The following is a 57,671-nucleotide window of genomic DNA, read 5'->3' on the forward strand; positions in this document are numbered from 1 at the left end:
CTCGCCGACCGCGTCCTGCCCGCCCTGACCGCCGCCGTACAGCTGCTGAAGAAGCAGGCACCCGAAGAAGCCGACAACTTCCGCAGCACCGTCCTGGTCGCCGTCGACGCCTCCACCCAGGCCCACAAGAACCAGCCCTCCCCCGCCCAGACCGCCATGACCCACAAGATCACCCAAGCCCTCGACGCCGCCTGACCACCCCAGCCCAAACGGCCCCGGGTCACCGAACGGGCCGAGTGCCCCGCCTGATGCCCTGTCGCCCCGACCCCGCCGGAGAGTTCTTCCGGCGGGGTCGAAGGGCTGTCCCGCCGCCTGGGGGTCTGTCCCGCCGGCGGGACAGGGCAAGGGCGGCCTCCGTGGGCCCCTCCGGCATCGAGGTGTCTTGAACTGCCGGTCCACGTGCGTGAACGTGGAGGTGATCTGACGACGCGGCAGGCGCGGCAACCGAGGGGGACGACGTGGGACACGCCGGCATGGACACGGATGTGGTGATCGCGGGCGCCGGGCCCACGGGCCTGATGCTCGCCTGCGAACTGCGGCTGGCGGGCGTCGACGTGGTGGTGGTCGAGCGGCTCGCGCAGCGCTCGGGCGAGTCGCGGGCCGGCGGGATCCACTCCCGCACCCTGGAGGTGCTGGACCAGCGCGGAATCCTGGACCGCTTCCTGGCGGAAGGCACCCTGCAGCCGGTGGGCCACTTCTCCGGCCTGTATCTCGACTTCGACGAGTCCGAGTCCCGGCACCCCTACCCGCTGATGATCCTCCAGTCCGCCATCGAGCGGCTCCTGGAGGAGTGGGCCACCGGGCTCGGCGTGCGGGTGCGCAGGTCGTGCGAGGTGAGCGGGATCCACCAGGACGAGGCCGGCGTGTCGGTCGAGCTGACCACACCGCAGGAGGCACCCGCGACGCTGCGCGGCCGCTACCTCGTGGGCTGCGACGGCGGGCGCAGCACGGTGCGCAAGCTGGCGGGCATCGACTTCCCCGGCACCGAGGCGACGATGACCGCGCTGATCGGCGACGTCGAACTGCCCGACCTGCCCGAGGACTACGTCTGGGTACGGCGTACCGCGGGCGGCGACTACTCGGCGATCGCCTTCGAACCGGGCTGGTACCGGGTGATCACCTCCGAGTTCGACCGCGTCGCGGGCCGCGACGAGCCGGTGACGTTCGAGCAGCTGCGGGAGTCGCTGGTCAGGGTCGCGGGCACCGACTTCGGGATGCGCAGCCCCCGGTGGGTCTCCCGGTTCAGCGACGCGGCGCGACAGGCCGCCCAGTACCGGCAGGGGCGGGTGCTGCTCGCGGGCGACGCGGCGCACATCCATTTCCCGGCCGGCGGGCAGGGGCTGAACATGGGGGTGCAGGACGCGGTCAACCTCGGCTGGAAGCTCGCCTCGGTGGTGCGCGGCCAGGCGCCGGAGGACCTGCTGGACACCTACCACGAGGAGCGCCACCCCGTCGGTGAGCGCGTGCTGCACAACACCCGGGCGCAGTCGGCGCTGGTGCGCCCCGGCCCCCAGACGGACGCGCTGCGTGAGGTGTTCAGCTCGCTGATGGTCTTCGACGACGTCAACCAGTACCTGCGCCACCTGCTGACGGCGCTGGACATCCGCTACCCGGCCGACGGCGACCACCCGCTGGTGGGCCGCCGGGTCCCGGACGCCGGCCTGGAGGCGGCCGGCGGCGCCGGCCGGGTGTACGAGCTGCTGCACGCCGCCCGTCCCGTCCTGCTGGACCTGCGGGGCAGCGCCGAGGTGGCGGCGGCCGTCAAGGGGTGGGCCGACCGCGTCGACCTGGTCGAGGCGCGCAGCGAGGACGGGCACTGGCCCGTCCCGGCCGTCGGCGAGCTGCCCGCTCCCGACGCGCTGCTCATCCGGCCCGACGGCCATGTCGCCTGGGCGGCCGCCGGCGGCGGCGCGCCCGACACCTCCGCGCTGCGGACCGCTCTCGCCACCTGGTTCGGGCCGGCCCTGCGGGGGTGAGACACCGCACGAGACGAACGGGCCCACCGGTCCAGGCTGCGGCAGCCGGTGCTCCGACCCAGACGAAGGGACACATCGACAGTGAACAGCACGTGGTTCCGACGCTTCACCACGGCCGCGGGAGACGGGCCGCGGCTCGTGTGCTTCCCGCACGCCGGGGGCTCCGCGACGGCATTCAAGGATCTGGCGCACGCGCTGCCCGCGCACTTCGACGTGGTGTCCGTGCAGTATCCGGGACGCCAGGACCGCTACCAAGAGGAGCCGTTCAGGGCCCTGGCGCCGCTCGTGGAGGCGGTGGCGCGGGAGCTGGCGCGCGAGCTGGCCGCGGACCGCGGACGGCCCTACGCCCTGTTCGGCCACAGCATGGGCTCGCTCGTCGCGTTCGAGACGGCCCGTCTCCTCGCCCAGCAGCAACTGCCGTCTCCGCAAATGCTGTTCGTCTCGGGCCGGGGTGCGCCGGACGCCCACGGCCACATCCCCTACCACCTCTACGACGACGCCGATGTGCTGGCCGACGTGCGCAGGCTGGGCGGCACCGACCAGTCCATGCTGGAGGACCCCGACGTCCTGGAGCTGGTGCTGCCGGCGCTGCGGGCCGACTACGGGGCCCTTGGCACGTACAGCTGGCGGCCGGGTGAGCCGCTCGCCGCTCCGGTGACCGCGCTGATCGGGGACAGCGACCCGATGGTGACGGCTCAGGAGGCCAGGACCTGGGAGAGGCACACCACCGGCGACTTCACCCTGAAGGTGTTTCCCGGGGGCCACTTCTACCTCTTCGACCAGCTCGGGCAGGTCGCGGCGGCCCTCACCGAGGGGCTGCTCACCGAGGCCGCCGCCGCCTGACCGGCACCCGCCTGCGGCGGCAGGCGGGTGCCGGGCGGTGAGCGGGACGAAGACCTCCGGTGCGGGAAGGGCCGACGCCTTCACCGCACCGGAGGTCTTCGTGTCCCCGGATCCCCGCCCCGGACTCAGCAGCTACCCCGGCCCCGGGGCCGGGGTAGCTGCTGAGTCCGGGGCGGCGGCGGCCGGTTGTGCTCCGCGGCGCCGCCCGGGGCTCAGGTGTAGGGGTAGAAGCCGCGGCCGGACTTCTTGCCCAGCAGGCCGCTCTCGACCATGCGCAGCAGCAGCGGCGGCGGGGCGTACAGCGGTTCCTTGTACTCCTCGTACATGGCCTGGGCGATGGCCACGGTGGTGTCCAGGCCGATGAGGTCGGCCAGGCGCAGCGGGCCCATCGGATGCGCGCAGCCTGCGGTCATGCCCTGGTCGAGGGTCTCGGCGCTCGCCAGGCCCGACTCGACCATGCGGATGGCGGACAGCAGGTAGGGGAACAGCAGCGCGTTGACGAGGAAGCCGGCCCGGTCGGGTGAGGCGATGGGATTCTTGCCCAGGACGTCGCGGGTGAAGGCCAGCGCCCGTGTGGCGACCGTCTCGTCCGTCAGCACCGAGGCGACGATCTCGACAAGTGGCAGCACCGGGACGGGGTTGAAGAAGTGCATGCCGAGGACGTGGCCCGGGCGGCGGGTCGCGGCGGCGAGGCGGGCGACCGGGATCGAGGAGGTGTTGGTCGCCAGGATCGCGTCCGGGTCCTCGACGATCTTGTCGAGGGTGGCGAACAGGTCCAGCTTGAGCTGCTCGTCCTCCTTGACCGCCTCGATCACCAGGTGGCGGTCCGCGAGGTCGGCGAGGTCGCGGGTGAACGTCACCCGCTCCCGTGCCGCGTCGCGCTCGTGCGCGGTGAGTTTGCCCTTGGTCACGGCCCGGTCGAGGGAGGCGGTCAGCCGCTGCGGTGCCTTCTGCAGTGATGCCTCGGAGAACACCGCGACCTTCACGTTCAGTCCGGCTCTGGCGCACAGTTCGGCGATGCCGGTGCCCATGATGCCGCTGCCGGCGACACCCACCCGGCCGATGCCGGTACCGGCGCTGTGTGTGGACGTGGTCATGTGTGGGCCCCCCAGGTCAGAAGTGATGCTCCGATGGACATGCCGCCGCCGAACCCGGCGAGCAGCACCAGCTCCCCCGGTGCCAGCGCGCCGGTGCGGTGGGCCTCGTCGAGTGCGACCGGCACCGAGGCGCTGCCGACGTTCCCGTACCTGATCAGGGTGCGGTGGGTGTGTGCGCCCTGCAGTCCCGCGCGTTCGACGACCTCGCCGAGCATCACGCCGTTGGCCTGGTGCGGGACGAAGTGGTCGACCGCGCCGATGTCCACGCCGGCCCGGCGGGCCAGTGCGAGGAGCGCGGGCGGCACGTGTTCGGCGACGAAGTCGCGTACCCCGCGGCCGTCCATCCTGAAGTAGTGGCCGCCTTCGGCGACGGTCGCCGCCGAGGCGGGCCTGCGGCTGCCGCCGGCCTCGACGCGGATCAGGTGGTGGGCGTCGCCGCGGCTGGACAGGTCACTGGCGATGATCCCGTAGGGCTGCGGCACCGCGCCGACGACGGCTGCCCCGGCTCCGTCGGCGAACAGGATCGCCGTCCTGTGGTCGGTGAAGTCCAGGATCCGCGAGTACACGTCCGCGCCGATCACCAGGACCCGGGCGTTCGGGCTCACGGTCACCAGGCTGTGGGCCAGTGACAGGGCGTAGACGAATCCGCTGCACACGACGTTGACGTCGAAGCAGGCCGCGCCGTAGGCGCCCAGGCCGTGCTGCACCAGGTAGGAGGTGGGGGGCTGGGGGAAGTCGCCGGTGGAGGTCGAGACGATGATGTAGTCGATCTGCTGCGCGGTCAGTCCGGACTGCTCCAGCGCCCGTTCGGCGGCCTTGACCGCCAGGTCGGACGTCGCCTCGTGCGGGGCGGCGTAGCGGCGTGAGCGGATCTGGGTCTTGCGTTCGATCCATTCCGCGGTGACGCCGACGCGTTCGGCGACCTCCTCGTTGCCCACCTCGTGCTTGGGCAGGTAGGAGCCGGTGGACAGTATGCCGATCCCCATGTCAGGACACCTCTGCGACGGCGGGCGCGGCGGGTGCGCGCAGCGGGTTCAGGCGCGCCGGCCCGATCTTCTCCCGCAGTGCGGGGTCGGTGACGCCGAGTCCTTCCTCGGGGGCGAGGCAGAGCACGCCGACCTTTCCGGTGTGCCGGTTCAGCTGGACCAGCCGTGCGGCCTCGCCGACGTCCTTGAGCGCGAACACCTCGGAGAGGACGGGGGAAAGGTGCCCGAGGCGGACGAGGCGGTTGCACTCCGCCTGCTCCTGGAGGTTGGCCGCGTGGCTGCCGATGATGCGCTTGAGGTTCATCCAGAGGTAGCGGTTGTCGAAGTGGTGGTCGTAGCCGGTGCTCGATCCGCAGGTGACGACCGTTCCGCCCTTGCGCACGACGAACACCGAGATCCCGAACGTGGCCCGCCCGACGTAGTCGAACACGACGTGCGGGTCCTCGCCGACGTGGCGCCGGATCTCCCGGCCGAGCCGTTTGCCGAGCTCGATGGTCCGCTCCGGGGTGGGCGCGCTGTCCCCGCCCATGCCGATGTCGTTGCGGTTGATCACCACGTCGCAGCCCAGGCGGCGCAGCGCCTCGGCCTTGCGTTCGGAGCTGACCACGCCGACGGCGATCCCGCCGGCGTTCTTCACCATCTGCACCGCGAACGCGCCCAGGCCGCCGGTGGCACCCCAGATGAGGACGATGTCGCCCTGTTTGATCCGTGCGCCGTTGGCGCCGACCAGCATCCGGTACGACGTCGTGGCGGTCAGCAGGACCCCCGCCGACTCCTCCCACGTGAGGTGGGCGGGTTTGGGCAGCAGCTGGCTCGCGCGCACCACCGCGTAGTGGGCGAGGCCGCCGAAGTTGGTCTCGTAGCCCCAGATCCGCTGGCCCGTGCCGAGCATCGCGTCGGCGTGGGTCGCCGGTTCCTGCTCGTCGACCTGGACGCAGCTGGCGACCACGTGGTCGCCCGTCCTCCAGTGCCGCACTCCCGCCCCGGTGCGTACGACGATGCCGGCCGCGTCCGAGCCCAGCACGTGATGCGGCTGGTCGTGGCGGGCTGCGTAGCCGCCCTGGCGGGCGTGGCGCCTGAGGAACTCGAAGGTGGGCACCGGCGCGAACGTCGCCGACCACACGGTGTTGTAGTTGATGGAACTCGCCATGACGGCGACGACCACCTCGTCCGGCGCGATCTGCGGCATCGGGACCTGACCGACGTGCAGCGACTTGCGGACGTCCTTGTCCTGCACGCCGTCGAACATGCCGACGTCGCGGGCCAGCAGGTGGGCGGCCTCGTAGGAGGGGGGAAGTTCGTGTCGCCCGATCTCCTGCGGGCCGGCCCCGGACAGCAGGGCTTCTGTCAAAGAGTCCATGATTCCCTTCCTCCGTCGCGGGAGAGCGGCCGGGCGGTGCTCACAGGACGGCGCCTTCCTTCGTGCGCCGGCGCAGGCTCGGCCTGCTGGACTGGCCGAGGTCCTTCCACATGTCCGACAGGCCGATGACGGTGCGTGCGGCGAACAGCCTGCGGATGGACACCTCCTGCTTGAGCTCCGCCCGGATCAGGCCGACCAGCCGGATCGCCCGCAGCGAGTTGCCGCCGAGGTCGAAGAAGTCCTCGTCGATGCCCACCCGGTCCAGTTCGAGCACGTCGGCGAACGCCGCGGCCAGCACCCGCTCGGTGTCGTTGCGCGGTGCCCGGTAGGTGCCCTCGTCGGACGCGGGCTCGGGAAGTGCCGCCCGGTCCACCCTTCCGTCGGCCGTCACCGGCAGGCGGTCCAGCACTGTGAACACCGACGGCACCAGCGACTCCGGCAGCCAGCCCGCGGCGAAGCGGCGCAGCTCGTCGGCCGAGACGCCGCTCCCGCCCGCCGGGACGACGTAGGCGGCCAGGCGCTGCTGCCCGGTGCCGTCCGTGCGGACGGCGACGACTGCGTGCGCGAGGGCGGTGTGCTCGCACAGCACCTCTTCGACCTCGGGCAGCTCGACGCGGACGCCGCGGACGTCGGCCTGTTCACCGGCCCGGGCCACGTACTCCAGGCGGCCGCCGGTGCCCCAGCGCACCCGGTCCCCGGTCCGGTGCATGAGCCCTCCGGGCGGGCCGAACGGGCAGGGCACGAAGCGCTCCGCGGTCGCTGCGGGCCGCCCGGGGTATCCGCGGGCCACGCCGGGGCCGGCCACGTACAGCTCTCCGGTCACGCCGACGGGGACCGGTGCAAGGCCCGGTCCAAGGACGTACAGGGCGGTGTGGTCCATGGGTTGGCCGGCCGTGCCGGCGTGGCGTACCGGTTCGCCGGCGGCCAGGCGGTGGCAGGCGGCGAACACGGTCGATTCCGTCAGGCCGTGGCCGTGGACGATCGTCAGTTCGGGGCAGGCCTTTTGGACGCGGCGCAGCGCGGCCGCGGAGACGCGGTCGCCGCCGGTCCACACCTCGCGCAGGCCGGCCAGCAGTTCGGGGCGCTGGGCCGCGATCGCGGAGAACTGGGCCGCGGGCAGCCACAGCGTGGAGATGTCGTGGGCGGCGCGTGCCTCGATCAGGGTGTCGATGTCGAGGGTGCCGGGGGGAGCCAGGACCACCCGGCCGCCGTTGAGCAGGGGCACCCACAGTTCGAGGGCGAGTGCGTCGCAGGTGTGCGGGGTGTGCCACAGCACGGTGGCCTGGCCGGCCGCGTGCCAGTGGTGGTCCAGGACGAACCGTTCCATGTTGCGGTGCGTCATCGCGACGGTGTCGTCCGCGGTGCCGGTCCGGGAGCCGTGCAGGACCGCGAGCAGGCTGTCCTGGTGTGCCGGGCGCACGGCGGGCGGCGCGCTGGTGTCGTCGCCGGTGCTGCCCCAGGCGAGGTCGTCGGCCGTGAGCACCGGGACGCCCAGGCCGGAGAGGTGTGCGGCGTTCGCGGTGTCGGTGAGCAGGGCGCGCGCCGAGGTCCGGCCGATCCGTGCCCTGAGGTGCTCCGCGGGGGCCGCCGGGTCGAGCGGCAGGTAGGCGCCGCCCGCCTTGACCACGCCCAGCAGGGCGACGGCCAGGTCCGCCGAGCGGGGCATCGCCACCGCCACGACCGTCTCGGGTCCCACGTGCCCGTGCAGCGCCCGGGCCAGGCGGCTGGAGCGTTCGTCCAGTTCCCGGTAGGTGAGCGTGGTGTCGCCCGACACCAGCGCGGGGGCGTCGGGGTGCTGTGCGGCCTGCCGGGCGAACAGCTCGGGCACCGTCGCTGTCGGGGCGGGGGTGTCCGTGCCGTGGGGTGCGCTGAGCACCTGCTCGCGTTCGGTGCCGCTCACCACGTCCAGCGCGCCGACCGGCTGCTCGCCGGCGGCCACCGCGGCACGGATGAAGGCGATCAGTTCCTCGCCGATGTGGCGCAGTTCCGCGCGGTGGTACAGGCGTGCCGGGGCGTCCAGGCGGATGAAGAGGTCACTGTCGGGGCTGCCGTCGGTGTAGACGCCGATCGACAGTTCCTCGAAGGTCCCGGTCGTCGCGCCGCGGTAGCGGGCCGGGCTGTCGCCGAAGCGCAGCTGCTCGACGAACTCGACGACGTTCACGACGGCGCCGTAGCTGCCGCGGCCGCTCAGGACGGTTTTGCTCGCGCGCTGGATGTCGGAGTAGTGGCAGGCGGTGTGGCCGGAGATCTCGTACGTCTCCTCGACGAGGGCGTCGGCGATCTCGGCGAAGGTCGCGTGCAGGTCGACGGCCACCCGTACGGGCACCACGTTGACGGCCAGGCCGGGCGTGCGGCTCGCCACGCCGACCCGGTTGCCCACGGCCAGTGAGATGAGGAACTCCGGGCGGTCGCAGCGGTGGCGCAGGAACACGCCGGCGGCCGCGGTCAGCATCTGCGACGTCCACAGGCCCATGGACTGGGCGGCCTTGGCCCAGGCGTCGGCCTCGGCGCGGGGTACGGACAGGGTCCGGCTGACCATGCCGATGGTCTCGGCGACCTCCGACCAGCGGTCGGCGCTGCTCAGCGGTTCGGACAGGGCCGAGCGCTGCGCGTCGGACAGGGCGACGCGTGGAACCTGTGCGGGCGGGGGCGCGTTCGTCAGGTACTCGCGCCAGAACTGCGTGTCCTCGGTGAACTTCGGGGAGTCGAGGTACTCCGTCGCCTCGGTCGCGAACGAGGCGGTGTCCCACGGGTGCGGCAGTTGCGGTACCGCCTCGCCGCGCGCCAGCGCCGTGTACACCTCGGCGAGGCGCTTGGAGAGCAGGCCGCCCGCGCCGAACCCGTCGGAGATGAGGTGGTGGTAGGCGATCACCAGGAGTGAGCGGGTTTTTGCGAGTTTGACCACGCCGAGCCGGAACAGCAGATCCCGTTCCAGGTCGAAGGGCTGGCGCACCAGGTCGGCCATGGCCTCGCGCGCCGCCTGTTCGGGGTCGGCCTCGGCGCTCAGGTCCAGGGAGAAGGGACGCCAGTCCCCCAGGTCCCGGGGGAGAAGGCGCAGTCCGCCGCCGTCGTCGGTGAAGTTGACGCGCAGCACCTCCGCCTCGTCCATCACGTGCAGGAACGCGGCCTCGATGACCGCCGCGTCCAGTTCACCGTCCACATCCCACATGGTCAGCGCATGGTTCGGCGTGTCGGGAGCCATTTCCTGCGCTCGCCACATGCCTTTATGCGCAGACGACGCACCGAACGAACGCACACAGATCAACCCCTCGACAAAAAGGTCCGGGACTCCGGAGGAATTCACAGCTCGCCCCCATCGTCAGGGGGGTGACTCAGCCGTTCAAGACAACTCGGTTCCCGGCGGGACACGCCGCCGTCGCGCTTGCGGTGTCCCGCCGGCGGGACACTTCGTGCGGGGCCGACCGCGTGCCGGGCACGGTGGGTTCACACCGTTCAGCGGGTGTCGCCCGTGGCCATCAGGGACACGATGTGCCCGGCGATCAGGCGTGGTGAGGGGTGCCGCAGCACCACGTTCGGCTTCAGTTTGCGTCCGGTGGACGCGGTGAGGCGTTTGCTCAGCTCCGACGACAGCATCGAGTCGAATCCAAGTTTCATGAACTCGTCGTCCGGGCCTACGGTCTCGCTCGAGGAATGCCCGAGGACGACAGCGACCCTCTCCAGGACGTGGTCCAGGACCAGTGCCTGCGCGTCGTCCGGGGGAAGGGCGCAGATCTGCTCCGACAGCGGGACGCGGCTCTCCTCGCCGGGGCCCGGCTGCGCCGGGGACACCTGTGCCGTGGCGGCCGCGGTGGGCGAGGAGCTGAGCCAGTACCGCTGCCGGGCGAACGCGTAGGTCGGCAGATCCACCCGCCGGCGTGTTTCGAACAGGGTGTCCCAGTCCACGGACCCGCCGCGGGTGTGGAGTGCGGCCAGCGAACCGAGCACGGCCTCCACCTCGCCCCGGCCGCGCCGCGAGGACGACAGGACCAGCGCGTCGTCCACGTCCTCGACGATCTCCTGCACCGGGACGGTCAGCACGGGGTGCGGGCTCATCTCGACGAACACCCCGAAGCCGTCCTCGGCCAGCCGGCGCACGGACGACTCGAAGCGGACCTTCTCGCGCAGGTTGTTGTACCAGTAGTCGGCGTTCAGTTCCGCGGTGTCGATGATCTCGCCGTACAGGGTCGAGTAGAAGGGCAGCTTCGACGAGGTGGGGCTCACGCCGGACAGTGAGGCGAGCACGTCGTCGCGGACCCGGGTCACGTGGTGGGAGTGGGAGGCGTAGTCGACGGATATCCGCCGGGCCTGGGCGCCGTCGGCCTTCATCTTCTCGACGAACTCGTCCAGGGCGTCCGGTTCCCCGGACACCACGACCGAGCGGGGTCCGTTGACGACGGCGACGCTCACCCGGCCGTTCCACGGAGCCAGCCGCTCCTGCACCACCTGCTCGGACTCCGCGACCGACGCCATCCCGCCGTGCCCGATCAGGCCCACCAGAGCCTTGCTGCGCAGTGCCACCACCCGGGTGGCGTCCCGCAGGGACAGCGCACCGCACACGTGGGCGGCGGCTATCTCGCCCTGGCTGTGGCCCACCACAGCGGCCGGCTCCACACCGAAGGACCGCCACAGGGCGGCCATGGACACCATCACCGAGAACAGTGCCGGCTGCACCACGTCCACCCGGTCCAGGGTGGGTGCGCCCGGCACGCCGCGCACCACGTCGAGCAGCGACCAGTCGACCCACTCGGCCAGGGCGGCCGAGCACGCCTCAAGGCTCCGCGCGAAGACGGGGAAGGCGTCGTACAGTTCGCGGCCCATGCCGACCCACTGGGAGCCCTGGCCGGGGAACACGAAGGCGACGCCTTTGAGGTCCCGGGCAGTGCCGCGGACCACCGCGGCCGACTCCCTGCCCTCGCTCAACGACGCCAGTGCGGCTGCCAGTTCGTCCCGGTCGCGGCCCAGGACCACCGCGCGGTGCTCGAACCTGCTGCGGCTGGAGACCAGCGACCAGCCGGCGTCGGCGAGGTCCAGGTCCGCGCCGGCGGTCACGAGATCCCGCAGCTTGCCCGCCTGCTGTTCCAGGGCTCTGGCGCTCTTGGCCGACACCACCCACGGCACCAGCCCGCCGACGACACCCGCACCCGCACCCGCACCCGTACCCGTACCCGTACCCGTACCCGCACCCGCACCCGCACCCGCACCCGCACCCGCACCCGCACCCGCAGTGTCCTGCCGCTGTTCCTGCGGCGGGGCCTCTTCCAGGATCACGTGCGCGTTGGTGCCGCTGACGCCGAAGGAGGACACGCCGGCCCGCCGCGGGCCGTTGCCCCGCTTCCACTCACGTCCCTGCGACAGGACCTCGACCGCGCCCGAGGACCAGTCCACGTGATGCGAGGGCTTGCCCACGTGCAGGGTCTTGGGCAGGTGTCCGTGGCGCATGGCCAGCACGGTCTTGATGACGCCGCCGACTCCGGCGGCGGCCTGGGCGTGGCCCATGTTCGACTTCAGCGATCCCAGCCACAGCGGGCTGCCGCTGTCCCGGTCCTGCCCGTAGGTGGCCAGCAGGGCGGCCGCCTCGATGGGGTCGCCCAGTACCGTTCCGGTGCCGTGGGCCTCGACCAGGTCCACCTCGCGGGCCGTGACGCCCGCGTTCGCCAGCGCCTTGCGGATCACCTTCTCCTGGGCGCGGCCGTTGGGGGCGGTCAGCCCGTTGGAGGCCCCGTCCTGGTTGACCGCGGACCCGCGGACGACGGCCAGTACCGGGTGGCCGTTGCGCCGGGCGTCGGACAGCCGCTCCAGGAGCAGCACCCCCGCCCCCTCGGCCCAGCCGGTCCCGTCGGCTCCGTCCGCGAAGGCCTTGCACCGGCCGTCGGCCGACAGCGCGCCCTGCCGGGAGAACTCCACGAACATCGCGGGCGTCGCCATCACCAGCGCCCCGCCCGCCAGGGCGAGCGAGCACTCCCCCGAGCGCAGCGACTGCACCGCCATGTGCAGGGCCACCAGCGACGACGAGCAGGCGGTGTCCACCGACACCGCCGGTCCGGTCAGGCCCAGTTCGTACGCCACCCGCCCGGAGGCGACGCTCAGCGCGCTGCCGTACAGCAGGTAGCCCTCCAGGTCCTTCTGGCCGCCTTCGAGGAAACGCCATCCGTACTCGGAGGAACTCACCCCGGAGAAGACGCCGACCTCTTCGCCGCGCACGTCGGCGGGGACGATACCGGCCCGCTCGAAGACCTCCCACGACGTCTCCAGCAGCAGGCGGTGGTGCGGGTCGACCGCCAGCGCCTCACGCGGGCTGATGCCGAAGAACTCCGCGTCGAAGCCGGCCACGTCGGCCAGGAACCCTCCCTGGCGCGTGTAGGCGCTGCCGGCGGCGTCGGGATCGGGGTCGTACACGTCCCGCCATCCGCGGTCCTGCGGGAAGTCCCCTACGACGTCGCGGCCCTCGCGGACCACGTCCCACAGTTCCTCGGGGGTCGAGACGCCTCCCGGGTAGCGGCAGGCCATGGCCACCACGGCGACCGGCTCGCCGCGGCCGGCTTTCAGCGCGTCGTTCTCCTGGCGGAGGCGGTCGCGTTCCTCCAGCAGGGTGCGCAGCGCCCGCTGGACCCGGTCCGCGCCGTCCGCCGCATGTTCCGCGGAGTTGGTCATGTCAGTTACCTCTTCTCATCCAGAGCCAGGTCGACCAGTGCTTCCAGATCCAGGTCCGACAGTTCGTCCGCGTCGGCCCGGGCCGGTGCGTCGCCGCCCGGCGCGGGTGCCTGGGCGCACGCCAGGACCAGCTCCAGGACGCCCGCGTCGCGCAGGCGCTCGATCGAGACGCTCCGCAGCACTTCGCGGATCGCGATGTCCTCGGCGCTCTGGGCGGTGGCCGGGTTGTCGTCGGCGGCCGGGCGCAGCAGGCCGCAGATGTGTTCGCTCAGCTCGCGCGGGGTGGGGTAGCTGAAGACGAGGGTGGAGGGCAGGCGCAGTCCGGTCGCGGCGGCCAGCCGGTTGCACAGTTCGACCGCGGTCAGCGAGTCGATGCCCAGCGGGGTGAACGCCTGGTCGGCGTCGACCCCCGCGCCGGAGGAGTGTCCAAGGACGACGGCGACCTGTTCGCGGACCCAGTCCAGGGCGGCTGCCCGGGCCTCGTCGGCTGGCAGCGTGGCCAGCTTCGCGGACAGTGCGGGCGAGGTGCCCTCGCCGGCCGTGCCGGCCGCGCCCACCCGGGTGCGGCGGGGCCGGCCGGCGTCGACGAGGTCGCGCAGGAGCGGGGGCACCTCCTCGCTGCTCCGCTCGCGCAGCGCGGCGAGGTCGAGGCGGGCCGGGACGAGGACCGGTTTGCCGCTCGCGCACGCCGCGTCGAACAGGGCCAGTGCCTCGCCGGTCGCCATCGCGGCGATGCCGGTGCGCCGCAGGCGGGCCAGGTCGGCCTCGTCCAGGTCGCCGGTCATGCCGCTGCTCTGCTCCCACCAGCCCCAGCACAGCGAGGTGCCGGGCAGGCCGGCGGCGCTGCGCTGGGCCGCCAGGCCGTCCAGGAAGGCGTTCGCCGCGGCGTAGTTGGCCTGTCCCGCGTTGCCGAGGGTGCCCGCCAGGGCGGAGAACTGGATGAACGCCGACAGGGTGTGCTGCTGGGTCAGTTCGTGCAGGTGGAGCGCGCCGCCGGCCTTGGCGCGCAGCACGTGGTCGATGCTGTCGGCGGTCAGCGATTCGACGGTGCCGTCCGCGAGGACACCCGCGGCGTGCACGACGGCGGTCAGCGGGTACCGGCCTGGCAGGTCGGTGGCGAGCAGGCCGGCCACGGCGGTGCGGTCCGCGATGTCGCAGGCCACGACCCGTACCGCGGCTCCCGCGTTTTCGAGGTCCGCGACCAGCTCGGGCACCCCGTCGGCGGCCGTTGCGCTGCGGCTGGCCAGCAGCAGGCTGCGTACGCCGTGCCGGGTGACGAGGTGGCGGGCCACGAGTGAGCCCACTCCCCCGGTCCCGCCGGTGACCAGCACGGTGCCGCCGCCGAAGCCGGCGCCCACGTCCAGGACCAGCTTTCCGGTGTGGCGGCCCTGGCTCATCTCGCGGAAGGTGTGGCGCGCGTCGCGGATGTCGCGCAGGGAGATCGGGTTCAGCCGCACCCGGCCGTCGGCGAACAGGTCCATGACGGCCTGGAACATGTCGTGGATCGCGTCCGGTCCCGCCTCGTAGAGGTCGAAGGCCCGGTAGTGGACTTGGGGGTGGTCGGCTGCCACCTGGCGGGGGTCGCGGATGTCCGTCTTGCCCATCTCCAGGAAGTGGCCGCCCTCGGGAAGCAGCCTCAGCGAGGCGTCGACGAAGGTGTGGGCGAGCGAGTTCAGGACGACATCCACCCCGCGGCCGCCGGAGGTGCGGCGGAACTTGTCGACGAAGTCCAGGTCGCGTGAGGAGGCCAGGTGGTCGTCGTCAAGTCCCAGGGCGCGCAGGGCGGGCCACTTGGCGGGGCTGGCGGTGGCGTAGATCTCGGCGCCGAGGTGCTGGGCCAGCTGGACGGCGGCCATCCCGACGCCGCCTGCCGCGGCGTGGATGAGGATGCGCTGGCCCCGGCGGAGCCTCGTGGCGTGGAAGAGCGCGTAGTAGGCGGTGAGGAAGGTGCACGGCACGGACGCCGCCTGGGCGTAGCTCCAGCCGTCGGGGACGGGCACGAGGGTGCGGTGGTCCGCCACGGCGGTGGGGCCGAAGGCGCCGGTGAAGATGCCGGTGACCCGGTCGCCCGGTGCCAGGCGGGTCACGTCGTCCGCCACGTCGAGGACGACTCCGGCGCCCTCGCTGCCGACTCCCGCGTCGATGGCCGTGCGGTCCACCAGCCCCAGCGCGATGGTGACGTCGCGGAAGTTGAGGCCCGCGGCCTGGACGGCGATGCGGACCTGACCGGCTGTCAGGGGCGCGTCCGCCTCGGGGCACGGGACCCAGGTCAGGTTCTCCAGCGTTCCCTTGGTGGGGATGCCCAGGCGGTGTCCGGCCGGCGGCGCGTCGAGGCGGCGGTCCGCGGGCGCGGCCGCGGCGAGGCGGGGGACGAGCAGGGCGCCGGCGCGCAGCGCCAGCTGGTCCTCCGCCAGGGCGAACGTGTCCGCGAGCCGGGCCCAGGACGTCTTCTCGTCGTCGATGTCCACCAGCTTGAACCTGCCGGGGTGCTCGGTCTGCGCGGAGCGGACCAGGCCCCACACGGACGCGCCGGGCAGGTTCTGGACGCTGTCGTGCGTGCCGGTGCCAAGGGCCCGGCGGGTGAGCACCACCAGCGTGGTCCGGGCCAGGGGTTCCTCGGTGAGCAGGCGCTGGAGCGTCTGCAGGACGCGCTTGTCGGTGTCGGCGACCGTACCGAGCGCATCGGGGCCGGCGGCGGTGGTGTCGTCCAGGTACAGGACGAGGTGTGCGGGCGCCTGCCCGGGCGGGATGTCGTCCAGGCGGGTGTAGAGCGCGGTGTCGGCGCCGGCCGCGTCGAGGAGCCGGGAGGCCGGGCCGCCGGGCGTGCCCAGGACGGCCCAGGGGCCGCGGCGGTTCCTGGGCGTGCCGGGGGCGGGCGGGCGCCACTGCAGTTCGTACAGCGACTGCTGGGCGCCGTGTGCGGCGCGGACCTGTTCGGCGTTGGCCGGGCGGAACGTCAGCGCCTGGATGCGGGCGAGTTCGTGGCCGTGCTCGTCGGCGACCGTCACGGACACGACGCCTTCGCCGGCCGGGGTGAGGCGCACCCGTACGCTCGCGCCGCACGGCCGGTCCAGTTCCACGCCGGACCAGGAGAAGGGCATCCAGCCCTGCTCGCCCGTCACCTCGATGACGCCGCCGGCGACCACCGCGTGCAGGACGGTGTCCAGCAGTGCGGGATGCAGGGCGAAGGCGCCGCCTGCCGGGCTCCCGGCGGTGTCGGGCAGGGTGGCGAGGGCGAAGAGGTCCTCGCCCTGCCGCCAGACCTCGCGCAGCCCGCGGAAGGCCGGGCCGTAGTCGAAGCCCGCGTCGGCGAAGGTGTCGTAGAGTCCGTCGGCGTCCAGCCGGCGGGCTCCGGCCGGCGGCCACACGGCGAGCGGGTGCGCCTGGTGGGCGGGGCCGTCCGGGCGCGGTGTGGCCGGTGCCAGGTTCCCCCGCGCGTGGCGTGTCCAGCCGCCCGCGGGGCCCTCGTCGCCGGGCCTGGCGTACACGTCCAGGGCGCGGCGTCCGGTGTCGTCCGCCGCGCCGGCGACGATGCGTATCTGCATGTCGCCGGCAGGGGGAAGGATCAGGGGGACTTCCAGGGTGAGTTCCTCCACGGCGCCGCACCCGAGGTGGTCGCCGACCGACAGCGCCAGGTCCAGGTGGGCCGTCGCCGGTACGACGACCGCGCCGAACACGGTGTGATCGGCCAGCCAGCCGTGGGTTTGCAGGGACCACAGGTCGGTGAAGACCACCTCGTCGGTGCCGGGGTGGTCCATGACGGCGCCGAGCAGCGGGTGCTGCGGCGCGGACAGGCCGGCGGAGGTGACGTCGGCCGGCTTGCTGCCGGCGCGGAAGTCCAGCCAGTAGCGCTGCCGCTGGAACGCGTACGTGGGCAGGTCGGTCCTGCGGCGTGTGCCGAACAGCGCGTCCCAGTTCACGCTCGCGCCGGTGACGTGCAGGCCGGCCAGTGCGGCGAGCAGGGCCCGCGGTCCCTGGCGGTCGCGCCGTGACGCCGACAGGACCAGCGCGTCGTCGACGCCCGCGCCGGCGAAGGCCTCCTGGGTGATGCCGGTGAGTGTCGCTCCCGGCCCCACCTCGAGGAAGACGCTCGCGCCTGCGGTGCGGGCGCACTGCACGGCGTCGTGGAAGCGGACGGGTTCCCGGACGTGGCCGACCCAGTACTCGACGGACGTCAGCTCCTGGAGCGTTGCGTTGCGTCCGAGCCGGGTGGAGACGAGGGGAACGCTCATCTCGCCGGCGGGCAGCGCGCCGAGCGCCGCCGCGAACTCCGCCAGGATCGGGTCCATGAGCGGGGAGTGGAACGCGTGGTCGACGGGGAGGAGTTTCGCGGACCTGCCGTCGGCCAGGAGCCGGTCCCGCAGGGCGTGGACCTGGTCGCGCAGGCCCGAGACCACCACCGAGTCCGGGCCGTTGACGGCGGCGATGCCGACCCGTTCGTAGGCCGGGAGCAGGGCGCTCACCTCGGCGTCGGAGGCGCGTACGGCCAGCATGGCGCCGTGCTCGGTGACCGTGCGCATGATGCGTCCGCGGGCGGCCACCAGCCGGGTCGCGGTGTCCAGGGCGAGGGCTCCGCAGACGTGGGCGGCGGCGATCTCGCCGACGGAGTGGCCGATCAGGTGGTCCGGTCGCGGGCAGTACTGCTCCAGGAGCCGGTAGAGGCTGACCTGGAGGGTGAACAGGGCCGGCTGGGCGATGTCCGTGCGCTCGCGTTCCGCGGGGTCGTCGGCGAGGAGCACCGGCTTGAGGGCGAAGGGCAGGTGCGTGTCGAAGCGTGCGCAGATCTCGTCCAGGCTCCGGGCGAAGACGGGGAAGGTGTCGTACAGCTGGCGTGCCGCGCCGGCCCAGGGTGAGCCCTGGCCCGGGAACATGAAGACGGTGCCGCCCCTTTCCGCGGTGACGCCGCGGATGACGTCGGTGGACTCCGCGCCGTCGCGCAGCGCCTTCAGGGCGTTCAGCAGCTCGTCGCGGTCGTGTCCCAGGACCACCGCGCGGTGCTCGAAGGGGGTGCGGCTGGAGACCAGGGACCAGCCGGCGTCGGCGAGGTCCAGGTCCGCGTCGGCGGCGAGGAAGTCGTGCAGGGCGGCCGCCTGCTGGTGCAGGGCTCTGGCGTTCTTGGCCGACACCACCCACGGCACCGGGCCGGCGGTGACGTCCGGGTGCGGGCCGTCCTGCTGCTGTTGTTCCTGCGGCGGGGCCTCTTCCAGGATGACGTGTGCGTTGGTGCCGCTGACTCCGAAGGCGGACACGCCGGCGCGGCGGGGGCGGCCGGGTGTGCTCGGCCACTGCCGGGCCTCGGTGAGCAGCTCCACCGCTCCGGCCGACCAGTCGACGTGGGTGGAGGGGCGGTCCACGTGCAGGGTCCGGGGCAGCATGCCGTGCCGCATCGCCATGACCATCTTGATGATGCCGCCGACGCCGGCGGCGGCCTGGGTGTGGCCGATGTTCGACTTCAGCGATCCCAGCCACAGCGGGCCGGTCTCGTCCCGGTCCTGCCCGTAGGTGGCCAGCAGGGCGCCGGCCTCGATGGGGTCGCCCAGCGTCGTGCCGGTGCCGTGTGCCTCCACCACGTCCACCTCGCTCGCCTGGACCCGGGCGTTGGCCAGCGCCGATTTGATGACGCGCTGCTGGGCGGGGCCGCTGGGCGCGGTCAGTCCGTTGGAGGCGCCGTCCTGGTTGATCGCCGAGCCGCGGATGACGGCCCAGATCCTGCGGCCGTTGCGCTGTGCGTCGGAGAGCCGCTCCAGGACCAGTACGCCGACGCCCTCGGCGAAGCCGGTGCCGTCGGCGGCGTCCGCGAACGCCTTGCACCGGCCGTCGGCCGACAGGCCCCGCTGGCGTGACATCTCGCGGAACACCTGCGGCATCCCCACGACGGTGACACCGCCGGCCAGGGCCAGGCCGCATTCGCCCTGCCGCAGCGACTGCACCGCCTGGTGCACGGCCACCAGCGACGAGGAGCAGGCGGTCTCGGTCGACACCGCGGGGCCCTCCAGGCCCAGCGTGTACGCCACCCGGCCCGAGGCCACGCTCAGCAGGGAGCCGACCTGTCCGTAGCCCGCGATGGCCTCGGGGGTTTCGAAGTGGTTGCCGTATCCGAAGTAGGCGAGGCCGGCGAACACGCCGGTGTCGCTGCCGCGCAGGGTCTCGGGGTCGATGCCGGCCCGTTCCACCGACTCCCACGAGGTTTCCAGGAGCAGCCGCTGCTGCGGGTCGGCGGAGAGCGCCTCGCGGGGGCTGATCCCGAAGAAGTCGGCGTCGAAGTCACCGGCGTCGTAGAGGAATCCGCCCGAGCGGGTGTAGCAGGTGCCGGGGTGGTCGGGGTCCGGGTGGTGCAGGTTCTCCAGGTCCCAGTGGCGGTCGTCGGGGAAGTCGGACACGACGTCCGCGCCGGTGCGCACCAGTTCCCACAGTTCCTCCGGGGAGGCCGCTCCGCCGGGGTAACGGCAGGCGACACCGACGATCGCGACGGGTTCGGCGGCGGCGTCGGTGACCTCCTGCAGGCGCTTGCGTGTCTCGAGCAGTTCGATCGAGGTCCGCCTGAGGTAGTCGAGGACCTCGGCGTTGTTGTCGTTGGTCATCGCTCTCCCCTAGCCGAGTTCTTTGTCGAGCAGCGAGAGGAGTTCTCCCGCCGAGGCCGAACTGATCTGGTCGACGATGCCGACCGGTGATCCGGCGCCCGCCATCGAACGGACTCGGCCCTGCAGTTCGCCGAGCAGAGTGGAAATGGTGGTCCGGTCCTCCTGTGCGAGGGCGAGGAACGCGTCCTCGAGCCGGGCGCCCAGGCCTTCGATCTCCTGGACCAGGTGACGGGCCGGGGACTGCGGCCCGGCGGCGGTGCCGGGGGTGGCGCTCTGCTGGAGGAACCGGGCGAGGGCGGCCGGGTTGGGGTGGTCGAAGACGAGGGTGGCGGGCAGTTTCAGGCCGGTCACCGCCGCCAGTTTGTTCCGCAGTTCCAGTGCCGTCAGCGAGTCGATACCGAGTTTCTTGAACGTCTCTGCGGGGCCGACCCGTCCGGTGTCGGAGTGACCGAGGACGAGCGCGGTCTGGGTGCGTACGGCATCGAGGAGCGCCGTCTCGGCCTCCTGCGGCGGCAGCGACTTCAGCTGCTGGGCGAGGGCGGGGCCGGCCGGCTCTCCGCCCGCCGGGCCGCCGGGTGAGGCGGGTGTCCCGGCCAGGGTGCGCAGGAGCGGGGAGGTGGGCCGGGCGGGGTCGGGTGTGCGCAGTGCGGCGAGGTTCAGCCGTACGGGCACCAGTACCGGCTCGTCGGCGGCGAGCGCCGCGTCGAAGAGCGCGAGCCCTTCCGGCGTCGACAGGGGCTGTACGCCCTGGCGTTGCATGCGTGCGACGTCCGCGTCGCTGAGGCCCGCGCTCATCTCGCTGCGCTCGGCCCAGAAGCCGAAGCACAGCGCGCCGGCCGGCAGTCCCTGGGACCGGCGGGTGTGCGCCAGGTCGTCGAGGAAGGCGTTGGCGGCCGCGTAGTTGGCCTGGCCCGCCGTGCCCAGGACGCCGGCGATCGAGGAGAACAGTACGAACGCGGACAGGTCCAGGTGGGCGGTCAGCTCGTGCAGGTGCCAGGCGCCGCGCACCTTGGGGGCGAGGACCGCGTTCACGCGTTCCTCGGTGAGGGCCTGGACGATGCCGTCGTCCAGGGTGCCGGCGCAGTGGATCACCGCGGTCAGCGGGTGTTCGGCGGGCACCGCGGCGATCAGTGCGGCGAGCGCGTCGCGGTCGGTGACGTCGCAGGCGACGATGTCGACGTGGGCGCCGGCCGCGGTCAGTTCCTCGCGCAGGGCGGCCGCGGCCGGGGCGGCCTCTCCGCGCCTGCTGGTCAGCACCAGCCGGCGTACCGCGTGCCGCTGGACGAGGTGGCGGGCCAGGAGGGCGCCCAGGCCGCTGGTGCCGCCGGTGATCAGTACCGAACCGGTCCCCAGCGCGGAGGTTCCCGGTGTCCGGCCGGGCCTGCCCCGGCCGGGCAGGTGGGCCAGGCGGGGGGTGCTGACCATGCCGGAGCGGATCTTGAGCTGGGCTTCGCCGGTTGCGGCCGCCGCCGGCACAAGGGCCCACGAGTCGGGCCTGCCGTCGGTGTCCACGAGGGTGAAGCGGCCCGGGTTCTCGGTCTGCGCGGTGCGCACGAATCCCCACAGGGCGGCCGCCGCGGGATCGGTGCGGGTGACCTGCTCGTCGTGGAATGCGTCCCGGGTCACCAGGACCAGGCGGGTGGCGGAGAACCGCGCGTCGCCGAGGAAGCCCTGCGTCCAGCGCAGCACGCGGTGGAGGGTGTGCTCGACGGCGGCGGGGGTGTCGGCGCCGTCCGCGGGTTCGACGCACGCGATGACGACGGAGGGTATGTCGTCACCGCGGGCGGCGAGTTCCTCGAAGTCGGCGTAGGACGCCTGTCCCGGTGCCGGGGGCACGGCGTGCGCGCCGGGTGCGATCAGTGCGTAGCGGCCCGTGGCCCGGCCGGGTGGGAGCGGGAGGGGTTCCCAGTCCACCTGGAACAGCGAGTCCTGGTGGTCGAAGCTCAGCTCGGTCAGCCGGGCGACGTCCACGGGCTCCAGGGTCAGTGAGGCGATGGCGGCGACGGGGTTTCCGTTCTGGTCCGCGAGGGTCACCGACAGCGTGTTCTCGCCCGCCGGGGCCAGCCGCACGCGCAGCGCGGTCGTCTGGGCGGGGCCGATGCGCAGGCCCGTGCAGCGGGACGGCAGCCAGCCCTCGGGCCGGGAGGTGTCGACGAAGTGTCCCAGGCCGACCGGGAGCAGCGCGGCCTGGAGCAGCGCCGGGTGGAGGGTGAAGCGGCTCTGGTGGGCGGTGTCGGATGCGGGCAGTTCGACCTCGGCGAACAGGGTCTCGCCCGTGCGCCACACCTGCCGCAGGGCGGACGGCAGGGGCCCTTGGCCCAGCCCGGGGGCGGCGGGCCAGGTGTGCTCGTCCTCGAAGGGCACGCTCACCGCGCCCGGGGGCGGCCACGCGGTGAGGCCGTCGGCCCGGTGGGCCTGCGCGGGCCCGGCTTTGGCGGTTCCGGTGGCGTTGCGGGTCCACCGGTCCTCCTCCTTTGCCCGGGAGTGCACGCTGAGTTCGCGTTTGCCGTCGACGACGACGCGGATCTCGCGCTCGGCCGTGCGGGACAGCACCAGGGGTGTCTCCAGGGTGAGTTCGTCGACGACGTCGCAGCCCGCCTTGTGCGCGGCCCACGCCGCCAGCTCCGCGAGCACCGTGGCGGGCACCAGGGCGGCGCCGTGGACGGTGTGGTCGGCGAGCCAGGGGTGGCGCTCCAGCGACAGCCGGCCGCTGCCCACGACTCCGCGGTGCCCGCCGTCGTCGGGCAGTTCGATGACGGCGTCGAGCAGCGGGTGGTCCGACGTGCTCGCGGTGGTGGTCTCGGCGGGGGTGTTCAGCCAGTAGCGCTGCCGCTGGAAGGCGTAGGTGGGCAGCTCGGCCCACCGGCCGTCCCCGCTCCCGAACGCCGCCTGCCACGACACCGCGGCGCCCGCCACGAAGGCCTCGGCGGCCGACCGGTGGAGCCGGGCGAAGCCGCCCTCGTCGCGGCGCAGCGACCCCACCGCGAAGCCGGTGGCGCCGGGGGTGGTGTCGAACATCTCCTGGATGGTCATCACCAGCAGCGGGTGCGGGCTGAGTTCGATGACGGCGCTGTCGGGTTCCTGGGCGACCAGGCCGCCCATGGCGGCCGCGAACTGGACCGGTTCGCGCAGGTTGCGGTACCAGTAGGCCTCGTCGAGGTCCAGGGGGTCGATCAGTTCGCCGGTCACCGTCGAGTGGATCGCCACCGGTGAGGGGCGGGGGGTGATGCGGCCGAGTTCCGCCTGGAGGCGGCCGTCGAAGCGGTCCATCAGCGGGGAGTGGCCGGGCACGCTGGACTTGATCAGGCGGGCGCGGGCGCCCTGGGCCTGGCAGGTGGCGACCAGTTCCTCGACCGCGCCGCTCTCCCCCGAGACGGTCGTGGAGTTCGGTCCGTTCACCGCGGCGATCCCGATCCGGGACTCGTGTCCCTTCAGCAGGTCCTTGACGCGCTGGGCGGGCAGCAGGATCCCGGCCATGCTGCCCTGCCCGGTGACGGTGGCCAGCAGCCGGGACCGCAGGGCGACGATCTTCGCCGCGTCCTGCAGGGTCAGGGCGCCCGCGACGTAGGCGGCGGCGATCTCGCCCTGGGAGTGGCCGATCACCGCATCCGGTGTCACTCCCAGCGAACGCCACACCTGCGCCAGGGACACCATCACCGCGAACAGCACCGGCTGGACGACGTCGATGTCCTCCAGGTCCGCCGCCCGCGGTCCTCCGCAGACGGTGTCGATCAGCGGCCAGGACACCCACGGCTGGAGTGCCTGCGCGCAGGCGCGCAGTTCCTCGGCGAAGACGGGGGAGGTCTCCCACAGTTCCCGGCCCATGGCGGCCCACTGCGCCCCCTGGCCGGGGAAGACGAACACGGTCTTGCCCACCGGTTTCGCCACCGCGGACACCGGGCCGGCGGGGCCGGGCTCCTCGCCCGCGGCGGCGGCGGCCAGGGCGTTGAGCAGGGCGTCCCGGTCGGCGCCGATCACCACCTGGCGGTGCTCGAACAGTGAGCGTGTCGTCACCAGTGCGCGTCCCACGTCGGCGGGCGTCAGGCTCTCGTCGGCGGCCACGAACTCCCGCAGCCGGGCAGCCTGTTCGCGCAGGGCCTGCTCCGAGCGCGCCGACAGCACCCACGGCACCGACCCGCCGGCCGGAACCCCGGGGGCCGCGGGAGTCCCGGGGATCTCGGCGCCCTCACGGGCCCCCGAGGTCTCGGGAGTCTCGGAGGTCTCGGGGGTCTCGGGGGTTTGGGGGGCCTGTTCCAGGATCAGGTGCGCGTTGGTGCCGCTGATCCCGAAGGACGACACGCCCGCCCGGCGGGGCCGGCCCTGCGTCGTGGTCCACGCGCGGGCCTCGGTGAGCAGCTCCACCGCTCCGGCCGACCAGTCGACGTGGGCCGAGGGGCGGTCCACGTGCAGGGTCTTGGGCAGCACGCCGTGCCGCATCGCCATGACCATCTTGATGATGCCGCCGACGCCGGCGGCGGCCTGGGTGTGGCCGATGTTCGACTTCAGCGATCCCAGCCACAGCGGGCTGCCGGGCTCGCGGTCCTGCCCGTAGGTGGCCAGCAGGGCCTCGGCCTCCATGGGGTCGCCCAGCCGGGTGCCGGTCCCGTGCGCCTCCACCGCGTCCACGTCGGTGACGCGGAGCCCGGCGTCGGCCAGGGCGGCGCGTACGACCCGCTGCTGCGCCAGGGGGTTGGGGGCGGTCAGTCCGTTGGAGGCGCCGTCCTGGTTGATCGCCGAGCCGCGGATGACGGCCCAGATCCTGCGGCCGTTGCGCTGTGCGTCGGAGAGCCGCTCCAGGACCAGCACGCCCGCGCCCTCGGAGAAGCCGGTGCCGTCGGCGGCGTCCGCGAACGCCTTGCACCGGCCGTCGGCCGACAGGCCCCGCTGCCGGGCCAGTTCCACGAACATCCCCGGCGTCGGCAGTGTCGACACGCCGCCGGCCAGCGCCAGCGTGCACTCCCCCGACCGCAGGGAGCGCACGGCCTGGTGGACGGCCACCAGCGAGGCCGAGCACGCGGTGTCGGTCGACACCGCCGGGCCCTCCAGGCCCAGCACGTACGCCACCCGGCCCGAGGCCACGCTGAGGTAGGTGCCGGTGAGGGAGAAGCCCTCCACCTCGCCGCCCGCGCCGCCGCCCATCCGCGGCCCGTAGTCGACGTTGTAGAGCCCGGTGAACACCCCGGTCGGGGAGCCCCGCAGGGCGGCCGGGTCGATCCCCGCCCGCTCCAGCGCCTCCCACGTGGTTTCCAGCATCAGCCGCTGCTGCGGGTCCATCGCCAGCGCCTCGCGCGGGCTGATGCCGAAGAACGGCGCGTCGAACTCCGCGAGGCCGGGCAGGAACCCGCCGGTGCGGGTGTACGTCTTTCCGTGCGCCTCGGGGTCCGGGTCGTACAGCGCCTCCACGTCCCACCCGCGGTCCAGCGGGAAGTCGCCCATCGCGTCCACCCCCTCGGACACGACGTGCCACAGCCCTTCGGGGGACGTCACCCCACCGGGGAAGCGACACCCCACACCCACGACGGCGATGGGCTCGCGCGCGGACTCCTCCAGCTCGCGCACCCGCTCGCGCAGTTCCTGCGCGTCACCGACGGCACGTCGCAAGTAGGAGCGGAGCTTGTCGACTTCCTCCACCGGGTCCTCCCTCAACTTCTGCTTGAAAAACGGCTGGGGCTACACGTATCCGCGGTCGATCAGGGCGTAGAGATCGTCGTCGCTCGTGTCCTGCGGGCTCGGCTCCTCCACGGGTTGTGGGGTGTCGGGCACCTTGGGTTCGAGGAGGGAGAAGAGGCGCTGGGCGAGCCGGTGCGGAGTGGGGTAGGTGAACGCGACGGTGGCCGGCAGCCGGATCCCCGTCACCGCGTTGAGCCGGTTGCGCAGCTCCACCGCCATCGAGGAGTCGAAGCCCAGTGCCTTGAAGGTGTCGGCCGACCGCGCCTGGACGTGGGGTCCCGTGACAGCGGCGCCCCTGGCGCCAAGCAGCGCGGCCGTCTCGGTACTCACGAGCGTGAGGACCGCCGACGGCGAGTCCAGGTCCGCCGCCGCGCCGCTCACGTCCGCGTGCGCGCCGGGAGCAGTGGTGGCGGCGGGTGCTGTCAGCCAGTACCGCTGCCGCTGGAAGGGGTAGGTCGGCAGGCCGACGCGGCGCGGCCGGCCGGCGGCGAACACCGGCCCGAAGTCCACCGGCACCCCGCGCACGTACAGCTCGGCCAGCGAGGCCAGGACCTTGCCGAGGCTCCCGTCGTGCCTGCTCAAGGTGCCCACCACCGGGGGCGGGCCGGTCAGCGTGTCGGCGGTCTCCGCCATCGCCACCTGGAGCACCGGGTGCGGGCTGACCTCGACGAACACGCCGCCGCGGGTACGCATCAGGTTCTCCACGACCTCGCCGAAACGTACCGTGGAGCGCAGGTTGTCGTACCAGTACGAGGCGTCCAGGGCGCGGGTGTCGAGCCGTCCTGCGGTGACCGTGGAGTGGAACTCCACCGCTGTCTCCTTGGGTGTGACACCCGCGGCGGCCTCCAGCACCCGGTCGCGGATGCGTTCGACCTGGTGGGAGTGGGAGGCGTACTCGATCCGGACACGGCGTACCCGCACCCCGTCCCCGTCCGCCATCGCGGCGAACTCCTCCAGTGCCGTCAGGTCCCCGGAGATCACCACGGAGGCCGGCCCGTTGACCGCGGCCACGGACAGCCGCCCGGACCACGGGCCGAGCCGGTCCTCGACCCAGGCCAACGGCGCGGCCACCGCGTTCATCCCGCCCTGGCCGGCCAGCGCCGTCAGGGCCCGGCTGCGCAGGGCGACGATGCGGGCCGCGTCCTTGAGGGTGAGCGCGCCGGACACGCACGCCGCGGCGATCTCGCCCTGGGAGTGCCCCACCACCGCGTCGGGGACCACGCCCAGCGACCGCCACAGGCGGGCCAGGGACACCATCATCGCGAACAGCGCGGGCTGGACCACGGCGTCCCCGCGTTCCAGCGGCGGCGCCGACGGCGCGCCGGTCACCAGGTCCACCAGCGACCAGTCCAGCCACGGCGCCAGGGCGCGCGCGCACTCGTCGATCGCGTGCGCGAAGACCTCGGACTGCTGGTACAGCTGCCGTCCCATGCCCAGCCACTGCGATCCCTGGCCGGGGAAGACGAAGACGAGCGGGCCCGCCGGCCCGGTGGCCGTTCCGCGTACCGCGCGCGCCGCGCTGTCGCCGGCGGCCAGCAGGCCCAGGCCGGCCAGCGCCTCCTGACGGCCGGCTGCCAGGACGACCGCACGGTGCGCGAACGAGGTGCGGGTGCGGACCAGGGAGTGCCCCACGTCGGCCGCCGTCAGCGAGGCGTCGGCGCTCACCAGGTCCCGCAGCCGGGCCGCCTGTTCGCGCAGGGCCTGCTCCGAGCGCGCCGACAGCACCCACGGCACCGGCGCGCAGGTGTCCTGGGCGCGCAGGTCCTGGTCCGGCGCCGGGAGTTCGGGGTGTGCCAGGGGGGCCTGTTCGAGGATCACGTGGGCGTTGGTGCCGCCCATCCCGACCGATGACACGCCGGCGCGCCGGGGCCGGTTTGGTGTGCCCGGCCAGGGGCGGGGGGCCGACAGCACTTCGAAGTCCTGCTCGAAGCCGGGGATGGCGGGGTTCGCCGAGCGGAAGTCGGGATGGGCGACCAGCAGACCGCGGTCCACGCACAGCGCCGCCTTCACGAAGCCGACGATTCCCGCGGCGGGCTCCAGGTGTCCGACGTTCGCCTTCACCGCACCGAGCACCAGGGGACGGCTGCGGCCGCTCTCCCGCAGCACCTCGCGCAGTCCGCACGCCTCGGCGGGATCGCCGAGGCGGGTGCCGGTGCCGTGTGCCTCGACGTAGTCGACGCTGCTGAACTCGACGTCCGCGCGCTGCAGAGCGGACCGTACGGCTGCCGCCTGCCCGGCGGGGCTCGGGTCCGGCATGCGGGAGGTGGCGCCGGCGCTGCCTACGCCCCAGCCGCGCACCACGGCGTAGATGTGGTCGCCGTCGGCGACGGCCTCATCGAGGCGCTTCAGCACGACGAACGCGCCGCCCTCGCCGCGGACGAAGCCGTTGGCCCGCGCGTCGAAGGGGAAGCAGTTGCCGTCGGGTGACAGGGCGCCCAGGTTGGCCAGGCCGGCGCCCGCTTCGGGGTCGGTGATCAGGTGCACGCCGCCCGCGATCGCCATGTCGACCGCGCCGGCGCGTATCCGCTCGCACGTCAGTGCCAGCGACACGAGGGAGGAGGACTGGCCCGAGTCCGCGCACAGGCTCATGCCGCGCACGTCGAACAGGTTCGAGATCCGGTTGGCGATCAGCGCTCCGCTGGAGCCGAGCGCGGCATAGTGGTCGTCCCGGTCGCTGCCCGACAGTTTGCGCAGCAGGTCGTAGCCGGAGGGCGCGGCGCCGACCACGACGTCGATCTCGCGGCCCGCGAGGACGCCCGCCGGGATGCGGGCGTCCTCGACGGCCTCCCAGGCCAGTTCCAGACCCAGCCGCTGCACGGGGTCCATGGCGGTGGCCTCCGCCGCCGGCGTGTGGAAGAAGTCGGCGTCGAACCCGTCGACGGAGTCGAAGAACGAGCCCGAGTTCAGGGTGTCGGCGTCGGGGTGCAGGGTGTGGCGGGAGTGCGCGTCGGCGGCCCGCTGCTCGGGGAACGTCTTGACGGTGGACTTCCCCTGGAGCAGCAGGCGCCAGAACTCGGCCGGGCCGTGCACACCGGGAAAGCGGCACGACATCCCGATGACGGCAATATCGGTGGCTGCGCCACTCATACGTATTCCTTCCGGTTCCCTCGGTATACGGCCCTGGCCGGGCCGGCCGCGCTCACAGCCAACGGGTCAGCAGTTTCCGCAGCTCGTCCGGTGCGTCCATGAAGTCGTAGTGGCCGCCGTCGACCACGCGGAACTCGACCGAGTCCGCGTACCGGCGCCACCCCTGCAGGCCGCCCAGGCTCACGTCCGCGTCGTCCCGCCAGTGCACGACGACGACGGGGCAGGGCACCGGGACGGGCTCCTGGCGCCGGTAGGCACGCGCGGCGGCGTGGTCGCGCAGCAGCACCATCAGGCCGAGCGCGACCATGTCCGGCCGCGGTTCGATGCCCCGGCCGCGGATGAACGACTCGACCTCGGCGCGCAGTTCGGCCTCCGACATGGCGAGCATCGGGTCGCCGGCCGCGTCGTGCGGGGCCGGCTGGCCCGACACGAACAGGCAGTCGGGGGTGGGCAGGCCGAGTTCGGCGAGCCTGAGCACGCTCTCGTAGGCGGGCAGCGCGCCGGCGCAGTGCGCGAAGAACGCGAACGGCCGGTCGAGCAGTGGCGCCAGGTGGTCCACCAGGTCGGCGGCGAGGTTCTCGTAGGTGCCGTAGTGGGGGTGGCCGAGCCGGTTCTCGCGGCCGGGGAACTGCACCGGGCAGACCTCGATGTCGTCCAGCGCGGCCGGCCAGGCGCTGAAGGCCGACGCCCCGGACCCGGAGAAGGGGAAGCAGAAGATCCGGGCCAGGTGGCCGGCGGACGGCGGCCTGACGAGATACGGCGACAGGGTGGGGGCGGAGCCGGTTGTCATGGCGTCTGTCGTTTCTGCGCGGTGATGGGGAGGTGGGTCATCCCGGCGATGAAGTACGACCGCAGGTGCTGCGGTTCGCCGGCGAGTTCGATGGAGGCGAACCGCTGGAGGAGTTCCTCGAAGAAGATGCGCAGCGTCAGCCGGGCCAGCGGGGCGCCGATGCAGAAGTGCGGCCCGAAGCCGAACGCGACGTGCCGTTTGGCGTTGCTGCGGGTGATGTCGAACTGGTGCGGGTCGGGGAACTGGGCGGCATCCCGGTTGGCCGATCCGATCCACGCGACGACCGCCCCGCGGGCGGGGATCGTGCCCCCGCCGATGTGGATGTCGTCGACGGCGTACCGCATGAAGTTGCACGCGCCCGACGTCCAGCGCAGCCCTTCCTCGACCAGGTTGGGGATGAGCGAGGGGTCGGCCTGCGCCTTCTCGAACTGTTCGGGCCGCTCGATGAGCGCCTGCACCGTGCCCGAGACGGTGTGCGGGGTGGTCACGTTGGCGCCCAGGAGAATGCTGTAGCCGTCCAGGGCGATCTCCTCGTCGCTCAGCGGTGCGCCGCCGGGGCGCACGCTCATGAGGTGGCTGAGCAGGCTCTCGTCCTCCTGGCCGGTGGCCCGCCGCTCCTTGACCCAGTCCTTGACGTAGGTGACGAGCTCGTGGTGGGAGATGGCCAGCGTGGCGGCTTCGCTGCCCTGCTGGAAGTGCGGGTCCGAGGGGGCGGTCACCATCGCGGTCAGCTGGACGAGCTCTGCCCAGTCCTTCTCCGGGATCCCCAGGAGCGGGCCGGTGACGATCGCCGGCAGGAGCAGCGCCTGTTCGGCCAGGTCGAAGACGTCGCCGTCGAGGGCCGGCTGCAGGAAGCGCACGACCGAGCGGCGGATCGAGTCCTCCCACGACCTGACCGCCCGGGCGGTGAGTTTGGAGCCCAGCGGCCTGCGGACCTCGGTGTGCCGGGGCGGGTCGGTGGAGGTCAGCAGCACGCCGGCCGCGACGTCGTCCTGCCCGAGGTGGGTGGGTACCGTGCCGCGTTCGGAGGTGAACTCCCGGTGGTCGCCGAGCACCCGGCAGACGTCCTTGTGGCGGGTCACCGACCAGAACTGGCGCCCGTCGGCCAGGACCTGGTGGTGCAGCGGCGCCCGCTCGCGCATCACGTCCCAGATCGGGTGCGGATCGCCCGAGCTGTACAGGTCCAGGTCGAACAGGTCGACGGCGTCGAGGTCGATGTCGCGCGCGGGGCCCGGCGTCAGCCTCACGCCGCCGCCCTCCCCTGTTCGATCAGCTCGGTGACCCGGGCGGGGGTGTGCGCCAGGTAGAAGTCGCGCACGGACAGCTGGACGCCGTAGTCCTGCGCCACCCGGTCGATGATTTTGATTCCGGTCAGCGAGTTCCCGCCGAGCGCGAAGAAGTCGTCGTCCGGCCCGACTTCACGGTCGCCGAGGTATTCCCCCCACAGCGCCGAGATCTCCTGTACGAGCGGTGCCGGCGCACCCGGGGGCGCGGCCTGTCGTTGTGATGTCTCGTCCTGTCCACCTCGCTGGTGGATCACCTGCGGCGACGTTTCCATTGCCAGCCTTTCCCTTGCTCTGTCGAACGGGAATGCCCGCCCACGCCATTGCCGGTCGGTCCCGGCCCCGGACCGTCACCGCCCGCACGGCCACCGGGGTTCTTTCCGCTGTCGCGTCGATGGGAATCCTTGAAATGGCTGACGAGCACCCCTTTTGTGCGGGGCGGTGTCTGCCGTGCGGCGGCCGGCTCGTGTCGCGGTGCTCTCGGTCCCGGGGTGAAAGCCGTCTCGGAAAGGAACACCCGGTGGAATTGATCACGTATTTCGATACGTCACCGGAAGGCCATCGCGACGCCAACGTAGATGGCCGGGGAAACCCATGCAAGCAATGACGGCGCGGACGTCCTGCCGGGCGCCGGTTGTCCCGCCGACAGGACAGTCACGGGCCCGTGCGGCGCTGTCCGGGCCGGGGTGACGGGCGGTGCGCAGCGGCCGGAGCGGGGGCCGCGGGGCGGCGCGGGACGCCTTCGCCGGCACCGGCGGACACCTCCCGGCCGAGCCTGGACCGGAAATACGCAGGACGGGTGGAGAGCGGGAGAGCTTCCGGGCGCACGAACCCTCATGTCATTGCCATGGTCTCGCCCGGAGAATTATGGTGACGGCCGGGAGGAACCCCCAGTAGTTTCCGGGTTCATCAAACAATCGCGCGTGGAGGGGATTTCCTTGCTGAAGTCGCAACGGCTTGCGGTGCTACCCATCGACTCGTACGACCTGGATTCCGAACTGTCCATCGTGGACGGCCACGAGTACGGGGGCGAATACGACACCTTCACCTTCGGGTCCTGGTCGTCCCATGTGCTGGCCAACGGCACCGGCGCCGATTCCGACACCGCGTTCCGCCCGCACGAGGGCAGCCTGTCCCTCACCGAGCTGGGAAAGCAGCTGCCGGGCATCATGTCCATGGTGAGTTCGCATTTCCCCCTGGACCGGTTGCAGTGGGTGCGCGTCTTCAGTCTGCGTGACGGGATCATCGCCCCGCACGTGGACTTCCTCGAGTGGGCCAAGCCGGGTACCCGGGTGCAGATCCCGTTGCGCACCAGCGAGGAATCCCTCCATTCCGAGAACGACACCGTCTATCACATCCGCCGCGGTGAGGTGTGGAAGATCCACTCCACCGACCCCCACTCCGCGCGCAGCACGTCCAAGGCCGCCCGGCTCTCGGTCTGTCTCGACTTCGCGGACGCCGATGAGCCCATCGAGATCCGCGGTGCCGTCCCCGCGACCGAGCCGGTCCGCATCATCGAGCGGCCCGAGCCGACCGGAGCCGAGATCGAGGAACTCCTCGGCTCCGGGCAGCACCTGACGCCGCAGACGATGCGGGCGGGCTTCCGCCGGTTCGCCGAGCTCCACTTCGAGCGGCAGGCGCACGCCACCGCGGCGTTCGACTGGTACGTGGAGGCCGCCCGGCGTACCGGGGACGAGGACATGGTCGCGAAGGCCCGGGCCTTTCGCACGTACTGCGTCGAGAAGCGCGGTGACGGCGAGGCGTTCGTCTGGTGACAAGGCCGCGGCCGGCGTCCGGGCCGCGGGCCCGGACGAGGTCCTGCGATCCGGCCGGGTGCGGCGGCAGTCCTGCAGCCTCTCCTGCCCGGGGCGGGCCGGTCGGGTGTTCCGGCAGCCGGGGTCGCCGGCGCCGCTCTCGCCCCCGGGGGAAAAGGGCCCGCCCGTGTTCCGCCGGGAGGAGCTGGAGCGCCGGCCCGCTCGGTGCGGACAGCGTGCGCGGCCGGCGCCCGCCGGCGCCCGCCGGCGCCCGCCGCCGGCACTCGCCACGGGCCGTGCCCGCCGAGCCCCGAGCCGCAGCTCCGCCCGCCCCTCCCCCACACCGCCGCCCCCGCCCGACAGCTGGCCCAGCACCCCTCCCCCGCACGCGAACCCGCCCCGCGTCCCTCCGCCCGCACGACAGCCCCCGCCCAGTGACAACACCCGGGCGGGGGCTCGCAGTTGTGCCCGGGCCAGGTCTTCCCGGTGGCCGGGGGTGCGCGGTTGTGTCCGGGCCGGGCACCGTGGGCGGCCGGTCCGGGTGAGCGGACACGCAGCTGTGCCGGCGGGGCCGCACCGAGCGCCGTGTGCGCCGGGGGCGGGGCCGGCGGAGCCCGCGGACGCCGGCCGAGGGCCCGCCGCGGGCAGGCGGCGGGCCCTTGGCCGGCGCGGTCGCCATCAGCCCTTCGTGGTGCCTTCGCGCAGCCGCTCGATCATGTGCCGGGTCGTCTCGATGGGGCTCTCGTCGGGAAGCGGTCGCGAGCTCGGCGGCAGCGCCGCGTTGAGCGTGGCGATCTTGTCGCTCCAGCCGTCCTGCCCGGCGAAGGGGATCGTCTCGCCCTCCTGGACGTCGGGGAAGGGGCGGTAGCTGTTGAGGCCGGTGGTGTCGGTGCCGCGGACCAGCAGCGGGTCGAGGTAGATGCCGTTGCTGTGGATCCGGGTGGCCGTCGAGATGTAGCCCATGTCGAGGCCGCAGCGCCGCTTGGCGGAGGTGTTCGCCTCCGAGTAGTGCAGCAGGTGGGGGTGGTGGATCGAGACGTCGCCGGGCTGGAGTTCGATGTCCACGACCCCGCGCTTTTCCACCCACTCCTGGACCAGGTCCTCGTCGGAGGCGGAGAAGAGCATGTTGTCGGTGTCCGTGCGGGACGAGGGCTTGTGCAGCGGCAGTTCGTGACTGCCGGGGATCATCCGCAGGCAGCCGTTCTCCGTGGTGCTCTCGTCGACGGCCAGCCACACCGTCAGCGCCTCCATGGGGCTCAGCGTCCAGTACGCGCCGTCCTGGTGCCAGAGCACGGGCTGCCCGTCATAGGGGGGCTTGCAGATGTAGTGGGCGGTGAAGCATGCCAGGTCCGGGCCGAGGAAGAACTCCGCTATGTCCACCAGCCGGGGGTCGGAGACCAGACGTGCCCAGAAGGCGTCGTTGCGGATCAGCGGGTGGTGGAAGTGCTCGGGCCGCAGATCCGGGTACTTGCGGGTGAGCCAGTCAACGTGGGCGTGGACCTCCTCCAGGAGGTCCTGTGGCACGACGTTGCGGATGATGGAGAAGCCCTGCTCGGCGTATTCCGCCGCAGCCTTCTCCAGAACGCCCTCGCTGAGTGTGGTCATGTGTCAACTCCTTGTCAGGTGTCGGGTACCGCTTGCCGCGCGGAGCGAGGTCGTGGCGCCGCCACGGCGTACCGTCCGCCGGCTCCTGGAGTTCAGCCGCGGACAGGGTGGGGTGGAGGTGGTCGGGACAAGGTGCAGGCGCGGCACCGTCCTGATACGCACATGCTGGTGGCCGGGCACGGAGCCACGACCGGTCTCGTGTCCGGCGGACGTGGTGTGCGGTGGCTCGTCTGCGCCTGTTGGACCGGCGCTCGCGTCCCGCGGTGGTGCGCCTGGCCGGATCACGCCGGCCGGTCGCAGCAGCCGGCTCGGGGCTTCTCGCCGTTTTCCGGCGGTCCCGTGTTCCGTCCGCCGACAGTCCCATACTCTGTCCGCCGGGCATGAGGGTGTCAACGTCCCGAAGGCCTTCGGGCTCTTCGCCGGGATGTCCGCTTCCTTCTGGCGCTTTCCGGCCTGAACGCGGCGCCCCGTGCGGCCCGTTCACCCTTTCGGATGTCCTGGCGACGGGACAGCCGCCCGGTGTACGCGGGCCGGTCTGTCGCACCGGGTTTCCCCGCTCCCGTGAGCGGCTGTGCTCTTCACGCTGCGGGGACAAGGCCATATATTATTGAGGGCCCCGACTAGGCAGCAGTCAAGCGCCAGTTCCGGGCACTGTTCATCGCGGCCATCAATGCCGTCTGACTCCGATCTGCTTCTGCGCGGGCCGTGGCATCACGAAATCCCGTACAGAGCACTGCCCTACATGGCCGAATTCAGTTCAGAATTGAGCTGTCCGGCGGATGAGGATGACGTGACTATGTCCATGCACCCTGGGCCGAATCGGCTGAGCATCTCCGACTTGCACGAGTCAGTCGACGACCCCGCACTCACTTCGATGACGCTGCTCAACGAGCTCGCGGGAAGGTATCCGGAAGCAGTCTCGTTCTCCGCGGGCCGCCCGTTCGAAGGCTTTTACGACGTCGAGAACCTATCACGTCACCTCACGACGTTCAGGAATTACCTCGAGGACGAGATAGGCCTTCCCGCGGAGCAGGTGCGGCGCACGTTCTTCCAGTACGGCCGCACGAAAGGGTTCATCCACGGGCTGATCGCGCGCCAGCTGGAGGCCGACGAGGGTCTGACGGTGAACCCGGAGAGCATCGTGGTGACCACCGGCTGCCAGGAGGCGATGGTGCTCGTGCTGCGGGCCCTCGTCCGCGACACCCGCGACGTCATCCTGGCCGCGACGCCCAACTACGTCGGCTTCATCGGCGCGGCCCGGGTGGCCGGCGCGCCCCTGCGTCCGGTCCGGGAGGGCGAGGGCGGCATCGATCTGGAGGACCTGGAGCGGCAGATCGGGGCGGCGAGGCGTGAGGGGCTTCGCCCGCGTGCCTGTTACGTCGTCCCGGACTTCGCCAATCCCAGTGGTGCGAGCATGTCGCTGGCGGACCGGGTGGCGCTGCTGGAGCTGGCGCGGCGGGAGGGAATTCTCGTCATCGAGGACAATCCCTACTCCCTTTTCTCTTCCGGGAATTCACCGCTGCCGATGCTGAAGTCCCTGGACGAGCACCATCAGGTGATTCATCTCGGGTCGTTCGCGAAGTCCGCGTTCGCCGGGGCCCGCGTGGGGTACATCATCGCGGACCAGCCCGTGACGTCGTCCGGTGTCGGTGCCGCGGACCCGGTGCTTCTCGCGGACCACCTCGCGAAGCTGAAGAGCATGGTGACGCTGAACACGTCGACCGTCGCGCAGGCTGTCATCGGCGGATATCTCCTCGAGAACGGGTGCAGTCTCAAACGTGCCACCGCTCGCGAGGCGGAGGTCTACCGCCGGAATCTGGCGGCCGTGCTGGAGGGATTGGAGTCGGTCTTCGGGCCGCGGCACGAAATGGCGCAGGACGTCACGTGGAACACGCCGCAGGGCGGAATGTTCGTCGTCGTCACGCTGCCTTTCCCGGCGGACGACGACATGCTCGAGTACTCGGCCTCCAAGTTCGGTGTCCTGTGGACCCCCATGCATCACTTCTACGGGGGCACCGGCGGATTCCACCAGGCCCGGCTCTCCTTCAGCGTGCTCACTGCCGAACAGATCGCCCTGGGCGTCGAGCGGCTGGGCGAGCTCGTCCAGGACCAGCGCGGCAAGCGGCTCGTCGGCGTCGCTGCCGCCGCACCCGCCCGCGGCCGGGTGCTGGCGCCCCAGACCGGGTGACCGGTCCGGCCCGCACACACATGAAGCGGCCCCCGAACGCGCTGCGTCCGGGGGCCGCTTCACGGGTCGGGCCCGCGCGCATGACGCCGCCCCGGCGACACGCGGTCACCGGGGCGGCTGCGGGGATCGGCCGGCCGAAGCCGGCCCCGCTCACGCTCGCTTCTTGAACGTGGAGAGCGCCCACACGTATCCGACGACGGCGAAGGCCAGGCACCAGGCGACGGCCGCGGTCGCGTCGCCGCTGGAGGGGTTGCCCGCCAGCAGCCCGCGCAGCGTCTCGATGATCGGGGTGAAGGGCTGGTACTCCGCGAACTGCCGCACGCCGGCGCCCATCGTGTCCGCGGGCACGAACGCGCTGCTCAGGAAGGGCAGCATGATCAGCGGCACGGTGGCAAGGCCCGCCGACTCCGTGGTCTTGGCGGCCAGGCCCATGGCGACGGTCAGCCAGCTGGCCCCGACGGCGAGCAGGACGAAGAGGGCCAGCACACCGAGCCAGTCCAGGGCGCTCGCGGCCGGGTCGAAGCCCATCGCGAAGGCCACGGCGATGATGGCGGCGCAGGCCACCAGGCAGCGCACGGTGGTGACGACGACGTGTCCGGTCAGCATGGCCCCGCGGGAGACGTCCATGGTCTTGAACCGGTTGATGATGCCCTTGGTCATGTCGTCGTTCACGGCCGTCGCGGTGGCGCCCAGGCCGTAGCTGACGGCCATCACGAGCAGGCCCGGCGTGGCGTAGTCGATGTAGTTCTCACCGACGCTGAAGGCGCCGCCGAACACCTTGACGAACATCAGCATGATGACGATCGGGAACAGGACCGCGTTGAAGACCGTGGTCGGGTTCCGCAGGGTGTGCTTGACGTTGCGGCGCAGCATGATGGCCGAGTCGGCAAACGCGGTCGAGGCGGTACTCATCGGACGATCGCCTCCTTGTCCTTGGTCGTGTGCTCGGTCAGGGCGAGGAAGACGTCGTCGAGGTCTGGTGTGTGCACGGAGAATTCCTGGGCGTTGAGGGCGTGTTCGTCGAGCCGGTCCAGCAGGGCCCGCAGCGACCTCGACTCGCCGTCGCTGGGTACCCGCAGGGTCAGTTCCTCGTCGTTGCGGGTGGAGTCGGGGAAGACCCGTGCCGCCCCGTCGAGGTCGAAGGCGTGGGCGAAGCGGAGTTTGACGTGGGTGCCGGGGATCTGGCGCTTGAGCTCCTCGGCCGTGCCCTGGGCGACCAGGTGGCCCTGGTTGAGCACGGCGATCCGGTCGGCGAGCTGGTCGGCTTCCTCGAGGTACTGGGTGGTGAGGAAGATGGTGGTGCCTTCGGCGACGAGCTCGCGGACGATCGCCCACATCGTGCGCCGGCTGCGCGGGTCGAGGCCCGTCGTCGGCTCGTCCAGGAAGATGATCTGCGGGCTGCCGACCAGCGTCATCGCCAGGTCCAGCTTGCGGCGCATGCCGCCGGAGTAGGTCGACGCCATCTTGTCCGCCGACTCGCCCAGGTCGAAGCGCTCCAGCAGCCGTGTGACCACCTGGTCCCCGGAGGGCACGCGCTTCAGGTCCGCCATCAGCTGCAGGTTCTCCCGGCCCGAGAGCAGGTCGTCCACCGCGGCGAACTGGCCGGTCACGCCGATGGCCGCGCGTACCTCCTTGGTCGCGCTCGCCACGTCGTGCCCGGCGACATGCACCGTGCCGGCGTCGGCCGTCAGCAGTGTCGTCAGGACGTTCACCGTGGTCGTCTTGCCGGCCCCGTTCGGGCCGAGCAGGGAGAAGACCGATCCCGCGGCGACCTCGAGGTCGATGCCGTCGAGCACGACCTTGTCGCCGTATGCCTTGCGTAGCCCGGAAACTGCAATCGCGGAACTCTTCATGTCCCCACTGTCCCCGGCGGTCCTGACACGGACCTGCCATGACCGTGACGCGGTGCTCGAGTTCCCCTCGACGACGCGCGGACGCGCCCGGCCCGCGCACGCAGCGCAAGGGCGCCCGCCGGGGCGGGCGCCCTTGCTCCGCCGGGCTGTTTCGGCCCGGCGCACGGCATGCGTCAGCCGCGGGCGGACTGCGCCTCGATGACGTCCAGCACCTCGGGGCCGAGGTCGACCAGGTACATGTGGTCGCCCGGGAACTCCACATAGCTGAAGCCGGCGGTGGTCGCCGCCTGCCACTGCTGCGCCTCCTGCGCGGTGACCAGGCCGTCGCTGTCGCCGCGCAGCGAGCAGATCGGCACCGTCAGCGGGACGTCGGTGCTCGGGACGTAGTCCTCGTGCATCTCGCAGTCGGCCTGCAGGACGGGCAGGATCAGCTCGCGCATCTCCGGGTGGTCGAGGGCTTCGTGCCGGAAGCCCGCGAACTCCTCGACCCTGGCGAGGAACTCCTCGTCCGGGAGTCCCGCGGCCCGCCGCTCGCGCTGGGTCCAGGGCCCCGGCGAACCGCTGACGACCAGCCGCTCGACGTGCACGCCGCGCGCGCTCAGCAGATGCGCCAGTTCGTAGGCGAGCACCGCGCCCAGGCTGTGTCCGAACAGCACGGTCCGTGCTCCGGCGCCCAGGTCCGCGACGATGTCGTCGACCTCGTTCTTCGCCGCCTCGACGACATTGCGGTACGGCGTCTGAAGGAGCCGGCGTTCGCGGCCGGGCAGTTCGACCGAGGTCACGCGCCAGCGGCCGGCGGCCAGCTGTCGCCACGGGTGGAAGAACGAAGGTCCTGCTCCGGCGAAGGGCACGCACAGCAGTGTGGTGCCCTCGCCGTGTTCCGTAGACGTGCCGGGTTCTGTCACCCCGACCAACCCCAATCATCCATGCGACGGTTCGCGAATCGGTCAAGGAGGTCTTTCACGAGGCCAGCTTGCGGGCGATGACCTTCATGATCTGGCCGGCCGGCTTGGGCATGTGCAGGTCGTGGTGGGTGGCCTCCACGTCGTACTCCTCGTAGGAGCCGAGGACGTAGGGCCGCCATTCGGGCCCGTACGACGAGAGCCCGTCGACCTTGTCCAGCGTCGCGTTGAAGTACAGCACGTCGCCGCCGTAGACCGGTGAGACGAAGTCGCCCATCTTTTGCAGGTTGTTGGCGCCGACCTTGGACATGGTGTCCAGGAAGTCGTCCATGTTGCCGGTGTTCATGAACTGGCCGAAGACTTCCTCGATGTCGGCCCGGTAGAGGTCCTGGCCCCGGTCGGACACCTGCTGGAACCCGTTGTCGGCGGCGCCGGTCGCGGGCTGGGTGTCCAGGACGGCCACGAGGTCGACCTGGTGGCCGAGCCGGTCCAGTGCCACCGCGAGGGCGTGGGCGATCGGCCCGCCGTAGGACCAGCCGACGAGGTTGTAGGGCCCTTCCGGCTGGATCTTGAGGATCTGGGCGAGGTAGTCGTCGACCATCTCCTGCACCGAGTCCGCCATCGGGTCGATGCCGTTGGAGCCGCGGGACTGCAGGGCGTAGGAGGGGCGGTCGGGCACGTGCGGCGCGAAGGTGAAGAACGCCCAGCCGAGACCGCCGCCTCCGTGGACGAACCACACCGGCGGCTTGCCCGTGCCGGGGTCGCGGTTCAGCGGCAGCACCACCCCGAAGGAGTCGGCGTGGTCGCCGGGGATGCTGCCGATGAGCAGCAGCGCGGCCAGCTCGGCGACCGTGGGGTACTGGATGATGGTCCGCAGGGGCATGTCGGTGCCGAACTGCTTGCGGATGCGGGCGCTGAGGCGGGTGGCCAGCAGGGAGTGCCCGCCCAGGGCGAAGAAGTCGTCGTTGATGCCGACCCGCTCCAGGCCGAGCAGGTCGCTGAAGAAGGAGCAGAGCTTCTCTTCGTGGGAGTTGCGTGGTTCTCCGCTGCTCACGGTGGTGGTGTGCTCGGCGGGCAGCGCGCCCCGGTCGATCTTGCCGGCCGGGTTCAGCGGAAGCTGTGACAGCGGCACCACCGCGGCCGGGACCATGTAGTCGGGAAGACGCCCGCGCAGGTACTCGGGCAGTTCGGCCACCAGCGGGCCGATCGCCTTGGCCAGGGCGGGGGTGTTCGCCCGGATCCGTCCGGCGACGGGGCTGGGCACGAAGGCGCCGCAGACGGTGCGCCGCTCGGGCACAAGGACGGCGTCGAAGTTGTGGACGGCCTCGCTGGACCAGGTGAGGACCGCCTCCAGGCCCTGGCGCCGCGCCCATGCGGCGACGTCCTCGGGGTCGACGGGCCTGCCGGAGGGGGCGTCCGTCTTCAGCACGCCGGCGAACAGCGCCGCGGCGCTCTCCTGTGCCAGCCGTGCGTTGGGTATCCCGCTCACCCGCACCGGGCCGCCGGCGCGTGTCACCCGCCCGTTCAGGGCGGCCAGGTCGGACACCTCCTCACCCCACGCCAGCGACGGCACGCCGGTCAGGTCGAGGAGGCCGGCCGGCTCCTGGTGCAGGACGACCTCGTAGCGGTGGCGGGTCAGCGCGTTGTGCGCCTGCCCGGCCTTGAGCCGGATGTCGGCCCCGGCCCGGTGTTCCGCCGCCCACTGGGCGAACCACTCCGGGGCGACCGCCAGTTCCCGCTCGGCGAGCAGCGCCTGCTCCACCGCCGCCCGGATCTCCTCGTGGGAGGCGTAGGGCTGGGCCGCCTGGGCCTGCGCGGTCGCCAGGATCCGCAGGGTCGCGGCGTTGCGGACGTCGCCGAGGATCAGCCGGCCGCCGGGGGCGAGAAGGTCCAGGGCCTGCCGCAGTACCTGGTCCAGGTATTCCACGCTGGGGAAGTACTGCACCACCGAGTTGAGTACGACGGTGTCGAAGGTGCCCTGCGGCAGTGCGGACAGGTCGTGGGCGGCCCGGGTGCTGAGCCGGACCCGGTGCCCGTGTCCGGCCTGCTCGGCCTGGTCCCGGAGCCGGTCCACGGCGGTGGCGGACAGGTCGGTGCCCCAGTACTCCTCGACCTGGTCGACGACCTTGGCCATGAGCAGGCCGGAGCCCACGCCGATCTCCAGCACGCGGCGCGGCGCGAACCGCAGGACCTGTGCCGCTGCCGCGTCCTGCCACTGCCGCAGCTGGTCCAGGGGGACCGGTTCGCCGTCGTACACCGACGTCCACTGCTGGAAGTCCTCGCCCCATGCCTCGTCGGCGGCCTCGGCGTAGCTGTCGTCGTGGACGTGGCGCCATTCCTCGATCTGGGCGGTGACGTCGGCCACGGCGGCGTCGGGGTCGGGCTCGACGTAGGCCACCAGGCGCTGGTCGCCCTTCTGGTCCTCGCGGACCACGACGGCGGCCTGGGACACCGAGGGGTGCCCGGTCAGCGCGTGCTCGATCTCGCCGAGTTCGATGCGGAACCCGCGGACCTTGACCTGGGAGTCGGTGCGGCCGATGTACTCGACCTGGCCGTCCTTGTTCCAGCGCACCAGGTCCCCGGTGCGGTACATGCGCGCGCCCGCCGGGCCGAAGGGGCAGGCCACGAACCGTTGCGACGTCAGCCCCGTCTGCCCCAGGTAGCCGCGTGCCAGGCAGGCGCCGGCCAGGTACAGCTCGCCGGCGACGCCGGGTGCGACCGGGCGCAGGGCCGCGTCCAGGACGTAGACCTGGTTGTTCCAGATCGGCGCGCCGATCGGTACCCGGTCCGCGCCGGGGATGTGCTGCCATCCGGTGACCTCGACGGTCGCCTCGGTGGGCCCGTACAGGTTGTTGGCGGAGCAGCCGGGCAGCAGGTCGGTGAACCGGTTGGCCAGTGCGGCGGGGAACGCCTCGGCCGCCACCTCGATCCAGCGCAGGCTGGTGCAGCCGGCGGCGGCGGGCTCGGTGACGAACGCGGACAGCAGCGAGGGCACGAAGAACGCGCCGGTCACCTGCTCGCGCTGGATCAGCTCGGCCAGGTACGCCGGGTCCCGGCGCCCCTCCGCGCCGGCCACCACGACGCTGGCACCCATCTGCAGGTTGGAGAACATCTCCGGCACCGAGGCGTCGAAGCTGGCCGAGGTGCTCACCAGCATCCGGTCCTCGACCGTGACGTCGAAGTGGTCCAGCCCCCACAGGATCCGGTTCATGATCGACCGGTGCGCCACCGGCACGCCCTTGGGGCCGCCGGTGGAGCCGGAGGTGAAGATGACGTAGGCGGCGTTGTCCGGGGACAGGTCCCGCTCGGGGTCGGTGTGCGGGTAGCCGGACACGTCGGGGAGCACCTCGTCGAGGAGCAGCAGCGGTTTCGCCCCCGCCAGTACGTGCCGTACCCGGTCCTTGGGCAGTTCGGTGTCCAGCGGGACATAGGCCGCGCCGGCCTTGACCACCGCGTAGACGGCCACCAGCAGGTCCACCGAGCGGGGGATCTTCACCGCGACGAGCTGTTCGGGGCCTGCGCCCTGCTCGATCAGCCAGTGCGCCAGCCGGTTCGCCCGCCGGTTGAACTCCCCGTAGGTGAGCCTCTCGTTCTCGGCGATCACCGCGACCCGCTCGGGGTCCCGGGCCACCTGGGCCTCGAAGGCGTCCGGCAGGGTGTTGCCGGCCACCGGGTGCGCGGTGTCGTTGACCCGGCGCACCAGCCAGTCCCGCTCGTCGGATCCCAGCACCTCGATCGTGCTGAGGGGGGCGTGCGGGGCGGCGGCCACCTGCTGGAGGACGCGGGTGAAGCGGGCGGCGATCTCCTCGGCGGTGTCCCGGTCGAAGAGCTGGGTGGCGTACATGAGGTCGCCGCGCAGTGTTCCGGAGTCGGTCACGGCGAGGCTGAAGAACAGGTCGGCCAGCGAGGTCTGCGTGAGGTACTGCTCGAACTGCACGTTGAGGCCGGGCAGTTCGAAGTCGGCCTTCTCGAAGCTCTGCCAGGCGAACATCACCTGGAACAGCGGCTGGTACGAGGTGGAGCGGTCGGGGTTGATCAGTTCGACGAGGGTCTCGAACGGCACGTCCTGGTGCTCGTAGGCGGCCAGTGCCTTGTCCCGGACCTGCGGGAGCAGGTCGACGAAGGAGGGGTTGCCGGTGAGGTCGATGCGCAGGACCTGGGTGTTGACGAAGAGGCCGACCAGGTCGGCCAGTGCCTCGTCGGTGCGTCCGGCGATCGGGTTGCCGATCGTGACGTCCTGGCCGCCGCCCAGTTTGCTCAGCAGTACGCCGAGCGCGGCCTGCACGACCATCGACATGGTCATGCCGCGCTCGTCGGCGAGTTTCTGCAGGCCGGCCGCCACCTGGGCGTCGACCTCGATGCCGAGTGAGTCGCCCTGGGAGTTGCGGGTGGCGGGCCGCGGGCGGTCCAGCGGCAGGTTCAGGGGCTGCGGCACCCCGGCCAGTTCCTTGCGCCAGTACTCGGCCTGGGCCGCGGCGAGGCTGCCCGGGTCCGTCACGTCACCGAGCAGTTCGCGCTGCCACAGCGCGTAGTCCTTGTACGTCACGGGCAGCGGTTCGAACTGCGGGGCCCGGCCGTCCAGGCGCGCGGTGTAGGCGGTGGTCAGGTCGCGGGCCAGCGGGCCGCCCGAGACGCCGTCCGAGGCGATGTGGTGGATGAGCAGGACCAGGACGTGTTCCTGGGGTGCGCAGCGGAACAGGCGTACCCGCAAGGGGATGTCGGCCATCAGGTCGAAGCGGTGGGCGATGAACTCCCCGACCGCCGCGTCCAGGGCGTCGGGTGCCACCTCGACGACCGGGACCTGTACCGGTGCCTGGGCCGCCGGCAGGATCCGCTGGTGGGGTTCGTCGTTGTCGTCCGTCACGTAGGTGGTGCGCAGAGGTTCGTGCCGGGCGACCACGTCGCGGACCGCCGCGATGAGGGCGGCTTCGTCCAGGGGGCCCGTCAGCCGGAACGCCGGGGAGATGTTGTAGGTCTCTGCGCCGCCCTCCAGTTGCTGCGTGAGCCACATACGGCGCTGGGCGAACGAAAGCGGAATCACTGGTTTTGCTCCTCTACGATCATCCTGCGGAGAGCGGGGCGAAGCGGAACGGCCGACTCCTTCGACCATGCGGCGAGTGCGGCCACCGTCGGCAGGTCGAAGATCTTGCGGATGGGTATCTCCATCCCGATCTCGGCACGGGCGCGGGTGATCAGGCGGGTGGCGAGCAGGGAGTGCCCGCCGAGTTCGAAGAAGCCGTCGTCGATGCCGACCTTCTCCAGGCCGAGTACGTCCGCGAACAGCTTGGCCAGGTCCTTCTCACGGGCGGTGCCAGGAGCGCGGAAGGGTGTGGCGGAGGTGAGGTCGGGGGCGGGCAGGGCCTTGAGGTCGAGCTTGCCGTTGGGTGACAGCGGCAGCCTCTCCAGCGGCACGTAGGCGGCCGGGACCATGTACTCGGGCAGCCGGTCGGCCAGGTGGTCCCGCAGTTCGGCCGGGTCCGGGACGCTGGTGCCTTCGGCGGGAACCAGGTAGGCGGCGAGGTAGGGGGTGGTGTCGCCGGGTTTCTGGGTCACGACGGCGACCTGGGCGATGTGCGGATGGGCCGTCAGGGCGGCCTCGACCTCGGCGGGTTCGACGCGGTAGCCGCGGATCTTGACCTGGGTGTCGATGCGGCCCAGGTGCTGCAGTTCGCCGTCGGGGGTGACGCTGGCGAGGTCGCCGGTGCGGTACATGCGCGAGCCGGGGGGCCCGTAGGGGTCGGGGACGAAGCGGTCGGCGGTCAGGGCGCTCTGGCGGTGGTAGCCGCGTCCGGCGCCGGCCAGGTAGAGCTCGCCCGGTGTGTCCGGGGGCAGCAGGCCAAGGCCCGGGCTCAGTACGTAGGCCCGCACGCCGGGGAAGGGGCGGCCGATCGGCACACCCGCGGTGTACGGCTCGCCGGGGTCCAGGGTGTGGCCGGTGGCGTAGAAGGTCTCGCTGGGTCCGTAGCTGTTGATGATGCGTGCCTTGGGCCAGCGGGTGCGCACCCGCTCGGCCAGGACCGGGGTCAGTACCTCCCCGGAGATGTTCAGGGCCGTGGGGTCGATGCGGCCGGCGAGCTGGTCGACGAGTTCGGCGAAGGCGGAGGGCACCGAGCAGATGACGTCGGCGTCCCAGCTGTCGCGTTCGGCCAGTTCCAGCACGTCGCGCACGATCTCGGCGGTGCCGCCGGTGGTGAGCGCGGCGAACGTCTCGAAGGTGGCGACGTCGAAGCCGAAGGAGGCGGCGACCAGGACGCGCCGGCCGGCCTGGGCTCCGGCGTGGGCGACCAGGGCGTCCACGGCGTTGACGACGGTGCTCTGGGTGACGCCGACGCCCTTGGGCACGCCGGTGGAGCCGGAGGTGTAGATGACGTAGGCGAGGTTGTCGGGGCCGGCCTTGGGCCGTGCTGCCGGCCCGGCGGCCGGGGGCCGGAGGTCGACGTCGTCCAGGACCAGGACGGGGATGTCGGTGGCGGGGACGAGTTCCCGGGTGCCGGTGTCCGTGAGGATCAGGTGCGGGCGGGCGGTGGGCAGGACGTGCGGGAGGCGGGCGGCGGCGTAGGCGGGGTCGACGGGCAGATAGGCGCCGCCCGCCTTGAGCACGGCCAGCAGGGCCACGACCACGTCGACCGTGCGCGGCAGGACCACGCTCACCACGCTCTCCGGGCCCACCCCGCGGCCGGCCAGCTCGGTGGCGAGCCGCTCGGCGCGGGCGTCCAGTTCGGCGTAGGTGAGCGAGTGGCCGGCGGCGGTGACGGCGACCGCGTCCGGGGTCCGGGCCACCTGTGCCTCGACCCGCTCGGTGAGCGTGACGTGCGAGGCGGGGACGGGCCAGTCGTTGAGCCGGGCCAGCATCCGCTCGCGTTCGGCGGGTTCCAGGGCCTGGATCTGCGCGATCTTCAGCCCGGGGTCGGAGGCCAGCTGCCGCAGGAAGCGCACCAGCCGGTCCGCGTACATCCGCACCGTGTCCCGGTCGAAGACTGCCGGCGCGTACTGGATGACGAGCTGGAGGTGGGAGTCGGCGGCCGCCGTCAGGCACAGCGCGTAGTGGTTGCCGGCGAAGGGGCGCAGGCCGGTGAAGGTGATGCCGTCCGCGGCGTCGCTGGCGGCGCCGAGGCCTTCCCGGTCGACCGGGTACGACTCGAAGACGACCAGGGTGTCGAACAGGGACCGTACGCCGGCGGCCTGCTGGATCTCGGGGAGCCCGTAGTAGTGGTGCTCCACCAGGTCGGCCTGCCGGCTCTGCAGCCCGCCCAGGACCTCGCCGACGGTGTCTGCGGGCGTGTGGGCGACCCGTACGGGAACGGTGTTGATGAACATCCCGACCATGGACTCGACGTCCGCGACCGCGGGCGGACGCCCGGAGACGGTCGCGCCGAACACCACGTCCTGGCGGCCGGTGAGCTGGCCGAGCAGCAGCGCCCAGGCGCCCTGGACCAGGGTGTTGACGGTGATGCCCAGTGCGGCGGCCCGCTGGACCAGTTCGCGTGCCTCCTCCGGTTCCAGGTCGACGTCGAGCTGGCCGCGGTCGCCGTCCTCCGCGTTCGCGGAGTCGGGAACGAGCAGGGTCGGCTCCTCGAATCCTTCGAGTTCGGCGGCCCACGCGCGGGCGGCCTCGTCCTGGTCCTGGCGGGTGAGCCAGGACAGGAAGTCGCCGTAGTCGCGGGGGGCGGGCAGGTGGGTGGGGTCGCCGCCGGAGGCGTAGAGCAGCAGCAGGTCCTGCATGAGCAGGGGGGTGGACCAGCCGTCGTAGAGGGCGTGGTGGGCGGTGAGGACGAGTTCGGGCCGCTCGGGGTCAAGGACGGCCAGGGCCAGCCGGATCAGGGGCGGGTGGTCCGCGTCGAAGTAGGCGGTCCGGTCCTCCTGGAGGAACCGTTCGAAGGTGTCGGTGCGTTCCCTCTCGCCGGCCGCGCTCAGGTCGAGGTGCTGCCAGGGCAGGGTCACCGACTCCGGGATCACCTGGACGAGTTCGCCGTCGGCGCGGTCGACGAACGCGGCGCGCAGGGCGGGGTAGCGGTCCAGGAGGGCCTGTCCTGCCCGGTGCATGCGCTCGGGGTCGACGCGGCCGGAGAGGTGGAACACCAGCTGGATGTGGTACGGGTCGAAGTGGGCGCCGGCCAGCTTGGCCTGGAAGAGGATCCCGGACTGTGCCGGGGTGGCGGGCCAGAGCGTGGTGAGCTTGCCGAAGCGCTGCTCCCAGGTGTCGATCTCCCGCTGGCCGACGGCGACCAGGGGTGCGTCGCTGGGGGTGAGGCCGCCGGCGTCCGGGGCGGTGGCGTGGCGGGCCAGGGCGGTCAGTGCCTGGATCCACAACTCGGCCAGTTCTTCGACGTCCTGGCGGGAGAGGACACCGGTGGGAAAGCCGAAGTAGGCACTCAGTTCGTCACCGTTGCCGGTGTCGGTGGCCACCGCGTTGATCTCCAGCGCGGACAGCACCGGCATGTCCGCGTCCGGCGCCGCGATCAGGTCGGTGTGGGTGGTGTCCGGCGCCCAGCCCAGGCCGCGCAGTTCCTCGGGCAGGTCGGCGCTGGAGGCCTTGCCGAGGTAGTTGAAGCCGATCTGCGGCCGGCGCAGCCCCGCCAGCACGGGCGCGGTCGCGGGGTTGAGGTGGCGCAGCGGGCCGTAGCCCATTCCGTTGTCCGGCACTGCGCGCAGTTGTTCCTTGACGGCCTTGAGTGCCTGCCCGGCGGCCGTGCCGCCGGCGAAGGCGTCCGCGAGGTCGATGCCGGCTGTGTCCAGGCGTACCGGGTACATGGCGGTGAACCAGCCGAGGGTGCTGGACAGGTCGGCGCCGGGCACCAGGTGTTCCTCCCGGCCGTGGCCTTCCAGGCGCACCAGGGTGGAGGTGGCGGCCTGGCCGCGGGTGTGGCGCCAGCGGGTCAGTGCGAGGGCCAGCGCGGCCAGCAGGCCGTCGTCGACGCCGCTGCGGAAGAGCGCGGGCACCGTGTCCAGCAGGGCGCGGGTGACGTCGGCGGGGACCTGGACGCGGACGGTGTCCGCGGTGGCGGTGATGTCCCGGGCCGGATCCAGCTCGCGTGCGCCCAGGACCGGTTCGTCCGCGTGCAGGATGTCCTGCCACACGGAAAGCTCCGCCACCCGCTCGGGACGGGCCGCGTCTTCGGCCAGGGCGTGTGTCCAGCGGCGCAGTGAGGTGCCGGTGGCGGGTGGCAGGGCGGTGTCGGTGCCGCGTACCTGCCGCCAGGCGGCCACCAGGTCGGGGAGCAGGATCCGCCAGGACACCCCGTCGACGACCAGGTGGTGCAGCACGATCAGCAGCCGGTCCGCCTTGGTGCCGGAGGTCAGCCACACGAACTGCGCCATCACTCCCGCGTCCGGGTCCAGCCGGTCGGCGGCCGCGTCGAGTTCCCCCTGCACGGCCGCATCCGCATGGGCCACCTCGCGCAGCAGCGTGCCGGCCCGCACGCTGCCCGCCGGTTCCATCCGCAGGCCCGGCTCGGTCCGGTCCAGACGCGAGCGCAGCACATCGTGGCGGTCCAGCACCGTCTGGAGGGTGGCCTCCAGTGTGGTCCGGTCGATGTCCTCGGGCAGGGTGAGCAGCGCCGACATGCAGAACCGGCCGATCCCGCCGCCCAGCGCCAGGACGTGTGCCGCCGTCGGGGGCAGCGGAGCCCAGCCGGTACCGCCGCCCGGCAGTTCGGCCAGTGTCACCCGCTCCTCGCCCGCCCGGCTCTGGACCAGTTCCGCGAGCCGGGCCACCGTGCGGTGTTCGAACACTTCCCGTGTGCTGACCAGCACACCGCGTGCCTTGGCGCGGGCCACCACCTGGATGGAGCGGATGCTGTCCCCGCCGCTGGTGAAGAAGTCGTCGTCGACGCCGACCTGCCCGCTGCCGAGCACATCGGCGTACACCTCGGCCAGGACCCGTTCCGCGGCGCTGCCCGGCGCCCGGTAGCGGGTGCCGGTGAACTGCGGTGCGGGCAGTGCGGCCCGGTCCAGTTTCCCGTTCGCGGTCAGCGGCAGCCGGTCCAGCACCACCAGTTGAGCGGGCACCATGTAGTCCGGCAGCCGCCGGGAAGCGAACCTGCGCAGGTCCGCCACCGATACGGCGGCGTTCATGTCGACGTCGCCGTGCGGGGTGGCGGTGCCGGCCTGCGCCACGTAGCCGACGAGCCGTGGGGTGCCGGTGTGGTCCTCGCGGACGGTGACCACGGCCCGGCTGACGGCGGGGTGCTGGGCCAGGACCGTCTCGATCTCGGTGGGTTCGACGCGGATGCCGTTGACCTTGACCTGGCTGTCGGCGCGTCCCGCGTAGCGCAGTTGGCCGTCCTCGTCCCATCGGGCCAGGTCGCCGGTGCGGTACATCCGCGTACCGGCCGGGCCGAACGGGCAGGGCACGAACCGTTCGGCGGTGGCGGCGCTGTTGCGGTGGTAGCCGCGGGCGACGGGGCCGGCGACGTACAGCTCTCCGACCACGCCCTGCGGGAGCGGGGTCAGTTCGGGTCCAAGGACGTGGGCGCGCATGTTGGCCAGCGGCTCGCCGATCGGTACGGCGCCGGTTGCGTCCGGCTGCTGTGCGACGGTGAACGTGGAGGTGTAGAAGCTCTCGGTCTGTCCGTAGGCGTTGATGACGCGGGTGCCGGGCAGCGCGTCGTGGATCTTGCGGACGAGGTCGAAGGAGAGTGCTTCGCCGGCGAGGACGACGGTGTCCACGTCCAGTCGCAGGCCGGGGGTGTTGTCGGTGGCGAGCTGGTCCAGCAGGGCGGAGAACACCGCGGGCACGGCGCTGACGGTGGTGCCCGACCAGCTGTCGCGTTCGCCGAGTTCGAGGACGTCCCGGACGATCTCGACGCCGGCTCCCGCGGTCAGCGCGGTGAAGATCTCGAAGACGGAGACGTCGAAGTTCACCGAGGTCGCGGCGAGCATCCGGGATCCCGCCTCGACGTGGGTGCGCCGGCGCAGGTCCTGTATCCCGTTGACGACGCCGGCGTGGGTGAGGGCGACGCCCTTGGGGGTGCCGGTGGAGCCGGAGGTGAACATCACGTAGGCCAGGTTCTGCGGTCCGATCCCCAGTTCGCCGGCTTCGACGACGGGGCCGTCCAGGTCCAGGTCCAGGTCCGGGCCGTCGAGGTGCAGTACCGGCGGGGCGCACTCCCCCAGCGTCTGTGCCGTGGCCCGGTCGGTCAGGACCAGGGCGGGGCGGGCCGCGTCGAGCAGGAGGCTGACGCGGGCGGAGGGGTAGTCGGGGTCGAGGGGCAGGTAGGCGCCGCCGGCCTTGAGCACGGCGAGGAGGGCGACCACCAGGTCGGTGGAGCGTGGCAGGGCCACGGCGACCAGGGCGTCCGGGCCGACTCCGCGTTCGCGCAGGGCGGCGGCCAGTCGGCCCGCGCGGACCTCCAGCTCCCCGTACAGCAGTGAGGTCTGCCCGCACACCACGGCTGTCGCGCCGGGTGTTTGCGCCGCCTGGGCGGTGACCAGCTCCGGTACGGTCGCGGCCGGCACCGGTGCGGCCGTCTCGTTCAGTCCGGTCAGCCAGGTGTGTTCGGCGCCGGTGAGCACGTCCACGGCGCCCAGCCGCGTCGCGGGGTCGGCGACGACCTGGCGCAGCACCCGCACGTAGCGCTCGACCAGGCTCTGGGCGGTGGTGTGGTCGAAGAGTTCCGTCGCGTATTCCAGGCGTCCGTAGCCGCGTCCCGAGGGGCTGGGGACGATGTTGAAGAACAGGTCGAACTTCGCGGTGTCGGTGCCCGCCGGGACGGGGGTGACCCGCAGCCCCGGTACCTCGATCTGCGACCAGGCGAACTGCCAGGCCAGCATCACCTGGAACAGCGGCTGGTAGGCGGTGGTGCGGTCCGGGTCGAGCAGCTCCACCAGGTGCTCGAAGGGCACGTCCTGGTTGTCGTAGGCGGCAAGCGCGCGGTCTCGTACCTGTTCCAGCAGGTCGCCGAAGGAGGGGTTGTGGGACAGGTCGACGCGCAGCACCCAGGTGTTGGCGAAGAACCCGATCAGGTCTTCGAGCTGTTCGTCGGGGCGGCCCTCGATGGGGCTGCCGATGGTCAGGTCGTTGCCGGCGCCGAGGTGGTGCAGGAGTACCGCGAGGACGGCCTGGGCGACCATGGGTGGCGTGGCGCCGTGGCCGGCGGCCAGTTTCCCGATGCCGGCGACGAGGTCGGCGTCCAGGTCGAAGTCGACGTGGCCGCCGCGGTGGCTGGCCGAGGTCGGCCGCGGCCGGTCCAGCGGCAGCTGCACCGGCTGCGGCACCCCGGTCAGCTCCTTGCGCCAGTACTCCAGTTGCTCGGCGGCGACGCTGTCCGGGTCGTCGTCCTCGCCGAGCATCCGCCGCTGCCACACCGTGTAGTCCTTGTACTGCACGGGCAGCGGGGTCCAGTCGGGTGCCTGGCCCTGCCGGCGCGCGGTGTACGCCGACAGCAGGTCCCGCATGAACGGCGCCATCGACGCCCCGTCCGCGGCGACGTGGTGGAAGACGAACACCAGTACGTGCTCCTGCGGCGAGACACGCAGGACGGTGGTGCGCAGGGGCAGGTCGCTGTCCAGTTCGAACCCGGCGCACGCCACCTCGCGCAGGGTGTCGTCGACCGCGTCCGCGGTGACGTCGACGACGCGGAACGGCAGGTCGGCCTCCTGCGGGGACAGCACCCGCTGCTCGGGGGTGCCGTCCGCGTTCTCGACGAGCAGGGTGCGCAGGCTCTCGTGCCGGGTGACGACGTCGGTCACCGCCGCGGCCAGGGCCGCGGTGTCCAGCGGGCCGTCCAGACGCAGCACGAAGGGGATGTTGTAGGTCGCGGACGGCCCTTCCAGACGGTGGAGGAACCACAGTCGGCGCTGAGCGAAGGACAACGGGATCATCGTGCAACTCCTAAACGTTCATCTGGCGCAGCTGGAGGCGGTTCGACCTGGCGGACTTCTCGAGCCGGCCCGCCAGTTCGGCGACGGTCGGACTGCGGAACACCGTCGTGACCTTCACGTCGACCTTGAGCTCGTTGCGGATGCGGCCGATCAGCCGGGTGGCCAGCAGCGAATGGCCGCCGTTGTCGAAGAAGTCGGCGTCGATGCCGATCTCCTCCACCCCGAGCAGTTCGGCGAACAGCCGGCACAGGACTTCTTCGTTGTGGTTGCGCGGCCCGCGTCCGGTCCGGGCCCGGGCGCGGTCGGGGGCGGGCAGTGCGCCCCGGTCGAGCTTTCCGCTGGGTGTCTGGGGGAACCGGTCGAGCGGCACGACGGCCGAGGGGACCATGTACTCGGGCAGGTGTTCCCGGGCCAGGTCGGTGAGGGCGGTGAGGTCCAGTCCGGCGGGGTCCGTGGATCCGCAGGGCACCACGTAGGCGACCAGCCGCTGGTCGTCGGCGTGGTCCTCGCGTACCACGGCGACCGCGCTCTCGACGTCGGGGTGGGTGCTCAGGACGTTTTCGATCTCGCCGAGTTCGATGCGGAATCCGCGGATCTTGACCTGGAAGTCGGAGCGGCCGATGTACTCGACCTGGCCGTCCCTGTTCCAGCGCACCACGTCGCCGGTGCGGTACATCCGGCTTCCCGGCTCGCCGAAGGGGCAGGCGACGAACCGGTTCGCGGTCAGCGCGGTCTGTCCGAGGTAGCCGCGGGCCAGCTGGACGCCGGCCAGGTACAGCTCGCCGGTGACGCCGGGGGCGACGGGGCGCAGGGCGGCGTCCAGGACGTAGACCTGGGTGTTCCAGATGGGGGTGCCGATCGGTACCCGGCCGGCGCCGGGGATGTGCTGCCAGGCGGTGACCTCCACCGATGCCTCGGTGGGCCCGTAGACGTTGTTGGCGGTGCAGCCGGGCAGCAGGTCGGTGAACTTGTTGGCCAGCGCGGCGGGGAACGCCTCGCCGGCGACCTCGATCCAGCGCAGGCTGGTGCACCGGCGGGCGGAGGGTTCGGCGACGAACGCCTCCAGCAGGGAGGGCACGAAGTCCGCGCCGGTCACCTTCTCCCGCCGGATCAGCTCCGTCAGGTAGGCGGGGTCCCGGCGTCCGTCGGGGCGGGCGATGACCACGGCCGCGCCCACCTGCAGTGGTGCGAACAGTTCCGGTACCGACACGTCGAAGCTCGCCGTCGTGCTCAGCAGCATCCGGTCCTTGCCCGTGACGCCGAAGTGGGCCAGGCCCCACTTGAGCCGGTTCATGATCGACCGGTGCGCCACCGGCACGCCCTTGGGGCCGCCGGTGGAGCCGGAGGTGAAGATGACGTAGGCGGCGTTGTCCGGGGACAGGTCCCGCTCGGGGTCGCTGTGCGGGTAGCCGGACACGTCGGGCAGGGTGGCGTCCAGGACCAGCAGCGGGTTCGCTCGCTGCAGTACGTGCCGTACCCGGTCCTCGGGCAGTTCGGTGTCGACCGGTACGTAGGCCGCGCCGGCCTTGACGACGGCGTAGATCGCCACCAGCAGGTCCACCGAGCGGGGGATCTTCACCGCGACGAGCTGTTCGGGGCCTGCGCCCTGCTCGATCAGCCAGTGCGCCAGCCGGTTCGCCCGCCGGTTGAACTCCCCGTAGGTGAGCCTCTCGTTCTCGGCGATCAGCGCGACCCGCTCGGGGTCCCGGGCCACCTGGGCCTCGAAGGCGCCGGGCAGGGTGTCCGCGGTGATGGGGTGCGCGGTGTCGTTTACGCGGCGCACCAGCTGGTCCCGTTCGTCCTCTCCCAGCACGTCCACGGCGCCGACGGGCACCGACGGGTCGGCGAGGACCTGGTCCAGTACCCGCACCAGGCGGGCGGCGACGGTCTCGGCGGCGTCGCGGTCGAAGAGGTCGGTCTGGTAGTCGAGGGAGAGCCGCAGGTAGGGGTCGGAGGAGTTGAGGGTGAGGGGGTAGTGCGAGCCGGCGAAGGGGCGGATGGCGTCGATGGTGAAGCCCGCCGAGGTGTTCGCCTCGACGATGCCCTCACGGTCGACGGGGTAGTTCTCGAACACGACGATCGTGTCGAACAGGGAGGGCAGCCCGACGCCGCGCTGGATGTCGGCCAGGCCGTAGTAGTGGTGGTCCAGGAGGGTGATCTGCCGGTTCTGCAGGTCGGTGATGACCTCGCCCAGGCTGTGGCCGGGCGGGCACAGGGCCCTGGTCGGCAGGGTGTTGATGAACAGGCCGACCATCTCGTCCGAGCCGGTGACATCCGCCGGGCGGCCGTTGACGGCGGCGCCGAAGACCACGTCGTGGCGGCCGGTCAGCTTCGTGAGCAGGATCGCCCACGCTCCTTGCAGGAGCGTGTTGAGGGTGACGCCGAGTTCGGCGGCGCGGCGGGCGAGTTCGCGTCCCTTGTCGATGGACAGCGGTACCTCGACGCGGCCCAGGGAGGACGCCTCCCCCGTGGACACCAGGTCCGCGGCCACCAGGGTCGGCTCGTCGAACCCGTCGAGTTCGGCCTTCCAGCGGGCGGCCGAGGCGTCCCGGTCCTGGCGGGACAGCCAGGCCAGGTAGTCGCCGTAGCTGCGCACCGGGGCCAGGTCGCGGGTGCCGGCGTACAGGCGGACCAGGTCGGTGATCACCAGGGGTGAGGACCAGCCGTCGAACAGGGTGTGGTGTGCGGTGAGGATGAGCTTGGCCTGCCGGGGTCCGCAGGTGAGCAGGGCCAGGCGCAGCAGCGGGGGCCGGGTGGGGTCGAGTTGGTCGGCGCGGTCGTCGGCCAGGGCCCGGTCGAGTGCCGCGTCCTGCTCGGCTGGGCTGTGTCCGCTCAGGTCGATGTGGCGCCAGGGCAGGGTGACGTGTTCCGCGACGACCTGTACCGGGTCGCCGTCGGCGGTGGTCACGAACGCGGAGCGCAGGTTGGGGTACCGCTCCAGCAGTGCCTGTCCGGCGGCTTGGACGCGTGCGGGGTCCACGGGTCCGGACAGGTGCAGGACGAACTGCATGTGGTAGACGTCGAAGGTGCCGTCGGCCAGGGCTGCCTGGAACTGGATGCCGGACTGTCCCGGGGCCTGCGGCCACACCTCGGCCAGCCGCCCGTAGCGTTGTTCCCAGGTCTCGATGTCGTCCTGGCGGACGGTGACCAGCGGGGCGTCGGAGGGGGTGAGTCCGCCGGCGTGGGGGTGTGCGGCGTGCGCGGCCATGCCGTGCAGCACCTCGACCCACAGTTCGGCCAGTTCCGTGGTCCGTTCGCGGGTCAGTACGCCGGTGGGGAACATGAACGCGGCCTGCAGCCGGGTGCCGTCGGCGGTGTCGGTGGCGACGGAGTTGACCTCCAGGGCGGACAGGGCGGGCAGGTCCGGGTCGGGTTCGGCGATCAGCTCCGCGGACCAGGACGCCGGTCCCCATCCGCCGGTGCGCAGGTGCTCGGGCACGTCGGCGTCGGAGATCCGGCCGAGGTAGTTGAAGCCGATCTGGGGTACCGCGAGGCCGGTGAGCTGTTGGGCGGTGTCCGGGTTCAGGTGGCGCAGCAGTCCGTATCCCAGGCCCTTGTCCGGGACCTGGCGCAGCTGCTCCTTGACCAGTTTGACCGCGGTGCCGGCGGCGGGGCCGCCGGTGAGCACGTCGGCCATGTCCAGCGCGCCGACGTCGACGCGGGCCGGGTACATGGTGGTGAACCATCCCACGGTGCGCGAGAGGTCGGCGCCGGGTACGGCGTCCTCCTCGCGGCCGTGTCCTTCGAGGCGGACCAGGGCCGGGGAGTTCGTGCCGCGCCACCGGTTGACCGCCAGGGCGAGTGCGGCGAGCAGTACGTCGGTGCCGGTGCCCCGCAGCGCGGCGGGCAGGGTGGTCAGGACCGCTTCGGTGACGTCGGCGGGCAGCTGCACGCGGACGGTGTCGACGGTGGACCACAGGTCGAGCGCGGGGTCGAAGGCGCGGGTGCCCAGCGGGGGGTTGGGGGCTTCGAGCAGGTCCCGCCAGTACGCCAGTTCCGCTTCCCGCCGGGGGGAGAGTGCCTCGTCGTGCAGGGCTGCCGCCCAGCGGCGGGCGGAGGTGCCGACGGGGGGCAGTTCGGGCGCGCGGCCCGAGCGGATCTGCTGCCAGGCCTCGGCGAGGTCGGACATGAGGATGCGCCAGGACACTCCGTCCACGACCAGGTGGTGCAGCACCACGAGCAGGCGGCCCGGGCCCGTGGGCGGGGCGAACCAGACGAAGTCGGCGATGGTCCCGGCGTGCGGGTCGAGCCGGCCGACCGCGTCGTACAGGTGTGTCTTCGCCGCGGCCAGTGAGGACGGCTCGTCCCAGCGGCCGTCGCAGTCGACGCGGTGGATCAGGTCGGCCGCGCGGACGGTGCCCCGCTCGCGTGCCAGGAGCGTCGGCTCCTGGCCGGGCACCAGCTGGGCGCGCAGGAGGTCGTGCCGGTCGAGGACGGCGTCCAGGGTCGCGGTGAGGCCGTCCGCGTCGATGTCCGCGGGCAGTTGAAGGACCATCGACATGGCGAACCGGTCGGTGCCGCCGCCGTGTTCGAAGACCTGCCGGGCCACCGGCTGCAGCGGCATGGGGCCGACGCCGCCGCTCGCGTCCTCGGCGAGGACGGGTGCCTGGCCCTGGCGGGCGGAGGCCACGTCGGCGAGGCGGGCGGCCGTGCGGCATTCGAAGATCTCGCGGGTGGAGACCTCGAGGCCGCGGGCCCGGGCCCGGGCCACCACCTGGATGGAGCGCAGGCTGTCGCCGCCCGCGGCGAAGAAGTCGTCGTCGACCCCGACCCGGTCCACGCCGAGTACGTCCGCGTACGCCGCGGTGATGATCATCTCGGCTTCGGTGCGGGGCTCCCGGTAGGCCTCGCCGCCGAACTCCGGTTCGGGCAGGGCCGAGCGGTCCAGTTTGCCGGTGGGGCCCAGCGGCAGCCGGCCCAGTGCCACGAAGGCGGAGGGCACCATGTAGTCGGGCAGCCGGGCGGCGGTGAACTTGCGCAGTTCGGCGGCGGAGGCTCCGGCCAGCACGTCCACGTCGCCGATGCCGCCGGCGCCGTCGTCACCGACGGAGCCTTCGCCGGTGTGCACCACGTAGGCGACGAGCCGGCGGCCGCCCGCGGGCACCTCGCGGCTGATCACCAGTGCTTCGCTGATCCCGGGGTGCTGGGTGATCGCCGCTTCGACCTCGGCCGTCTCGATGCGGAAGCCGCGCACCTTGACCTGGCCGTCGCCGCGTCCCACGCACTCCAGCTGTCCCTGCGCGTTCCAGCGGGCCAGGTCGCCCGTGCGGTACATCCGCTCGCCGGCGGCGCCGAACGGGTTCGCGACGAAGCGTTCGGCGGTCAGCGAGGGGCGGTGGTGGTAGCCGCGGCCCAGGCAGGTGCCGGCGACGTACAGCTCGCCGATGACGCCCTGCGGTACGGGGGCCAGGGCCGGGCCGAGCACGTAGGCGCGCATGTTGCCCAGCGGGGTGCCGATGGGGGCGACGTCGGCGTCCGCCCACTCCTTGGAGGCGTCGAGGGCGAAGGCGGTGGCGTAGAAACTCTCGCTCTGTCCGTAGCAGTTGACGATGCGCACGCCCGGCAGGGCCTCGCGTACCTGGCGCACGAGCCGGCCCGGGAGCACGTCGCCGGCGAAGACGACCGTGCGTACGTCGGGTGTCCTGTCCAGGTGGCCGGCCAGTTCGCCCAGGACCGAGGGGACCCCGCTGATGACGTGGCCGTCCCAGCCGTTTCGCTCGCCCAGGGCCAGCGCGTTGGCGACCAGTTCGGCGGTGCCGCCGGTGGTCAGGGTGGTCAGCAGCTCGAAGACCGAGACGTCGAAGTTGACCGAGGTGGCGGCCAGCATCCGCAGTGCGGGGGGTGCGTCCAGGACGCGGATCAGCTCCCGCACGCCGTTGACGACGCTGCGGTGGGTGATCGCCGCGCCCTTGGGGGTGCCCGTGGAGCCGGAGGTGTACATCACGTAGGCGAGGTTGTCCGGGCCCAGCGGTGCGTTGCGGTCGGTGTCGCCCGGCGCCCTTCCGGGGGTGTCCCACTGTGTGCTGCGGTCCAGGTCGACGCACACGAGGTCGCCGTGCGGCAGGTCCTGCCAGGTCCTGGTGTCGGTGACGGCGAACCGCGGGGCTGCCTCGGACAGCACGCTCTGGGCCCGGCCGCTGAGGTATTGCGGGTCCAACGGCACATAGCCGGCACCGGACTTGAGGATGCCCAGCAGGGCGGCCACCAGGTCGGGGGTGCGTGG

At 72.3% G+C, this 57,671-nt stretch carries 21 protein-coding genes and 2 pseudogenes (1 of these 23 running past the window's edge); 5 read left to right on the top strand and 18 right to left on the bottom strand.

The features are described from left to right. The 3 genes and pseudogenes from AC0ZLC_RS29575 to AC0ZLC_RS29585 form a co-directional block, all read left to right on the top strand. Positions 1–195 (top strand): annotated as a pseudogene (locus AC0ZLC_RS29575) (hypothetical protein); the annotation flags it as partial. A 278-nt stretch (positions 196–473) separates the two neighbouring features. Beyond that, positions 474–1,976 carry an FAD-dependent monooxygenase gene (locus tag AC0ZLC_RS29580; RefSeq protein WP_476755003.1) on the top strand — a complete coding sequence of 501 codons (1,503 nt, stop codon included), beginning with the start codon at positions 474–476 and terminating at the stop codon, positions 1,974–1,976. An 81-nt stretch (positions 1,977–2,057) separates the two neighbouring features. Beyond that, positions 2,058–2,819: a thioesterase II family protein gene (locus AC0ZLC_RS29585; RefSeq protein ID WP_476755004.1), complete on the top strand. Its 762-nt coding sequence runs from the start codon at positions 2,058–2,060 to the stop codon at positions 2,817–2,819. A 212-nt stretch (positions 2,820–3,031) separates the two neighbouring features. Here the strand turns inward: AC0ZLC_RS29585 and AC0ZLC_RS29590 are convergent, their stop codons facing one another. The 11 genes and pseudogenes from AC0ZLC_RS29590 to AC0ZLC_RS29640 all read right to left on the bottom strand — a co-directional run bounded on the left by AC0ZLC_RS29590 (position 3,032) and on the right by AC0ZLC_RS29640 (position 30,599). Continuing rightward, on the bottom strand, positions 3,032–3,916 hold the full coding sequence (locus tag AC0ZLC_RS29590; protein WP_476755005.1) for a 3-hydroxybutyryl-CoA dehydrogenase: 885 nt from the start codon (positions 3,914–3,916) through the stop codon (positions 3,032–3,034). Further along, on the bottom strand, positions 3,913–4,902 hold the full coding sequence (locus AC0ZLC_RS29595; RefSeq protein ID WP_476755006.1) for a 3-oxoacyl-ACP synthase III family protein: 990 nt from the start codon (positions 4,900–4,902) through the stop codon (positions 3,913–3,915). The genes AC0ZLC_RS29590 and AC0ZLC_RS29595 overlap by 4 nt, the downstream gene beginning before the upstream one ends. 1 nt (position 4,903) lies before the next feature. Further along, positions 4,904–6,262, bottom strand: a complete 1,359-nt coding sequence (ccrA, locus tag AC0ZLC_RS29600) for a crotonyl-CoA carboxylase/reductase (protein ID WP_476755007.1) — start codon at positions 6,260–6,262, stop codon at positions 4,904–4,906. Between the two features lie 40 nt (positions 6,263–6,302). Beyond that, positions 6,303–9,566 (bottom strand): non-ribosomal peptide synthetase, encoded by a 3,264-nt coding sequence (locus tag AC0ZLC_RS29605; RefSeq protein ID WP_476755008.1) that lies wholly within the window; start codon positions 9,564–9,566, stop codon positions 6,303–6,305. A 149-nt stretch (positions 9,567–9,715) separates the two neighbouring features. Continuing rightward, positions 9,716–12,913, bottom strand: coding sequence for a type I polyketide synthase (locus AC0ZLC_RS29610; protein WP_476755009.1), 3,198 nt, complete (start codon positions 12,911–12,913; stop codon positions 9,716–9,718). 5 nt (positions 12,914–12,918) lie between these two features. Then, positions 12,919–19,494: a type I polyketide synthase gene (locus tag AC0ZLC_RS29615; RefSeq protein ID WP_476755010.1), complete on the bottom strand. Its 6,576-nt coding sequence runs from the start codon at positions 19,492–19,494 to the stop codon at positions 12,919–12,921. A 9-nt stretch (positions 19,495–19,503) separates the two neighbouring features. After that, positions 19,504–25,101 (bottom strand): annotated as a pseudogene (locus AC0ZLC_RS29620) (type I polyketide synthase); the annotation flags it as partial. A 63-nt stretch (positions 25,102–25,164) separates the two neighbouring features. After that, positions 25,165–28,251 carry a type I polyketide synthase gene (locus tag AC0ZLC_RS29625; protein ID WP_476755011.1) on the bottom strand — a complete coding sequence of 1,029 codons (3,087 nt, stop codon included), beginning with the start codon at positions 28,249–28,251 and terminating at the stop codon, positions 25,165–25,167. A 52-nt stretch (positions 28,252–28,303) separates the two neighbouring features. Next, positions 28,304–29,041, bottom strand: coding sequence for a thioesterase II family protein (locus tag AC0ZLC_RS29630; protein WP_476755012.1), 738 nt, complete (start codon positions 29,039–29,041; stop codon positions 28,304–28,306). Beyond that, positions 29,038–30,288: a cytochrome P450 gene (locus AC0ZLC_RS29635; protein WP_476755013.1), complete on the bottom strand. Its 1,251-nt coding sequence runs from the start codon at positions 30,286–30,288 to the stop codon at positions 29,038–29,040. Before AC0ZLC_RS29635 ends, AC0ZLC_RS29630 begins: the two co-directional genes overlap by 4 nt. Further along, entirely contained in the window at positions 30,285–30,599 is a 315-nt protein-coding gene (locus AC0ZLC_RS29640) for an acyl carrier protein (RefSeq protein ID WP_476755014.1), read from the bottom strand. Before AC0ZLC_RS29640 ends, AC0ZLC_RS29635 begins: the two co-directional genes overlap by 4 nt. 663 nt (positions 30,600–31,262) lie before the next feature. Between AC0ZLC_RS29640 and AC0ZLC_RS29645 the strand changes: the two genes are divergently transcribed. After that, a complete protein-coding gene (locus tag AC0ZLC_RS29645; RefSeq protein WP_476755015.1) occupies positions 31,263–32,099 on the top strand; it encodes a putative nonproteinogenic amino acid hydroxylase in 837 nt (278 codons plus the stop codon). 657 nt (positions 32,100–32,756) lie between these two features. On the opposite strand, the gene AC0ZLC_RS29650 is transcribed toward AC0ZLC_RS29645, so the two are convergent. Further along, on the bottom strand, positions 32,757–33,683 hold the full coding sequence (locus tag AC0ZLC_RS29650; protein WP_476755016.1) for a phytanoyl-CoA dioxygenase family protein: 927 nt from the start codon (positions 33,681–33,683) through the stop codon (positions 32,757–32,759). Positions 33,684–34,425: 742 nt separating this feature from the next. Between AC0ZLC_RS29650 and AC0ZLC_RS29655 the strand changes: the two genes are divergently transcribed. Beyond that, the gene (locus tag AC0ZLC_RS29655; RefSeq protein ID WP_476755017.1) at positions 34,426–35,871 is read left to right on the top strand and encodes an aminotransferase-like domain-containing protein; all 1,446 of its coding nucleotides are present in this window, start codon (positions 34,426–34,428) and stop codon (positions 35,869–35,871) included. Positions 35,872–36,021: 150 nt separating this feature from the next. On the opposite strand, the gene AC0ZLC_RS29660 is transcribed toward AC0ZLC_RS29655, so the two are convergent. The 6 genes from AC0ZLC_RS29660 to AC0ZLC_RS29685 all read right to left on the bottom strand — a co-directional run. Then, positions 36,022–36,783: an ABC transporter permease gene (locus tag AC0ZLC_RS29660; RefSeq protein WP_476755018.1), complete on the bottom strand. Its 762-nt coding sequence runs from the start codon at positions 36,781–36,783 to the stop codon at positions 36,022–36,024. Further along, complete coding sequence (locus tag AC0ZLC_RS29665; protein ID WP_476755019.1) at positions 36,780–37,724, bottom strand: ATP-binding cassette domain-containing protein; 945 nt, start codon at positions 37,722–37,724, stop codon at positions 36,780–36,782. Before AC0ZLC_RS29665 ends, AC0ZLC_RS29660 begins: the two co-directional genes overlap by 4 nt. Positions 37,725–37,897: 173 nt before the next feature. After that, complete coding sequence (locus AC0ZLC_RS29670) at positions 37,898–38,629, bottom strand: thioesterase II family protein (RefSeq protein ID WP_476755020.1); 732 nt, start codon at positions 38,627–38,629, stop codon at positions 37,898–37,900. 55 nt (positions 38,630–38,684) lie between these two features. Next, complete coding sequence (locus AC0ZLC_RS29675) at positions 38,685–43,667, bottom strand: non-ribosomal peptide synthetase (RefSeq protein ID WP_476755021.1); 4,983 nt, start codon at positions 43,665–43,667, stop codon at positions 38,685–38,687. Further along, positions 43,664–51,448: an amino acid adenylation domain-containing protein gene (locus AC0ZLC_RS29680; RefSeq protein WP_476755022.1), complete on the bottom strand. Its 7,785-nt coding sequence runs from the start codon at positions 51,446–51,448 to the stop codon at positions 43,664–43,666. The genes AC0ZLC_RS29675 and AC0ZLC_RS29680 overlap by 4 nt, the downstream gene beginning before the upstream one ends. A gap of 10 nt (positions 51,449–51,458) precedes the next feature. Next, positions 51,459–57,671, bottom strand: partial view of an amino acid adenylation domain-containing protein gene (locus AC0ZLC_RS29685; protein WP_476755023.1) — the 3' portion only. It continues 1,551 nt past the right edge of the window; the window shows 6,213 of its 7,764 coding nt (coding positions 1,552–7,764); its start codon lies beyond the right edge, outside the window — the gene reads right to left on this strand; its stop codon occupies positions 51,459–51,461.

It is taken from the genome of Streptomyces sp. GLSS-08, assembly GCF_056387915.1.

Bases quoted from the DNA above. Each gene is read 5' to 3' on its own strand.
- AC0ZLC_RS29610 (WP_476755009.1), bottom strand. From the start codon at position 12,913: ATGACCAACTCCGCGGAACATGCGGCGGACGGCGCGGACCGGGTCCAG.
- AC0ZLC_RS29680 (WP_476755022.1), bottom strand. From the start codon at position 51,448: ATGATCCCGTTGTCCTTCGCTCAGCGCCGACTGTGGTTCCTCCACCGT.
- AC0ZLC_RS29655 (WP_476755017.1), top strand. From the start codon at position 34,426: ATGGCCGAATTCAGTTCAGAATTGAGCTGTCCGGCGGATGAGGATGAC.
- AC0ZLC_RS29660 (WP_476755018.1), bottom strand. From the start codon at position 36,783: ATGAGTACCGCCTCGACCGCGTTTGCCGACTCGGCCATCATGCTGCGC.
- AC0ZLC_RS29625 (WP_476755011.1), bottom strand. From the start codon at position 28,251: ATGAGTGGCGCAGCCACCGATATTGCCGTCATCGGGATGTCGTGCCGC.
- AC0ZLC_RS29615 (WP_476755010.1), bottom strand. From the start codon at position 19,494: ATGACCAACGACAACAACGCCGAGGTCCTCGACTACCTCAGGCGGACC.
- AC0ZLC_RS29630 (WP_476755012.1), bottom strand. From the start codon at position 29,041: ATGACAACCGGCTCCGCCCCCACCCTGTCGCCGTATCTCGTCAGGCCG.
- AC0ZLC_RS29665 (WP_476755019.1), bottom strand. From the start codon at position 37,724: ATGAAGAGTTCCGCGATTGCAGTTTCCGGGCTACGCAAGGCATACGGC.
- AC0ZLC_RS29590 (WP_476755005.1), bottom strand. From the start codon at position 3,916: ATGACCACGTCCACACACAGCGCCGGTACCGGCATCGGCCGGGTGGGT.
- AC0ZLC_RS29650 (WP_476755016.1), bottom strand. From the start codon at position 33,683: ATGACCACACTCAGCGAGGGCGTTCTGGAGAAGGCTGCGGCGGAATAC.
- AC0ZLC_RS29580 (WP_476755003.1), top strand. From the start codon at position 474: ATGGACACGGATGTGGTGATCGCGGGCGCCGGGCCCACGGGCCTGATG.
- AC0ZLC_RS29595 (WP_476755006.1), bottom strand. From the start codon at position 4,902: ATGGGGATCGGCATACTGTCCACCGGCTCCTACCTGCCCAAGCACGAG.
- AC0ZLC_RS29640 (WP_476755014.1), bottom strand. From the start codon at position 30,599: ATGGAAACGTCGCCGCAGGTGATCCACCAGCGAGGTGGACAGGACGAG.
- ccrA (WP_476755007.1), bottom strand. From the start codon at position 6,262: ATGGACTCTTTGACAGAAGCCCTGCTGTCCGGGGCCGGCCCGCAGGAG.